Source organism: Paraburkholderia sp. AV2 (assembly GCF_054968425.1).
Map to the genome: position 1 here is coordinate 57,672 of NZ_JBANLK010000010.1, position 56,907 is coordinate 114,578.

The window sequence follows — 56,907 nt, forward strand, 5'->3', positions numbered from 1 at the left end:
AGAGCCCGGCGTTCGCACAGCAGACCGGGCCCGAGCGATCAGGGTGATCGAAAGGAGACATTCGATGTCACGTTTGCGGTTTCGTCTGCGCGGTGCAAACCGGGCGGGCAAGTCAGCCGGTATCATCGGCGATATCGCGGCGCATGCAGGCCGCCTCGGCATGGAAATCTGCGACGTGTCCGGCCACGTCGACGAAGTCGCAGCCCGCGTCCAGCATCAGGCGGCCGTCTGCCACGCGCTGCGCGAGTCGGCCGCGCATACGCTGGCCGGCAATCACCAGATCGCCGCCGCGGCCCGCGCGATGCGCGAGGTCAGCACCGGCACGGCGGCCACCGTGCAGTCTTCCCAGCAGACCATCGACGCGTCGCTTGCCGACATCCACGGTCTCGTGGAGGGCGTCACCATCATCGAGAGCCAGATCGGCGCGCTCAAGACTGCCCTCGCGCACGTCTCGAAGGTTTCGGAAGAAATCTCGCTGATCGCGCGCCAGACCCAACTGCTCGCCCTGAATGCCGCCATCGAGGCTGCGCGCGCGGGAGAATCGGGCAAGAGCTTCGCTGTCGTGGCTTCCGAAGTGAAAAATCTCTCCGCGAAAACGGCGCAAGCCACCGGACAGATCGAACAGACGCTAGCGCAGCTCACGCAGCAAACCGAGCGGCTCATCGTCGAAGGCGCAGCGAACACCGAGCGCGCGCATCGCGTACGTTCAGGTACGCACACGATCGGTGAAGCCGTGCGAAGCACTGGCGCAGCGATCACGCAGCTCGACGACCACGCCGGTCAGATCGCCCAGTTGACCGGCGAGATCGAGGCGAAATGCGACGGACTCGAGGCGCAGGTGCAACAGATGGCGGACGGCGTGGAAGATTCGAGCCGCAATTTCGCCCAGGCGAAGGATCAGTTGGGGCGCCTGCTCGACGTCTCGGAAACGCTGATCGAGCTGAGCGCCGAAACCGGCGTCGAGACCGAAGACACGCGCTTCATCACGGCCGTGCAGCGTGCGGCCTCGCAGGTCGGCAAGCTGTTCGAGTCGGCCCTCGCGCGCGGCGACATCGGCGAAGCCGACCTCTTCGACAGCACCTATGTGCCCGTGCCGAATACCAGCCCGCAGCAGCACGTCACGCGCTTTGCGGCCTTCACCGACCGCGTACTGCCGGCGCTCATCGAGCCGTTGCTCGCCTTCGACGAGCGCGTGGCGTTTTGCGTGGCGATCGATCCACGCGGCTACATCCCGACGCACAACCGCAAGTTCTCCCAGCCGCAGGGCAACGACCCCGTCTGGAACGCCGCCCATTGCCGCAACCGGCGTATTTTCAGCGACCGCGCCGGGGTGGGCGCCGGCTCGCATACCAAGCCGTTTCTCTTGCAAACCTACCGCCGCGACATGGGCGGCGGCCAGTTTGCGCTGATGAAGGACGCCTCCGCCCCGATCTTCGTCAACGGCCGGCATTGGGGCGGCTTCCGCATGGGCTATCGGCTCTGAGGCGGATGCGGGGCGTTTTTCGCGGCAACGAAAGAAAACGGCGCGCGGCAGAACCTGCCCGCGCGCCGTTTCGCGGCACCGGAGAAGCGCCGATGCTCAGACGGCCATCGCCATGCGCTTGCGCTCGGCGCGCTGCATGAAGTAGTTGCCGAAAATCACACCGATCGTCACGACCGCGATGAACAGCGTGGCGAGGGCGTTCATCTCCGGATTCAGGCCAAGCCGCACGCGCGAGAACACCACGAGCGGCAGCGTCGTCGAGCCGGGGCCCGAGAGGAAGGCCGAGAGCACGAGGTCGTCGATCGAGAGCGTGAACGAGAGCAGCCAGCCGGCGGCGAGCGCCTGCGAGATCAGCGGCAGCGTGATGGCGAAGAACACCTTGAGCGGCGTCGCGCCGAGATCGAGCGCAGCCTCTTCGAGCGAGGGATTGAGATCCTTCACGCGCGACTGCACGATGATCGCGACGTACGAGATACACAACATCACGTGGCCGATCCAGATCGTGAACACGCCGCGTCCGGCCGGCCAGCCGAGAAGCTTGCCCATTTCCACGAAGAGCAGCAGGAGCGAGATGCCCTGGATCACCTCGGGAATCACGAGCGGCGCGTTGATCATGCCCGTGTACAGCGTGAAACCGCGAAAGCGCCCCATGCGCGCGAGCACATAGCCCGCCCACGTGCCGATCGCGACCGAGGCGAACGCCGTCATCAAACCGATCTTGAGCGAGAGCCACGCGGCCGTGATGAGCTCGTCGTCGGACAGCAGCGCCTGATACCACTTCGTCGAGAAGCGCGTCCAGACCGTCACGAGCTGCGACTCGTTGAACGAGTAGACGACCAGGCTGATGATCGGGATGTAGAGGAACGCAAAGCCGATCCCCAGCGCGATGCACTGCAGAATGCGATTGGGTTTCATCGGCCGCGGCCCTCCAGTTCCTTGGCCTGGTAGTGCTGGAACAGCGCCATCGGCACGAGCAGCAGCAGCACCATCGCACAGGTCACGGCAGAGGCCATCGGCCAGTCGGCGTTGTCGAAGAACTCGTTCCACATGACGCGGCCGATCATCAGCGTGTTCGCGCCGCCCAGCAATTCCGGAATCACGTACTCGCCCACCGCCGGGATGAACACGAGCAGACAGCCCGCGATCACGCCGTTCTTCGAAAGCGGCAGCGTGATCTCGAGGAACGCGCGCCACGGTTTCGCGCCGAGGTCGTAGGCGGCTTCGAGCAGCGTCAGGTCCATCTTCACGAGGTGCGCATAGAGCGGCATCACGAGGAACGGCAGATACGAATAGACCATGCCGATATAAACGGCCGTGTTCGTGTGATAGAGCTCGATGGGCGTATGGATGAGCCCGACCGACATCAGGAAATTATTGAGCAGTCCGTTGTTCTTGAGAATGCCGATCCAGGCGTACACGCGAATCAGGAACGAGGTCCAGAACGGCAGCATCACGCCCATCATGAGGATGTTGCGCGTGGCCGGATTCGAGCGCGCGATGTAATACGCCATCGGATAGCCGATCAGCAGGCACAGCAGCGTCGAAATCGCCGCCACGACCACCGAGTTCACATAGGTCGCGAAGTACAGGCTGTCCTGGAACAGGAACGCGTAGTGCGACAGGTCGAGCGCGACGTGCAGCACGCCGTCGGCAAACGACGTGAGTTCCGTATAGGGCGGAATGCCGAGCTGCTGGTCCGCGAAGCTGATCTTCACGACCAAGATGAACGGCACGAGGAAGAACAGCACGAGCCAGAAGAACGGCCCCGCCACGACGGCTGTGCTGCCGGTCAGATTGAAGCGCCTGACCGGCCAGCTCGCAATTTTCCTGAGCGCCGCGTTCATGACGTCAGCACCACGCCGGCCGACGCGCTCCAGCGCACATACACTTCGTCGCCCCACCCCGGCGACTCGATTTCGGAGATCGCGAGGCTCGATACGTTCGCGACCACGGTCTTGCCCGAGTCGAGCTTGACGTGATAGAGCGAGTAGCCGCCCATGTACGCGACGTTCATGATCACGCCGTGGCCCCAGTTGAACGCGCCCTCGGGCGGCTTGCGCGTGAGCGCGATGCGCTCGGGCCGCACCGAAATCGTGACGGGCATGCCGAGCGGCCCGCTGATGCCATGGCTCACGTAGAGACGCGTGGAGAGGTCCGACGACTCGACATAGACGTGATCCGGTTCGTCCTCGACGACGTTGCCGTCGAACAGATTGGTCGAGCCGATGAACTCCGCCGAGAAGCGCGTGTTCGGATACTCGTACACCTCGTTCGGCGTGCCGAGCTGGATGATCTCGCCCTCGCTCATCACGGCGAGTCGCCCCGCCATCGTCATCGCCTCTTCCTGGTCGTGCGTGACCATGATGCAGGTGACGCCGACCTTGTCGAGAATGTTGACGAGTTCGATCTGCGTGCGCTGGCGAATCTGCTTGTCGAGCGCCGACATCGGTTCGTCGAGCAGGAGCAGCTTCGGGCGCTTGACGAGCGAGCGCGCGAGCGCGACCCGCTGCTGCTGGCCGCCCGAGAGCTGATGCGGCTTGCGCTTCGCATAGCGCGACATCTGCACGAGTTCGAGCGCCGTGGCCACGCGCTCCTGCAGTTCGGCCTTCTTCACGCCTTCCTGGCGCAGCCCGAAGCCGACGTTCGACTCGACCGTCATGTGCGGGAACAGCGCGTAGGACTGGAACATCATGTTGACCGGCCGGCGATACGGCGGCAACGCGGCGAGGTCCTCGCCATCGATCAGGATCTTGCCCGACGTGACGGTTTCGAGGCCGGCCAGCATGCGCAGCAGCGTGGACTTGCCGCAGCCCGAGCTGCCGAGCAGCGCGAACAGCTCGCCCTTCTTGACCGACAGGTTGACGCCCTTGACGGCCGCCGTTTCGCCGAACTTCTTGACGACGTCGATCACCTGCACGAAGTTGTCTGCGGCGGCGGTCGACGCGGAAAAGCCCGAAGGCGGCACGCCGGTGGTTGCCGGTGCGCTCGACTGGTCACTCATGATTCTCTCTGCCCTGCCTGGTCGATGGACGGGGTTGACGAACAAAGCCCCCGGCAACCTGCCGAGGGCTCGGGGTAACGCATCAGTCCTGCGCCGCCTGCTTTAGCGGCCCGACTTGAACTCGGTCCACAGGCGCGTCTGCAGGCGCTGAATCTCAGGCGGCAGCGGCTTGAGCAGGAACAGCGTCTTCAGGACCTCGGGCGGCGGATAGACCGCCGGGTCGTTCGCGATGTCCTTGCTCACGTATTTGCGCGCTTCCGCATTGGCACTCGGGTAATAGACGGCATTCGTGATCGCCGCGTGTACCTGCGGCGTTTCGATGTAGTTGATCCACTCGAGGGCCGCTTCCTTGTCCGGCGCGTCCTTCGGGATCGCCATCACGTCGAACCAGATCGGCGCGCCGCCCTTCGGAATGTAGTACTCGATCTGGTACGGCTTCTTCGCGTCCATCGCGCGGTGCTTGGCGATCACGACGTCGCCCGACCAGCCGTAGGCGAAGCAGATGTCGCCGCCCGCGAGGTCGTTGATATAGCCCGACGAGTTGAACTGCGTGATGTACGGACGGATCTTCTTCATCATCGCGAGCGCGGCGCGATAGTCGTCCGGGTTCGTCGACATCGGATCCTTGCCGATATAGTGCAGCGCGGCCGCGAACATCTGGTCCGGCGCGTCGAGCACCGAGACGCCGCAGGTTTTCAGCTTCGAGAGGTACTCGGGCTTGAAGAGGATGTCCCAGTTGTCGAGCGGCACGTTCTTGCCGAGCAGTTGCTGCGCCTTCGTCACGTTGTACGCGAGGCCGGTCGTGCCGTACGCCCAGGGCACCACGAACTTGTTGCCCGGATCCGCGCCGGCGATCAGCGACATCAGTTGCGGATCGAGATATTTGAGGTTGGGGAGCTTCGACTTGTCGAGCGGCGCGAAGATGCCGGCGGCAATCTGCTTGCCCGCATAGTTGCTGGTCGGCACGACGATGTCGTAGCCCGAGTTGCCCGCGAGGAGCTTGGCCTGCAGCGTGTCGTCGCTGTCGTAGTTGTCGTACTTGACCTTGATGCCGGTCTGCTTCGTGAAGTTCGGAATCGTGTCGGAGGCGATGTAATCGGACCAGTTGTAGACGTTCAGTTGCGTGTCTTTCGCCACCGACGCCACCCACGGCGCCGCGCAAAGCACCAGCGCGGCCAGTCGTGCCACCACCTTTTTCTTCATTCCGTTCTCCGTCCTCGCCGGTCCCTGCCGGCCGCCTGCTTCGTGTCATGCCGCACGTGGGGCGGCTCCCCTAAGCTTCCCGAAACCTACCACCAATCATGTCGGACGACAAAAAAAACGCCAGCCTGTCGCACAAACGGGACAGGCCGGGCCGATGTTGTCCGATGACAAATCGCGCGCAATTTTAGCCGGTTCTGCGCGCGTGTCTACCAAAAAAACCGTGCGTGCTGTTTCCGTGCGACGCCTGCCGCCACAAGCCGCCGCCGGGCGGCCGGGGCGAGTGTCCGGGCGCCGGATCGATGCGCGCCGGATCGTTTTCCCTGACAAAACCTTACAACGTCTGCGGAGGTCTGTCGGAACGACGGGATGGGCTGTCGGATGGGATAACATAGCGAGGTTTTTTATCCGCGGACGGCGCGATTGGCTGCCGCTCGCGCCCCAAGGCTCCATCGATGGCATCCAATCTCCACGACCTCCCCGACAGCCCGTGCATCGGTGTGTGCTCGACCCTCTTCGACGAAGTCTGCAAAGGCTGCGGACGCACGGCCATGGAAGTCTCCAACTGGGTCTTCCTGACCGACGAGGAAAAGCGCGCGGTCTGGACGCGCATCGAGCGCGAAGGCACCGCCATGCGCTTCCACAAGGACCCGGACCGGGCCTGATTTCCTTGCGCCATAAAGAAGAACGCCGGCTCGCGACGAACCGGCGTCTTCCGGATTGACCCTACAACTCAAACCACTGTTTATCAGACCGGCGAATTGCCGATCCGGCGTTCCATCGCGACGTTGCTGCCCGTCAACTCAGGGCAAAAGCCGCCCGGTGCGCAACCGCCGGCCGCGCCACGCCGGTCAGAAGCAGTTCCAGAAGATCCCTTACGCTGCGGATCGCGTTCCCAAACGGTAACGCTTCACGGCCGCGAAAGAAGAGCCCATTCGCAATATCGCCGCGCAAAGCCGCGGCAAGACGCGTATCGATACAGAAGTGCCCGAATTTTTCGATGCCGTCGCGCAAGCCGCACACGGACAAGCATTCGAGCCCCGTGGGGCATGCCAGCTTGAGCGAGCCGATCTTCGCGCGCACGCGCGACTCGTTGCGCAGGTAGCGCTGGAGCCACGGTGTCGTCACCGCGCGCGCGGGCAAGCCCGTTACGCTCACGAATTCGACGATGTCCTCGGGTTTCGCATCCGCGAGCACGCGCTTGAAGTCGGGATGCGCGTCGCCCTCTTCCGTCACGGCGAACGGCGTGCCCACCTGGACACCGTTCGCGCCGGCCTCGAGCCACCTGCGCACGGCCTCGTGGCTATTCACGCCGCCCGCCACGATCAGCGGCACGTCTGCCCGGCCGATGCCGAGCGACGCGTACACGCCTTCGAGTTCGGCGAAGATAGCCTCGAACGAAAAGCGCTCGCTGCCCATGTCGCCGATGTCGGTCACCCCCAGGTGGCCGCCCGCATGCGCCGGATGCTCGATGACGATGGCATCGGGCAGGCGGCCTTTCTTCATCCACTTCTTGAGCACGAGCGCGACGCCGCGCGCGTCGGACAGGATCGGGACCAGCGCGATATCGACGCCCTGCGTGAGGTCCGGCAGATCGAGAGGCAGGCCGGCGCCCATCACGATCGCATCGGCGCCCTGCTCGCAGGCGACGCGGACGTAGTCCGCGTGGGCGCTGACCGCTTTCATGACATTGACCGCAATCATGCCGTTACCGCCGCTCAGCTTGCGCGCCGCGGCGATCTCGCGGGCCAGCGCGGTGAGGTTCGCGCGCGCGAGCGTATCGTGGTCGGGATGGGCCCGGCAGGCTTCGATCAGATCGGCGTGATGGTGGCGCAGATCGATGCTGGCGATGGTGCCGAGCGCGCCTTCGCGGGCGACGCTGCCCGCAAGGCGATGCGCCGAGATGCCGACCCCCATGCCGCCCTGTACGACAGGCAAAAGCCGGCGGCCTCGAATCGTGAGTGGCGCGAACGAATGAGCTGGAAACATGGTGACCTGCGTTGTTGGTTACAAACCATCAATAGTCGCGCGCCGCCGACAGACGAGCTTGCGCCATATCAATAAAAAATGCGGTCATCCGCCAAGGTGACCGCATTCATGACATCAATCAACGCACCGCGCGAAACTATTTGCGGCGCCGCCAAAATCTGCTGGACTCAGGCTTTCAGTGCCTTGAACTGCATCGACTTGTATTCGAGATATTCTTCGAGCCCGTACACGCCATTTTCGCGGCCGTGTCCCGACTGCTTGAAGCCGCCAAACGGCGCCGCCATGTTCCACGTGCCGCCGTTGATGTCGATCTGACCGGTGCGAATGCGCCGCGCCACGCGCATGGCGCGCTCGTCGCTGCCCGCCCAGACCGCGCCGCCGAGTCCGTAGAGCGAATCGTTGGCGATGGCCACGGCGTCGTCTTCGTTCTTTGCCGTGAGGATCGTAAGCACCGGTCCGAAAATTTCCTCCTGCGCGATGGCCGCGTCGCGCGGCACGCGACCGAACACGGTGGGCTTCACGAAGAAGCCCTTCGTCACTCCATCGGGCAAGCCCGTGCCGCCCGTTACGAGGTCGGCGCCGTCGTCGATGCCGCGCTCGATGTAGTGCTGCACGCGCTCCTGCTGGACCTTCGAGGCGAGCGGGCCGAGCTTCGCCTTCTCGTCGCGCGGATCGCCCACGGTGTAGGCCTCGACGGCTTCTTTCGCAAGCGCGCGCGCTTCCTCGTAGCGCGACTCGGGCACGATCATGCGCGTGTGCGCCGAGCAGGTTTGCCCCGAATTCAGGAAGCACGCGCCCACGGTACCCTTCACCGCCGCCGCGAGGTCGGCGTCGTCGAGCACGACCGAGGCCGACTTGCCGCCCAATTCGAGCGCCACGCGCTTGACCGTCGCAGAAGCCACCTCGGAGACGCGCTTGCCCGCGCGCGTCGAGCCCGTGAACGAAACCATGTCGACCTGCGGGTGGCGCGCCATCAGCTCGCCGACCACCGGGCCGTAGCCGGTCACGAGGTTGAACACCCCGGCGGGCAGGCCCGCTTCGTCGATCGCTTCGGCAAGCACGAAAGCATTGAGCGGCGCGATCTCGGACGGCTTGAGCACGACGGTGCAGCCAGCGGCGAGCGCGGCCGCGACCTTGAGCGTGATCTGGTTGAGCGGATAGTTCCACGGCGTGATGGCCGCGACCACGCCCACCGGCTCGCGCACGACGAGCGAGTTGCCCACGCGCTCCTCGTACTGGAACTCGCTTGCGAGCTTCGCGTAAGCACCCCAGTTATAGACGGGGCCGCCCACCTGGATCGCACGCGCGAGCTTGAGCGGCATGCCCACTTCGCCTGCGATGAGTTGCGCGAGCTGGTCGGTGCGGGCTTTGAGGTTGTCGGCGATCTTTTGCAGAATCGCGCCGCGCTCCACGGCGGGCGTTGCGGCCCAGCCGTCGAAGGCGGCGCGCGCGGCCGCGATGGCGGCTTCGGCATCGGCTTCGTCGCCTTCGGGAATGCGGCCCATGACGGCCTCGGTGCCCGAATCGTAAACGTCGATCGTGCCCTTGCCGTGCGGCGCGACCCATTGGCCGTTGATATAGAGCTGGTCGAACTGGTTCATGCGTGTGTCTCCTGTCTGTCGACGGCGGCTTGCGCTTTGGCGCTTACTGCCGTCTCATGCAACGCTCCGTGTCGGGGCGTCCTGGCGTCAATCTTCGCGACTTGCGACCCGGACGCGGCGGTCCCACATTCTAGCGTGGTTGACGCATACGGAAGGTATTGCGCAGATTCGAATGCCCGTTCTGGTCGCACCCTTATACTGACGCCCTCAGTCACCCACTTTCGAGCTTCATGAAACGCACCCTGTTCTGCCTCGTTGCTGGCCTTGCGCCGCTGTTCGCCCACGCCGGCTGCGAGAACAACCTCCAGAAGTGGACCGCGCAACTGCATCCGGGCCGCACGCTCGATGCGGATCACGCAGCGTGCAAGGTCTGGCCCGCCAATGAGGCGCTGACGATCGCAGCATTGCCGTTGCCGCAGAAAGACAACAGCGACGACGAAGGCACCGACGACCTCGAAGTCCTGGTCGCCGACACGGCAACAGGCGCGATCGTCGCGCATCAGTTCCAGCAGTCGGCAATTTCCTATGACGCCGTTCGATTTTCCGGTCTGGCGCTCGACACGGCGCGCTATCAACTTACGCCGCAGAACCGCGCATTCGGTGTGCGCGTGACGCACGAAGGCCCATCGCGCATCGCTCCGTTCGAGCAAACGGCACTGAGTCTGTACGTGGTCGACGGTCAAAGCCTGCGTACGGTCCTCGATCGTCTGATCGTGGAAAACTCGGGCGGCGATTGGGACGGCAACTGCGCCGGCACGTTCAACAATACGACGCGCACACTCGACCTCGGTCCCGCAGGCAAAGAAGGCTACGCGGCGCTGAAGGGCACGGAGAAGTCCTCCGATACCGTCAACACGGTCCGCAACGGCGATTGCAAGGACGACACGAAGGCGGCAAAACGCACGAGCTTCACGCTGGAGTACCGCAATGGCAAATACGACCTGCCCAAGGACATGCAGTACACCGACTGAACGTCCCGCGCCGCGCTCCAAAAAAAACGGGCGACGCTTGATGCGTCGCCCCGTTTTCATTTCACGCTTCGATCAGAGATCGGAACTCAATGCAGCCCCTGGCTCGCAAGGAAGTCCTCGTAGTTGCCGCTGTAATCGTTGATCTTGCCGTCGGTCTTGACCTCGATGATGCGATTGGCCAGGCCGTTCACGAACTCGCGGTCGTGCGACACGAAAACCAGCGTGCCTTCGAATTTTTCGAGCGCGATCTGCAGCGACTCGATCGATTCCATGTCCATGTGGTTGGTCGGCTCGTCCATCAGCAGCACGTTGTGGCGGCCCAGCATCAGCTTGCCCCAGATCATGCGGCCCTTCTCGCCCCCCGAAAGCACCTTCACCGATTTCTTGATGTCGTCGGCATTGAAGAGCAGACGGCCCAGCGTGCCGCGCACGGACTGTTCGTCGTCGCCTTCCTGACGGTACTGGTCGATCCAGTCCATCAGCGTGACGTCGGCCGGAAACTCTTCGTACGTATCCTGCGGCATGTAGCCGATGTTCGCGTTTTCTGCCCACTTCACCGTGCCGTTATCGACCGCGAGGTTGCCGAGCAGCGAGCGCAGCAGCGTCGTCTTGCCCGCGCCGTTCTCGCCGATGATCGCGATGCGCTCGCCCGGCTGCACGCTGAGGCTGAACTTGTTGAAGATGCGGCGCTCGTACGTTTTCGTGATCTCTTCCGCCACCACGACGATGTTGTGCAGCTTCTTCTCGAACTCGAAACGGATGAACGGGTTCTGGCGCGACGAGGGCTTGAATTCCTCGATCTTGATCTTGTCGATCATCTTCAGACGGCTGGTGGCCTGGCGCGCCTTCGACTTGTTCGCCGAGAAGCGGCGCACGAAGTCCTGCAGGTCGGCCACGCGCTCCTTCGCCTTCGCGTTCGCCGCGGCCTGGCGCTCGCGCGCCTGCGCCGAAGCGAGCATGTAGTCGTCGTAGTTGCCCGGGTAGACCTTCAGCGTGCCGTAGTCCATGTCCGCCATGTGCGTGCAGACCTGGTTCAGGAAGTGTCGATCGTGGGAAATGATGATCATGGTCGAGTTGTACTCGTTCAGAACATCTTCCAGCCAGCGGATCGAGTTGATGTCGAGGTTGTTGGTCGGCTCGTCGAGCAGCAGCACGTCCGGCTTCGAGAATAGCGCCTGCGCGAGCAGCACGCGCAGCTTCCAGCCCGGCGCCACGGCGCTCATCGAGCCTTGATGGAATTCCGTGCCGATGCCGATGCCGAGCAGCAGCTCGCCCGCCCGCGCCTCGGCCGTATAGCCGTCGTACTCGGCGAACTTCGTCTCCAGCTCGGCGGCATGCATGTAGTCGTCGTCGGTCGCCTCGGGGTTCGCGTAGATCGCGTCGCGTTCGGTCATCGCGGCCCACATTTCGGTGTGGCCCATCATGACGACGTCGAGCACGCGCACGTCTTCATACGCGAACTGGTCCTGGCGCAGCTTGCCCAGACGCACGTTCGGCTCCAGGATGACGTTGCCCGAGCTCTGCTCGAGGTCGCTGCCCAGGATCTTCATGAACGTGGACTTGCCGCAACCGTTCGCGCCGATCAGGCCATAGCGGTTGCCTTCGCCGAATTTGACCGAGATGTTCTCGAACAAGGGCTTCGGCCCGAATTGCATGGTGATGTTGGCGGTAGAGAGCACAGCGCGTCCCGGAAAGTAGAGCGAGAAAAACCTGTAATTTTATCAGGTTATGTCAGTTCGCGGGCGAGTGCCAGCCGGCGCGGGAGCACGGCCGGCGGCGGCTCGGAGCGTGGCCCGGGGTCGGATCGCGTCCGGCCGCTCGTGCCCCTCGCCCGTCACTGCGGCATGCTGCCCCCTTCGGGGGTGGGGCCAGCCTAAGCGCTAAAGCGCTAAGGCTGGCCGACACGTGGCGTCTGCAACACGTCGATGAAACCCGAGAAGTCGGCCTCCCCGAGCCCCATTGCCGCGCTGAGCCGCAGGAGTTGCTGGACCGTGCCGGAAACCGGCATCGGTGTGCCGGTTTGCTGGGCAGCGGCGGCCACCGTATCCACGTCCTTCTGGAACGTCTTCAGCGCGCCGATCGGTGCGAGCCCGTCCTGCGTCATGCGCGGCACGAAGGTACGCAGCAGGACCGAGTCGGCCCAGCCGCCCGCGAGCGCCTCGGGCAGCTTCGCGGCGTCGATGCCGCTGCGCCGCGCGAGGCTCACGGCCTCGGCAATGGCGGCCACCGTCGCCGTGACGATCGCCTGATTGCAAAGCTTGGTCGTCTGGCCCGTGCCCACGGCGCCCATGTGGGTCACGCGCGCCGCGTAGGCGGCGAGGATCGGCGCCACGGCCGCGACGTCGGCCTCCGCGCCGCCCGCCATGATCGCGAGGGTGCCGGCCTGGGCACCGCCCACGCCGCCGGAAACCGGCGCGTCGACCCAGCCCACGCCGAGCGCCGCCGCCCGCGCCGCAAGCGCGCGCGTGGCCTCCGGCGGAATGCTCGAATGATCGACGATGCGGCGCACACGCGGGCGCCCGGCCGGGCCAGCGCGCTCGTCGAGCAGCCCGCCCGGGCCGAACACCACGGATTCGACCGCCGCGGCGTCGGCCACGCACAGCAGCACGACGTCGGCGACCTGCGCCATCTCGCGCGGCGTGGCCGCGACCCGCGCGCCGTCGGCAGCCAGCGCCTCGGCCTTCGCGGGCGTCCGGTTCCAGACCCGCACCGCGTGGCCCGCGCGCAGCAGATGGCGGATCATCGGCGCGCCCATCAGCCCCGGTCCGCAAAATCCCAGTTCCTGCCTGTCCATCGTTTCGCTGTCTCCTCTGCTTCGCTGGCCGCTTGCCTGCGCGCCGGAGCGCCATGATACCGGCCCGCGATTGCCTATACTCGACTGATACCCACCTTAACCCGCCGCGAGGAGACACCGCGATGAACGACCACGTCTACAAGCAGATCGAACTCACCGGATCGTCCACGGAATCGAGCGACGACGCCGTTCGTTGCGCGATCGCGCGCGCCTCGAAGACGCTGCGCCACCTGCACTGGTTCGAGGTGACGGAGACGCGCGGCCTCATCGAGGACGACAAGATCACGCGCTGGCAGGTCACGATCAAGGTGGGGCTGCGCATCGACGATTGATGCACGTCGCGCCCGGCTGCCCTCGCACGACAGACATCCGCCCGATACAGACAAAGCGGCCGCGCAAGCCCGAAGGCTTTGCGCGGCCGCGCGGTGCCTGCCGACGTCCGCAGAACTTACTTCGGCAGCGAACCGTCCACGCCTTCCACGTACCAGTTCAGGCGTTGCAATTCCGGGTCGGTCAGCGCCTTGCCGGCCGGCACCTTGACGGCGCCCGTCTGGTCCTTGATCGGGCCCGTGAAGACATCCCACTTGCCGCTTGCGATCGCCTCGCGCTTCGCGGCGACGGCCTTCACGGCGTCGGCGGAGAGTTCGGTCGTGTTCACATCGCCCAGATCGACAGCCTTCTGCGGAATGCCCCACCACACCGGGTCGTTCTTCCACTTGCCGTCCAGCACCTGCTGGATCGCGGCCACGTAGTACACGCCCCAGTTGCCCTCCACCGAGCCCAGATGCGCATGCGGACCGAATTTCGCCATGTTCGAGTCCCAGCCGAACGCGTGGACGTGCTTCTCTTCAGCCGTCGCGAGCGTCGCGCTCGAATCGGTGTTCTGCAGCAGCACGTCGGCGCCCTGGCCGATCAGCGTCTCGGCCGCCTGCTTCTCCTTGCCCGGATCGAACCAACTGTTGATCCAGATGACCTTCGTGTGGACCTTCGGATTCACCGAGCGCGCGCCGAGCGTATACGCGTTGATGTTGCGCACCACCTCGGGAATCGGCACCGAAGCCACGAAGCCGAGCGTGTTCGTCTTCGTCGCATAGCCGGCCGCGACGCCCGCGAGATAGGCGCCCTGGTACATACGCACGTCATAGGTGCCGAAGTTCGGCGCCTTCTTGTAGCCCGTCGCGTGCAGGAACACGGTGTCGGGGAAGTCCTTCGCCACCTTCAGCTCGAAGTCCTGATAGCCGAAGCTCGAACCGAAGATGATCTTGTTGCCCTTGCTCGCCAGATCGCGGAACACGCGCTCGGAGTCGGCCGACTCGGGCACGTTCTCGATACGCGTGATCTTGATCTTGTCGCCGAACTTCGCCTCGGCCATCTTGGAGCCCTGATCGTGCGCGTAGGTCCAGCCGGCATCGCCCGGATTGCCGAGATAGACGAACGCGACGCCCGGCACGTCGGCGGCCTGCGCCGGCGCGACGAGCGTCGCCGTGGCGCACGCGGCGGCGACGGCAAAGGCGGTCAGGATGGTTTTTTGCATCGTGGATCTCCTGTCGTGGATGGGAAAACTAGGGTTATGCGGCCCCGCCTAGGCGGCCCCGAAGAACGGCTTGCCGAGCGAAGCCGGCGCATTGAGCCGGATCGTGTTCGGATTGCGAGAAATAAGCACGAGCACGACGATGGTCGCCACGTACGGCAGCATCGCGAGAAACTGCGTCGGCACCGGCACGCCCACGGCCTGCGCATAGAACTGCAGGCCCGTGACCGCGCCGAACAGCAGCGCGCCGATCAGCAGGCGTCCCGGCCGCCACGTCGCGAACACGACGAGCGCGAGTGCGATCCAGCCGCGGCCGGCCGTGATCTGCTCTTGCCAGAGGTGCAGTTGCACGATCGAGTAGTAGCCGCCGGCGAGCCCCGACATGGCGCCGCCGAAGAGCGTCGCGCCGTAGCGCACGCCGATCACCGGAAAACCCACCGAGTGGGCGACCTGCGGCGACTCGCCGACCGAGCGCAGCACGAGCCCCGCGCGCGTGCGATAGAGGAACCAGCCGACGACGGCAAACATGAGGAATGCGAGGTAATCGACGGGCGTGTTGCTGAAGAGCGCGGGACCGAGCACGGGCAGATGCGAGAGCCCGGGAATCGGCCATGCGGCGATGGTCGCCGCATTGGCGGCCGAACTATAAGGTTTGCCGACATACGCCGAGAGCCCGACGCCGAAGATCGTGAGCGAGAGCCCGGTGGCGACCTGGTTCGCGAGCATCGTCAGCGTGAGAAAGCCGAAGAGCAGCGCCATCGCCATGCCCGCCGCGATCCCGGCGATAAGACCGAGCCACGGATTGCCCGTGATCGTCGTAACGGCGTAGCCGGAAACGGCGCCCATCAGCATCATCCCCTCTACGCCGAGGTTGAGCACACCCGACTTTTCGGTGACGAGTTCGCCCACGCCCGCGAACATGAGCGGGATGGCGGCGGTGACGGCGCTCGATGCGAGCGAACTGGCTTGCTGGATATCCATGTTGTTTTGCTTGAATCCGGAAATCGGGAGTCAGTGGCCCGCCGCGACCGCATGACGGCGGCGCACGCGGTAGTTCACGAAGAGATCGGCGCCGAGCAGGCAGAACAGCAGCAGCCCCTGGAACACGCCCGAAAGCGCCTGCGGCAACTGCAACGAAGTCTGCACCGCCTCGCCGCCGAGATAGAGCAGCGCCATCAGGAGGCTGGCCAGCGCGATACCCAGCGGATGCAGGCGCCCGACGAACGCCACGATGATGGCCGTGAAGCCGTAGCCCGGCGACCACGTTGCCTGGAGCTGGCCGATCGGGCCCGCGATCTCGCCCATGCCAGCCAGTCCCGCGAGACCGCCGGAGAGCAGGAGCGAGATCCAGATCGTCTTCTTCTCCGAGAAGCCGGCATAGCGTGCGGCGAGCGGCGCGAGCCCGCCCACGTTCATGCGGTAGCCCGCGAAGCTGCGGCGCATGAAGAGCCAGACGAGCGGAATGGCCACGAGCGTGAGGAAGATCGACGCGTTCAGGCGCGTGCCGCGCAGCCAGTGGATGCGCCAGTCGCCGCCGAAGGTCGGATAGAGCGCGTCGCCGCTGAACATCTCCGAAAGCGGAAAGTTCATGCCGTTCGGATCGCGCCACGGGCCGCTCACGAGCCAGATCAGGAGCTGCGTGGCGACGTAGGTGAGCATCAGGCTCGTGAGGATTTCATTCGTGTTGAAGCGGCTCTTGAGCCAGGCGGGAATCGCGGCCCAGGCCATGCCGCCCAGCACGCCGGCGAGCATCATGAGGAACAGGATCCACCAGCCCGTGGACTGGTCGAAGTAGATCGCCACGCCGCTCGCCGCAATGCCGCCCAGCACCATCTGCCCTTCCGCGCCGATGTTCCAGATGTTCGCGCGGTAGCCGGCCGCGAGGCCGAGCGCAATGAGGCACAGCGGCGAGGCCTTGAGCAGCAGTTCGGACCAGCCGTTGACGCTCGACAGCGGCTCGATGAAGAAGGCGACCATGGCCTGCACGGGATCGCGCCCGACGAGGCCGAAGATCAGGAAGCCGATCGCGAGCGTGAGCAGCGCGGCGATCAGCGGCACGGCAATGCGCACCGTGCGGGACGGCGCCGTTCGGGCTTCGAGTCGGTACGGAAAAATCATGATGGTGGGGTCGATCCGGGTAGCGTGGTTCGGGGTTGCCGATATGCGACGAGCCGCGCGCGTCAGGCGTGGGCCGCGGGTCCTGGCGCGGCCTCGGGCGGCGGCCCGCCGCCGCCTGCTTGAGCCGCGCGTTCGCCGAAGAGCCCCGCCATCCAGCGCCCGATCTCCTCGGCATTGGTCTCGCCGGTGAGCCGCGCGGGCGAGAGCCGCCCGCCCGCGAGCACCGCGATGCGGTCGCAGATGTCGAAGAGTTCTTCCAGTTCCTCGGAGATCACGAGGATCGCCACGCCGCGCGCCGAAAGATCGAGGAGCTGCTGCCGGATGAAGGCAGCCGCGCCGACGTCCACGCCCCATGTGGGCTGAGCGACCACGAGCAGCTTCGGCGCCTGCAGGATCTCGCGGCCGACGATGAACTTCTGCAGATTCCCGCCCGAGAGGCTTTGGGCAAGCGCGTCGGGACCGCCGCAGCGCACGTCGAACGCGCCGATGCAGCGCTCGGCGAACGCTCGCATCGCGCCCGTCTTGAGCCACCCGGAACGCACCATGCCCTCGCGATACGCAGTGAGCAAGGCGTTCTCCGAGAGCGACATGGCCGGCACCGCGCCGCGCCCCAGACGCTCCTCGGGCACGAACGCGAAGCCGAGCGCACGCCGCGCGGCTGCGGAGAGCCGGCCCGCGGGCTTGCCGCAAATCGTCACGGCGTCGGCGGCCACGCCGTGGCGCGCGGTCTGCGCCTCGCCCGAGAGCGCGGCGAGCAGCTCCGCCTGGCCGTTGCCCGACACGCCCGCAATGCCGAAGATCTCGCCCGCATGCACGCCGAACGACACATCGGTCAGCGAGGTGCCGAACGGATCGTCGCTCGGCATCGAGAGATGCTTCACGTCCAGCAGCACTTCGCCCGGCTGATGCGTGCGGCGCGTGTAGTCGGGCAACTCGTGTCCCACCATCAGTCGCGCAAGCGACGCATGGGTCTCTTCGCGCGGCGTCACATTGCCCGTCACCTTGCCACCGCGCAACACCGTGGCCGTGTCGCAGAGCTCCTGGATTTCGTCGAGCTTGTGGCTGATGTACAGAATGCTGCAACCCTCCGCCGCGAGCCGGCGCAGCGTGCCGAACAGCTTGCGCACGGCCTGCGGCGTGAGCACCGAGGTCGGCTCGTCCATGATCAGGAGGCGCGGGTTCTGCAGCAGGCAGCGCACGATCTCCACGCGCTGGCGTTCGCCCACCGTGAGGCTGTGGACGTGACGCTGCGGGTCGACGTCGAGTCCGTATTGCGCCGAGACCTCGCGGATGCGCTTGCCGAGCGTCTTCAGGTCGAACGGCTCGTCGAGCGAGAGCGCGATGTTTTCGCCGACCGTCAGCGTCTCGAAGAGCGAGAAGTGCTGGAACACCATGCCGATGCCGAGCTTGCGCGCGGCCGCCGGGCTCGCGATCTCGACGAGTTGCCCTTCCCAGCGGATCTCGCCGGCGTCCGGGCGCACCGCGCCGTAGACGATCTTCATGAGCGTGCTCTTGCCCGCGCCATTCTCGCCAAGCAGCGCGTGAATCTCGCCGGGCGCGACCGTGAGCGTGACGTCGTCGTTGGCGCGCACGGCCGGGTACTGCTTCGTGATGCCCGAGAGCGCGAGACGCGGCACCGGCGTGCCCGCGCCCGCCGTTTGCCCCGTGCTGTGCCGCGCAGTTTGCCCAGTAGAAGATTCGCCCATCGAGGTTCCGTCGTAGTACGTTATGGGTGTTACGTGTTCCGCATTCGTGCCAGGCACTGCGGACCTGCCTTGTTGCACCGCATCAGCGGCACTGCGCGGGGTGACGATAACCCGTAAGCCGCGCGTGAGTCGAGCCGCCAAAAATCCGTCTGAGCCGCGCCACACGGCGCTTCTCGGGAAAGCCTCCCTTGACGGCCCCCTCAGTTCATATTAAAAACCATATACCCACAAAGCCCGACGATCAGCCAGAACATATAATCCGGAGAGTTCATGAGTCAGCAACGCGAGGCGATCGACACGTATCTATTGCGCGTCTTGCACACCCTCTTGATGGAGCGCAGCGTCACGCGCGCAGCCGTCAAGCTCAATCAGTCGCAGCCCGCGATCAGCGCGGCGCTGCGCCGCCTGCGCGACATCACCGGCGACCCGCTGCTGGTGCGCGGCAAGTCCGGCATGGTGCCCACCGAATACGGGCTGCGCCTGCTCGAACCGGTGCAGAACGCGCTGCGCGAAATCGAGCGCATCCGCTTCCAGCAGCACAATTTCGATCCCGCGACGTCGATCCGCTGCTACCGCATCGGCTGCCCCGACTACCTGAACGTCCTGTTCGTGCCGACCGTGGTGGAGCGCTTCCGCCAGGCCGCGCCCAACGCGACGCTCGAATTCCACTCGCTCGGCCCCGCCTTCGACTATGAACTCGCGCTCGAAGAAGGCAAGCTCGACATCGTCATCGGCAACTGGCCCGAGCCGCCCGAGCAGTTGCACCTCTCGAACCTGTTCGTCGACCAGATCGTCTGCCTGATGAACAGCACGCACCCGTTCGCCAAGCGCGGCGGGCTCACGCTCGACCAGTACCTGAACGCGCCGCACCTGGCGCCCACGCCCTACTCGGTCGGCCAGCGCGGCGCCATCGACGTCCATCTCGCGCGCGAGCGCCTCAAGCGCCACGTGGTCGTCACGCTGCCGTACTTCAATCTGGCGCCCTACGTGCTCGTCAAGTCGGACCTCGTGTTCACGACCACGCGCCTCTTCGCCGATCACTACGCGCGCTTCCTGCCGCTCACGGTCGTCCCCGCGCCGCTCGATTTCCCGCCGATGCAGTACTACCAGTTGTGGCACGAACGCTGTCATTACTCCGACGAAGTACGCTGGTTGCGCAGCCTCGTCGCCGAAGCGACGAAGACGCTGATCGACAAACCCTGACCTTCGCGCGGCCGGGCAGCCACGCCGCCCGCCGCCTGCTTTTTTGCGGCCCGGCTGTGCGGCCCGGCTTTAGGCCTACCGTGCCGACTGAACGAGCTGCGCCGCGAGCCAGTTGTGCCGCTCGATGACGGGTCCGAGTTCGACCGTCTGCAGCATGCCCTCCTTCACGACGACCCGCCCGCCGATCACCGAAAGCGCGACCTGCGACGGCGCGCAGAACACGAGCGCCGCCACGGGATCGTGCAGCGCGCCGGCGAACTGCGGCTGGCGCAGGTCGAACGCGACAAAGTCCGCCGCCATGCCCGGTGCCAGCGCGCCGATATCGTCGCGGCCGAGCACCTGGGCGCCGCCTAGCGTCGCGATTTCGAGCGCTTCGCGCGCCGTCATCGCATCGGGCCCGAAGCCCACGCGCGCGAGCAGCATCGCCTGGCGGGCCTCCGCCATCATCTGCGCGCCGTCGTTCGACGCCGAGCCGTCCACGCCGAGCCCCACCGGCACGCCGGCGAGCCGCATCTTCCTGACGGGCGCGATGCCCGAAGCGAGCCGCATGTTCGAGCACGGGCAATGCGCGACGCCCGTGCCGGTGCGCCCGAAGAGGCCGATGCCGTGCTCGTCGAGCTGCACGCAGTGCGCGTGCCAGACGTCGCGGCCCACCCAGCCCAAATCCTCGGCATACTCGGCCGGTGTCATGCCGAACTTCTCGCGGCTGTAGGCAATGTCGTTGACGTTCTCCGCGAGATGCGTGTGCAGGGAAACGCCGTAGTGGCGCGCCAGCGTCGCCGATTCGCGCATCAGGTCGCGGCTCACCGAGAACGGCGAGCACGGCGCCACCACGACGCGCAGCATCGCGTAGCGGCCCTCGTCGTGATACGTCTCGATGAGGCGCTGGGTGTCGGCCAGAATCGCGTCCTCGGTCTCGACGACCGAATCGGGCGGCAGGCCGCCGTCCTTCTGGCCGACGCTCATGCTGCCGCGGCTCGCGTGAAAACGCATGCCGATCTGCTGCGCGGCGCGGATGCTGTCGTCGAGACGGCTGCCGTTCGGATAGATGTAGAGGTGATCGCTCGAAGTCGTGCAGCCCGAAAGCAGTAGTTCGGCCATGGCCGTGAGCGTCGAGACCTCGATCATCTCGGGCGTGAGGTTCGCCCAGACCTTGTAGAGATTCGTGAGCCAGCCGAAAAGCTCGGCGTCCTGCGCGGCGGGCACGGCGCGCGTGAGGCTCTGGTACATGTGGTGGTGCGTGTTGACGAGTCCCGGCATCACGAGATGCCCGCTCAGGTCGAGCACTTCGTCGGCGGTGGCGGGCAGTTCGTCCGCCGCGCCGACCGCGACGATCCGGTTGTCCTCCACGTAGAGGCCGCCGCCGCGGATCTCGCGCCGCGCGCCATCCATCGTCACCAGCACATCGGCGTTCCTGACCAGCAGCGTCCTGCCGCGGCTTTTCTCGAGTGTGCGTTCCATCGTGTCTGTTCGCTCCGTCATTCGTACGTATCCGTGCCGCGGTGCAAGTTCTGCCCGCGGCATGTGAATCAGACGTCCGTGCCGCACACGCCAGCGATTCCGGGTGCCCGGGTGCCGACGCGTCCCGAACATGGACGCCGCTGGCCCGGTTACCCGGCATCATCGCCGTCTTCGGGACGCGCAGCACGCGCTGCGCATGTCCGCTACCTTCCCTGGCCAAAATTTCGCTGACAATTCACGCAGGCGCGATACCCGGATTCAGCGCAGCCATATAAAGGTCGAATTTTGGCGCCGGTACGATGACCGGGAGCGGTTTTTTGCGCCGCAAAACCAGGGCGAACCCTCCCCCGGTGCCGGCCGGAAACGCTGCTGCGGCGCGGCTCTCATGCTGCGGGCATTATCTTTCTTATCGGTCATGCGCTGAAGCCTCGATCGTTCTTAAAATGCGGTCACGGCGCTCGCTTCGATCCGCCGACGGGTATGTAGCCACTGCTGATGTGGAGCCTCGATCCGCCGCCATGCTGCATGGGATGGGATCGGATCGGGCTACCGCTGAAATTTCGCGCATTTATCACAAGCAAGACACAAGGAAACTGCGAATGGGCAAGCTCACTACCCATGTGCTCGACACGGCCAACGGCCGTCCCGGCTCGGGCATCAAGGTCGAACTCTTTGCGCTCTCGGGCGATACGCGCCGCGCGCTGAAAACCGTCACGACGAACCATGACGGCCGTTGCGACGAGCCGCTGCTCGAAGGTGCCTCGCTCGCCACGGGCGAATACGAACTCGTGTTCCACGCGGGCGACTACTTCGCCTCGCTCGGCACGAAGGTGCCGGAGCCGCGCTTCGTCGACCGCGTGGTGCTGCGCTTCGGCATTGCCGACACGGCCGCCCACTACCACGTGCCGCTGCTCGTCTCGCCGTGGTCGTACAGCACGTACCGCGGCAGCTGAAGCCCGGCGACGCCCGCAAACCCAACAATAATTCCCGGACATCAAGGACCGGCGGCGCCTGGGTAAAGGCGCCGGACCCCGCAGTCCGCGCGTAGCGCCCTGGGGCTTACGCGCGCAACGATTCAGGAGTGGAGGAGTTTCATGGAAGGCTTTATCACCGACTGGCTGAACCTCGCATTGCGCTGGTTCCACGTCATCGCCGCGATCGCATGGATCGGCGAATCGTTCTACTTCGTCGCGCTCGACAACAGCCTCAAACCGCCTACGGACCCGAACCAGCGCCGTCGCGGCGTGTTTGGCGAGCTGTGGCACGTGCACGGCGGCGGCTTCTACAACATGCAGAAGTACACTGTCGCGCCGCCCGAAATGCCCGACGACCTGCACTGGTCGAAGTGGCCGTCGTACACGACGTGGCTCTCCGGCGCGTCGCTCTTCACGGTGCTCTACCTGTTCGCGCCGAACACCTATCTGATCGACAAGACCGTGCTCGACATGGGCCCGGTCGTCGCGGTCTTCTCGGCGCTTGGCTTCCTCGCCGCGGGCTGGATCGTCTACGACTCGCTGTGCCGCCTGCTCGGCACGAAAGACAAGCTGCTCGGCGTGTGCGTGGGCATCTACGTGGTGATCGCCGCGTACCTCGCCTGCCACATCTTCTCGGGCCGCGCCGCGTATCTGATCATGGGTGCGATGCTCGCCACGATCATGTCGGCGAACGTGTTCTTCGTCATCATCCCCGGCCAGCGCAAGATGGTCGACGCGATGCTCAAGGGCCAGGAACCGAACCCGATCTACGGCAAGCGCGGCAAGCAGCGTTCGGTGCACAACACCTACTTCACGCTGCCGGTGGTATTCGCGATGCTGTCGAACCACTACGCGATGACCTATGCGCACGAGTACAACTGGGCCATTCTCGTCGTGATCATGCTGGCCGGCGCGCTGATCCGCCAGTTCTTCGTGATGCGCCACCGCGGCCACGTGCTCTGGTATCTGCCGCTCGGCGGCGTCGCGCTGATGTTCGTCGCGCTCGTCTGGACGCTGCCGCGCCCGGTCGTGCCGCAGGCCGAAGCCGCGAACGCCCCGACGCTGAAGGTCGGCGACATCCAGCCGATCCTGCAGGCCCGCTGCGCGGCGTGCCACTCGGCACACCCGACGTTGATGGGCGCGGCGCCCGCAGGCGTGATGTTCGATACGCCGGACGAGATTTCGCAGAACGCCCAGCGCATTTACCAGCAAGCCGTGCAGATGAAGGCGATGCCGCTGGGCAATGTCACGCATATGACCGATGACGAGCGGCAGAAGCTTGCTGCGTGGTTTGACGGTGGTGCGCAGAAGTAAAGACCGTACGCGGCACGTGAGATGTCCCTCGCGCGCCGTGCGGAAATCGAAGGCCCGAAGCGCATCGCGCTTCGGGCTTTTTTGTTGTGTCGGCCTCGACCGCTTTGCCCGATCCACGTACCGGTGTTGCGTCGGCCGCCGTATTCTGGTCGGCACCCGTGCTGTTGACGCTATCTCATTACGCGGCACATAGCACGGCATATTGATGAGCCCGGTTTCGCACAGGTCAGGCTCACTACATCGGCTTGCAATCTGAGCGGGGCAAGCACGGTTTCGTAACGCGCCTGAGTCAGAGCGCGACGGTTCGAATAAAGAGTATCCGCCGCGCACTGCTACGAATCGCGGTTAAGAAGCGGGAAGTACACGCCTCAAATGCAAAAAAGCCACGGCCTGGTGAGCCGTGGCTTGATTTTTCATTGCGCTCTTCGCGCAACACGCGGACTTCAGCCCTGTGCGGCGCGCATCGCCTCTTCAGTCAGCCAGAGCGACTCCGGCAGATCCTGCTCGTTGAGATTGAGCCCATCGCCGCCGCGATCGACGACGATAAAGTCGCTCACCTCGTCGAGTGCGATCAGCGGATGGTGCCAGACGCCCTTCGCGTAATTCACGCCCTGCCAGCCGTGCGAAACGAACGCGCGAATCTTCGAGACATCGAGGTCGCCCGCCGGCGCCACGACCACGAGATACGGCCGGTCGTTGAGCGGCACGAACGCCTGGCTGCCAAGCGGATGGCGTTCCAGCATCTTCACTTCGAACGGCAGCACGCGCGGCTGCCCCCGGAACAGATTGACGAGCGTGCGCCCACCCTCGTCCGTCACGTCCACCTCCGCCAGATCGTGATAGCGGATCGTCGTACCGAGGTTGATCGGAATCTGTTTCGCGCCTTCGAGTTCGATCACATCGCCAAACGGTGCGAACGTTTCGCGCGTGAGCGGCTCGATGGCCAGCGTCGTTCTGGTGTCGCTCATGATGGCCTCGCTGCCGGCGTTCAAGCCAGCGTGCCCCACAAACGCAGGCGCGACACGCCGCCGTCGGGGATGATGTTCAGGCGCACGTGCGTGACCGGGCCAATCGCAGCCAGTTCGCTTTCGAAGTAATGCTGGTTATCCATCTGCAGCTTCTGCTCGCCGAGCAGCACCGGCCAGAACATGGCCTGGGTGACGAGCGAGCTGTCCGTGCCGCCCGTCACGCGCGCGGCCTGGATCGAGCAGCGGTCCGGATAGTTGCCCTTGAAGTGGCACGTATCGACTTCGATCTTCTTGATGATGCCCGGCTGCGCGAGCGCGATGATCGCCCAGTCGTTGCCCGGCTCGCGGCGGCGGCGCGTTTCCCAGCCGTCGCCCATGTTCACGCCGCGGCCCGGCATCAGGATGTTTGAAGCGACGCCGAAGTGCTGGTTGTTCGCCGCGACCACGTACGCGCCGTTCTCCATCGCTGCGAGGTCGAAGAGCTCGGTGCGGCTCGCGCCGTTCCAGTCCATTTGGGGCTGGCCGTAGACGCGCAGGCGCGCGATGCCGCCGTCGGGATAGATGTTCACGCGCAGGTGCGTGTACGGCTTGTCGCTCGCGACTTCGACGTAGTGGTGGCTGTTGCCGTTGAGCGACGTGGACGGCACGATCTCGGTCCACTGCGTGGCAGCGCCCGGCGCACCTTCCGGCACGTAGGCGCCTTCCACCGAAGCCGCAGGCGGATAATTGCCCGTGAAGTGGCTGGTGTCGAGGTCGAGGCCCTTGATCACGCCCGGGCGCGCGAGCTTGACGACGCACCAGTCGTAACCCGTCGTGCGCTTGCGGCGCGTTTCCCAGCCGTCCATCCACTTGCCGTGGTCGTCGTACTTGCCGGGGATGAAGACGGCCGGCTCCGGATTGAGCATGCGCTCCTTCGGTGCGAAGAAGTCATCGCTCGCCTCGAGCGCCTGCGCGCCCAGACGCGGGTCCGCGAGGTTCACATAGCGGCGCGTGAATTCCGGCGCGTTCGGGTCGAGAGTCGGGAGTGCCATCTTTGTCTTCCTTCGTGTCTATTCTGTGATACGGAAAAGGCGCTGCACCCGTCGAACGGGTCGACGGGCGCGCGCGGTGTTCATGCGTCGATCAGCTCGTCGAGCCTGAAACGCGCAATGCGGTAGATCTGGTCGAGGCTCGCGCGCAGTTCGTCCGCGCGGCTGTTGCTCACGCGCGATTCGAAGTTCGCGATGATGCCGTGGCGGTCGTAGCCGCGCACCGCCAGGATGAACGGGAATCCGAACTTCTCGCGATACGCGCGGTTAAGCGACTGCAGCTTGTCGAACTCTTCCTGCGTGCACTGATTCAGTCCGGCGCCGCTTTGCTCGCGCGTCGATTCGGCGGTGAGCTCGCCGCGCACCGCCGCCTTGCCCGCGAGCTCCGGGTGAGCGGTGATAAGCGCAAGCTGCTTCGCTTCGCCCGCGGTCTCCACCGCACCCGACATCGTACGATGCAACACCTCGATGCTCGCATACGGGCGCTGGCCCGCGGCTACCTCGGCCACCCAGGGCGAATGTTCGAAGATGCCGGAAAGCGCAGCCACGAAGGCTTCGGTCGAGGCGTTGTTCAACTGGTCGAGGGTGTAGTGCATTGCCTTCATGCGGCGGCCCCGCGGTGATCGTTGTGCTGCGGTTGATAGGGATGGTGTTCGCGCCAGTGGCGCGCGATGTCGACACGGCGGCTGACCCACACGCGATCGTGCTTTTCGATGTGATCGAGGAAGCGCTGCAGCGCACGGAATCGCCCCGGGCGGCCGAGCAGCCGGCAATGCATGCCGATCGACAACATCTTCGGCGCTTCGGCGCCTTCTTCGTAGAGCACGTCGAACGCGTCGCGCAAGTACGTGAAGAAGTGATCCGCCGTGTTGAAGCCTTGCGGCGAGGCGAAGCGCATGTCGTTCGTGTCGAGCGTGTACGGCACGATCAGTTGCGGCGCGGTCTTGCCGCCCGTGACTTCCACGTCCATCCAGAACGGCAGGTCGTCGCCGTAGTAGTCCGAATCGTAGAGGAAACCGCCGTACTCCGCGACGAGGCGGTGCGTGTTCGGGCTGTCGCGGCCCGTGTACCAGCCGAGCGGACGCTCGCCCGTTACGCGCTCGATCGCTTCCATGCCGAGCTTCATGTGCTCGGCTTCCAGTTCGGGCGAAACGTCCTGGTAGTGGATCCAGCGATAGCCATGGCACGCGATCTCATGGCCGAGTTCGACGAACGCGCGGGCGGCCTCCGGGTGGCGTTCGATCGCCATGCCGACGCCGAACACCGTAAGCGGCAAGCCGCGCTTCTCGAACTCGCGCAGGATGCGCCAGACGCCGGCGCGCGAGCCGTACTCGTAGATCGACTCCATGCTCATATGGCGCGCCGGATACGCGGCGGCGCCGACGATCTCGGAGAGGAACTGCTCGGACGCACGGTCACCGTGCAGAACGCAGTTTTCGCCGCCCTCTTCATAGTTGAGCACGAACTGCACCGCGACGCGGGCTTTGCCCGGCCAGTTGGCCTGAACCGGGTGCCGGCCATAGCCGATCAGATCGCGAGGATATTGGGGATCGAGTGCCATGCTGGACGAATCAATCGAAAGGTGGTGGATGAGCTTGTCCGACGAAACCTGAAGCGGCAAAAAGCGTCGACGGAAAGCGGGGGCATCGAACGTGCCGCGAACGCGGTGCACGGGTGCGGCGGGACGCCGTTGCGGCCCGCTTTCAGGATCGGCCCAGTGTATCCAAATCATCCCGGCGCGCCCATACGCACGTTCAGATAGTACGGGTCAAGCGAGGTGTATGACTGGCGCCGCCCCCCGCTTGCCCTGCCTCTGGGCTCGTTGCGCGTTTACCCGTAGCGCAGCGGCCGCGCGGGCGGCGGGGAGCCCGCATCGCCCGACGCCCCGGCGCCCGGACTAAACCGCGCAAAGTCGCCGTCGTAGCGCTTCGCAAGCGGTCGCGCGAAGTCGCCGCGCTTGGCCGTCGCAAGGCGCAGCGCGACGAGCGCCTCGACCCATTTCACGGCCGCCGTCACGCCGTCCACCACCGGCACGGCCAGCGCGTCCTCCACTTGCGCGCAGAGGCTCGTCATGCCCGCGCAGCCGAGCACGATCGCATCGGCGCCGTCTTCGTCGAGCGCGCGGCGGCACTCGTCGACAATCGCGCGCCGCGCCGCCGAGCCCGGCTCGTCGAGTTCGAGCACGGCCACGTCGATCGCCCGCACGTTGCGGCAGAAACGCGTCATGCCGTAGCGTTCGGCGAGATGCCAGGCCATCGCGCGGGTGCGCGAGAGCGTGGTCACGACCGAAAAGCCCGGCGCCAGCACGCTCGCCGCGTGCATGGCAGCCTCGGCGATGCCTACTACGGGCCCGCGTGCGAGCTCGCGCGCCGCGTACAGGCCGGGATCGCCGAAGCATGCGATCACGTAACCGTCGAAGCCCTCGCGCTCGCCCGCCTCCACTTCGGCGAGCAGACCCGGCGTCGCGAGCGCCTCGTCGTAATAGCCTTCGATCGACGGCGGGCCCATCGTCGGGCTCACCGCCACCACCTCCGTCCCTGCCGCGACCACGGCGCGGGCGCACTCGCCCATTGCAGCGGTCATCCGCTCGGTCGTGTTCGGGTTGATCAGTTTGATACGCATGTCGCCTCCTGCTCTTGCCATGTTCTGGGGTCAACCACGTGCACGCGCACCGAGCGTGAGCGCACGATAAAACAACGCGCCGAGGGCTGCGCCGATGAACCACGAGAAGTTCGCCGCGCCGCCGAGGGTCGGCACCATGACGCAAAGGATCGCGATCAGCGCCGCGGGCAGCAGCGCCATCACGGCACGGCGGTTCACGCCGTTGCGATACCAGTAGGCGCCCGACGGCGAAACGGTATAGAGCTCGTCGACGGCCAGACGGCCGCGCTTCACCAGATAGAAATCAACCATCAGGACACCATACAAAGGTCCGATGAAGGCGCCGAGTACATCGAGCGTGTAGTGAATCACGGCCGGGTTGTTGAACAGATTCCACGGCGTGATGAAAATCGACGCTACGGCCGCCAGCATGCCGCCCGCGCGCCAGCTGATCAGGCGCGGCGCAACGTTGGAGAAGTCGAACGCGGGCGAAACGAAGTTCGCGACGATGTTGATGCCGATGGTGGCGATCGTGAACGTGAGCGCGCCGAGAATCACGGCAGTCGGATGATCGATGCGGCCGACCGTTTCGACCGGATCGGTAATCAGTTGTCCGAATACGGGCAGCGTGGCGGAGGTCGTGATGACCGTCACGAGCGAGAACGCAAGGAAGTTGACGGGCAGCCCCCAGAAGTTGCCGCGGTGCACGCTCCTGAGCGATTTGCCATAGCGCGAGAAATCGCCGAAATTCAGCATCGGCCCGGAGAAGTACGAGACCACGAGCGAGATCGCCGTGATCATCACGGGCACGACTTCGGCGCCGTGATACTTCACGCCACCGAGATTCAGGCCGATATTGTGCCAGCCCGCGCGATACACCATGTAGCCCGCCAGCGCGAACATCACGACATAGACGGCCGGCCCCGCGAAGTCGATGAACTTCTTGATGGTCTCCATGCCGTTCCAGAACACGAGGGCCTGCAGCACCCAGAGCGTCATGAAGCCGGCCCAGCCCATGGACGAAAGACCGAACATGCCGTGCTTGTGCACGTCGGCATAGGGTAAAAGCTGGGGAAAGAACTTGAGTACGACGATCACGAGCGCGCTCGACGCCAGATAAGTCTGGATTCCGTACCATGCCACCGCGATCAGGCCGCGGATGACGGCGGGAATATTCGCGCCCAGCACACCGAAGGTTGCGCGGCACGCGACCGGATAAGGCACGCCGTGGCGCTGGCTGGGACGCGAGATCAGGTTGCAGAGCACATTGACGATCGAGATGCCGATGATGAGCACGACCAGCACCTGCCAGCTCGTCAGACCGAGCGCGAAGAGACTGCCCGCGAACACGTAGCCGCCGACGCTGTGCACGTCGGACATCCAGAACGCGAAGATGTTGTAGGCGCCCCAGGTCTGCTCGCGCAGCGGCGCGAGGTCTTCGTTGTAGAGCCTCTCGCTGTAGCCGTCCGGCAGACGGGCCGTGTCCGTCTCGCTGCTCTCGCTCTGGTCGTAGGTGGGCATTGCGGAACTACCGGGTGATGCACTGAACTGAGCCATGACTCGCTCCTGGGGATGAATACGCCGACGGAAAATCTGCTCGAACACGCACGGCAGGAGCGTCGCGCCCGCTGCCGGATGGCCTGCCGGGTCCGCCGGGTCCACGCACGGTGGCGGTCGCCGCGATTGCGCGCCCTCTTTCACCTGTGCCACCCTGCCATCCCGGCGCCCGCGCATAGGCGCGCGCCGCCACCTTCATCCCTGATCCCGTGCGGCGAGGCGTCTTGCGCGCTCGCCGCACGTCACTGCAATCCCGTCCCGCCTCAACGTCCCAAAGCCGGCGCCTCGCGCGCGCCGAATACGTCCTGCAGGTCCACCGCCACGCCGGCTGGCCGGTCGAGCATGCGCAACTCGACACCCTGCAGGTGGCGCGTCATCAACTCGGCGGCCTCTTTGGCCTGTCCGCTTTCCAGCGCCGCGACGATCTCCTCGTGGTCGTCGAACGAACACGGGCTGCGCCCGGGCGACTCGTAGAGCGCCGAAATGAGCGTCGAACGCGCCACCAGTCCGTTCAGGCAGTCGCACAGCACCGTGTTGCCGGTGAGCGTGGCGAGCTCCGTATGGAATTCGCCGGAAAGACGAATCCAGGTCGGGAAGTCGCGCGCTTCGAACGCCTTGCGCTCGCGCCGGATCGACTCGCCGATGCTCTTCAGCCGACGGTTGCCGTGCTGCGCGGTGCAGATGCGCTCGACGACGGCCAACTCGATGATCCGCCGCATTTCGAACACCTCGTGGACCTCCTGAAGCGACGGACTCGCGACGAACGCACCGCGATTGGGTTCCAGGTCCACGAGATGGTCGGTGGCGAGGAGCGCCAGCGCCTGGCGTATCGGCCCTCGCTTCACGCCGAATACTTCGCATAACTGAGCTTCTGTCAACTTGGCGCCGGGCGGGAGGCGGTGTTCCAGAATCGCGGCGCGGATGCGCGCGGCGATCGCCTCGGGTTTGGTGCCAGTCGTCTCGGCGTCCATATCGCTCTTTCGCATGTCTCTCGCCTTTATGGTTGCTATCCTAGTTTGGACATAAAGATTGTCAACAATTTTATCGACGAACCTCGGGAAATTACCCAGGCGCCACCTACTCCGGCTTGCCCATTTCCGGTGATTCCCGCATCAATATTGGGAATTATGCACATACATAGTGATCTCATCCCCTTCATCGGCTCAATTTATTGTCAACAATTTAGAGTCTTCAGAGTCTCATGAACATCCGTGAGCACGGATTTAGAACGACCGTTAGTTGCATGTTTGTCCGTAAAAAAAGCGCCCGGAGGCGCCTGTCGTGCTTTCGTTTCAGCCAAGATGCGGATACCCGCTCACGGCCAGCTCGAAACCGTGCGCAGTCACGTGCAGATCCGCTTGCGCACCGACTGGCAGCGTCACCATATCCGGAACGTGCCCGAACGGCAGACCGGAGATCACCGGAATGCCGACCACGGAGCGCACCTGCTCGACCATCTCCTTCAGGTCGTAGCCGTTGTCGTAGTCGAACGGCTTGCCGGCCGAAAATTCGCCTAGCACCAGCGCCTGCTGCCGCGCGAGGATGCCCGAAAGGTGCAGTTGGTAAATCATTCGCTCGATGCGGAAAGGCTGTTCATTGACATCCTCGATGAACAGGATGCCCCCGTCCACCGGCGGCAGATACGGCGTGCCGATCAGCGAAGTCAGCACCGCCAGATTGCCGCCCCAGAGCGTGCCCGAGACGTCCGCGGTGTGCGCCTGCGGAGCGTTCACCTTGAGCGTGAATTCGGGCTGCGAGAGTGCGTCCCAGAAGTGGCGCATCGTAAAGGCGCTCAGCTCGTCGGCACCGAAATCGCTCACCAGCATCGGGCCGCCGAAAGTGGTCAACCCCGCGCGCGCAAGCAGCGCGAGCTGGATCGCCGTGAAGTCGCTATGTCCGCAAAATGCGATCGGCTGCCCGGCGAGGCGCCGCTGCAGGCCGTCGTAGTCGAGCCCGTGCAGAATCCGCACGGCGCCGTAGCCGCCGCGCACCGCAAGCGCGATGTCCGGCAACGCGCGCGACGGATCGGCGAAGCGATTGAGCTCGGCGGCACGCTGGCCGTCGGTGCCCGCGAAGCGCTGGTAGCGCCGCTCGGTCGCCTGGATACCCTCCACGCGGTGTCCTTCGGCGTGCAGGCGCGCCAGCGCCCGGTGAACCGCCGCGGGATCCTGCGGATAGCCCGACGGTGCAATCAGTTCGATGGTGCGATGCGTGGTCATAGGGATCGTGATGAGGTGTCGTCTTCGCAGCCGGCCGGGTCTTGCGTCGGCTGAGCCTCGCCTGCCGCCGCCGCGCGCCTTGCCCGGCTCGCCCGGCGGCGCTCCGCGAAGAAAGAACGCAGCGCGTCGGCGCATTCGGTTTCGAGCACGCCACCCACCACGCTCGTATGGTGGTTGAGCTGCGGGTTCGCAAATGCGTCGACGACACTGCCGCACGCGCCCGTCTTCGGGTCATGGGCGCCGTACACCACGCGCGCGATCCGCGCGTGCATGATCGCGCCGGCGCACATCAGGCACGGTTCCAGGGTCACATAGAGCTCGCAGCCCGGCAATCGGTAATTTCCCAACGCGCCGGCCCCGGCGCGCAGCACGGCCATTTCGGCGTGCGCCGAGGGATCGTGCGCACCGATCGGGTGGTTGAATCCTGTCGCGATCACCTCGTCGCCGCGCACCAGTACGGCGCCGACCGGGACTTCGCCGGCCGCGCGGGCCGCTTCGGCGGCGGACTGCGCGAGCCGCATGAAACGGCGGTCGCGGTCGGTGACGGGATCTAGATGGGCCGCGGCGGCCGCCGCTGCGGTGTCGCCGGATTCGGGCGTGCCGGCGGCCGCGCCGGTCGCGTCGCCAGACAGGCCGGGAAACGCGCTCACGGTGTGCTCACTGCGCGCTGGCGGCGGCCTCGTCGACCGCCGCGCGTTCGGAGAGCCGTTCGGCAATGCGGCGGCGGTATTCGTGCGGCACGACCATCGGGCCGCCGCGCAGCGATTCGAGCGCCATGTCGAGCGCGAGCAGGCGCGCCCGCAGGCGGCATTGCGCCGCCTTGTCGCTCACCCTGGCGAGTTCCGCCTCGAGATCGCGCAGCGCGCGCAGTTGTTCCACCGCCGGCGGCACGAACCCGGCGTTCTTCAGGATGCGGTTCGCAACCCGAACTTCCTCGGGCACGAGCAGGTCGTCGTCGAGTTCCAGGGGCGACCCCGAGCCCGGCAGATCGGCGAAGTCGCCGCGCTTTGCGGCGGCGGCAATCCGTTGTTCGACGAGGGCATCAAGCAATTTCATCGGCAATCCACTACGTTGCGGCTCACGCATTCTATCAGGGTAAGACCTGGAAGACCGTCCGCTTCTGTCGTGGCCGTCATCGGTGCCCAACGGCTTGACAAGCGCCCGAATCAATGCTGGATGAATCGCCGAAACCCGGAATCGTCCCACTCAGTGCGCGAGGACCTTTGCGATCGCGTCCACCACGATCCCCACGTTTTTCTCGTTCAGACCTGCCACGCACATGCGACCGGAACGCAGGATGTAGACACCGAGTTCCTCACGCAGCCGATCGACCTGCTCCGCGGAAAGCCCCGTGTACGTGAACATGCCGCGCTGGCGGACGTAGCGTTCGAGCGCCTCGCCGCTCACATGCGCGCGCAGGCCGTCGTGGATCGCGACGCGCATGCGGGCGATGCGCTCGCACATCGCCGCCAGCTCGGTCTCCCACGATGCCTTCAGCGCGGGCGTGGTCAGCACGCGCGTGACGATCTTCGCGCCGTGGGTCGGCGGATTGCTGTAGTTCGAACGCACCGCGCCCGTCAGTTGACCGAGCACGCGATCGGCCGCCGCCGCGTCTTCGCAGATCACGTGCAGACCACCGCAGCGCTCGCCGTAGAGCGAGAAGTTCTTCGAGAACGAGTTCGCCACCAGCGCAGGCACGCCGCGGCGCGCAATCTCGCGCACGGCGAACGCGTCCGCGTCCAGGCCCGCGCCGAAGCCCTGATACGCCATGTCGAGGAACGGCAGCAGATCGCGCTTTTGCAGCACGTCGATCAGTTGCGTCCACTGGGCCTCGTCGAGGTCGACGCCCGTCGGGTTATGGCAGCACGCGTGCAGCAGCACCACGCTCTTCGGCGGCAGCGCGTCGATGGCCGACAGCATGGCCTCGAACTTCAGGCCGCCCGTCGCCTCGTCGTAGTACGGGTAGGTGTTCACCGTGAAACCCGCGCGCTCGAAGATGAAGCGATGGTTTTCCCACGTGGGATCGCTCACCCAGACGTGGCTGGTCGGGAAATAGCGCTTGATGAAGTCCGCGCCCACCTTGAGCGCGCCCGAACCGCCCAGCGTCTGCACCGTCGCGATCCGGCCGGCCGCGCGCGACGGGCACTGCGCGCCGAACACCAGCGCCTGCACCGCGTCGCGGTACTGCGCGAAGCCCGCCATCGGCAGATACGGCTTCGGACCCGGCTCTTCGAGAAGCGCGGCCTCGGCCGCGTGGACGGCCTGCATCACCGGCAGGCGCCCCTCGTCGTCGAAGTAGATGCCGATGCTCAGATTGACCTTGTTCTGGCGCGGATCCTTCTGGAAGTTCTCGTTGAGCGAGAGGATCGGGTCGCCGGGATAGGCGTCGATGTGTTCGAACATGATGTTTGCGAGAGGCTGTAAAGGGCGGTTCTGGACGAAAAATTGGGCCGGATGTCCTCAGCGCGCCGTGATGCCGCCTTGCAGCGCCGGCGCCGCATTGCGCTTCCACAGGCGATAGGCCACGCCGAGCACGACCAGCCACACCGGAATCAGGTACACCGAAAGACGCAGATCCGGGATCAGATACATTACAACGAGAACGCCTGCGAGGAACGCGAGACACACATAATTCGTAAGCGGATAGCCGAGGCTTTTGAACGACGTGGTCTGATGCGCGCGCGCCTTCTCGCGGCGAAACTTCAGGTGAATGAGGCTGATCATGGCCCAGTTGATGATGAGCGCCGACACCACGAGCCCCATCAACAGCTCGAACGCCTTGCCCGGCATGAAATAGTTGACCGCCACACAAACGAGCGTCGACACCGCCGAAACGCCGAGCGCCACGAGCGGAATGCCGCGCCGGTTCACCTTGAGCAGCGACTTCGGCGCATTGCCCTGCTGCGCGAGGCCGTAGAGCATGCGGCTGTTGCAGTACACGCCGCTGTTGTAGACCGACAGTGCGGCCGTGAGCACGACGAGGTTGAGCACGTTGGCGACGATATCGCTGTTCATCGCGTGGAAGATCAGCACGAACGGGCTGCCGCCGGTCACCACCTTCTGCCACGGGTAGAGCGAGAGCAGCACCCCGAGCGCGCCCACGTAGAAAATCAGGATCCGGTAGATCACCTGATTGGTCGCGCGCGGAATGGTGTGCGAGGGATCGTCGGCTTCGGCGGCGGTGATGCCGACCAGTTCGAGACCGCCGAACGAGAACATCACGACGGCCATCGACATCACGAGGCCGCTCACGCCGTGCGGGAAGAAGCCGCCGTGCTGCCAGAGGTTGGCGATGCCGGCCTCGGGACCCGCGTGGCCAGACACGAGCAGCCAGCCGCCGAACACGATCATGCCGACGATCGCGAGCACCTTGACGATGGCGAACCAGAATTCGAGCTCGCCGTACGACTTGACGCTAGAGAGATTGATGCCGTTGATGATGACGAAGAACGCGAGCGCCGAAACCCAGGTAGGCAAATTCGGCCACCAGTAATGCATGTAGATGCCGACGGCGGAGAGCTCCGCCATGCTCACGAGGATGTAGAGCACCCAGTAGTTCCAGCCCGAGAGAAAGCCGGCGAAGGGGCCAAAGTACTTGTCGGCGAAGTAGCTGAACGAACCGGCGACGGGTTCGTCCACGACCATCTCGCCGAGCTGGCGCATGATGAAGAACGCGATGATGCCGGCGATGCCATAGCCGAGCAGCACTGAGGGGCCGGCCGTCTGGATCGTCTGCGCGATGCCGAGGAACAGGCCCGTGCCGATCGCCCCGCCCAGCGCGATTAGCTGGATGTGGCGATTCTTGAGGCCGCGCCTTAGCTGGCCGCTCTTGTCGTTTGAAACCATGTCTCTTCCTGTCTACTTTTTGCCGCGAGGCGATCTCATGAAACCGGCCCTTCCCGCGAAATAAAATTGCGCGTGCAACGAACGGCGCCAAACAACCGGCCGCTATACACGCCGGGCCTGACGGACTCATCAGGTGCGCCCAGTGTATAGCCGGTCTCGAAAAATAGGATTGCATCTGGCACGCTGGCAAACCCTGATTGGTACAATTTCCTCTCCCGACGACCACCGATCAGGCAAGAAAAGTGCACAGCCCCGCTCTGGACCCCATCGATCTGCGTCTGCTCGCCGCGCTGCAGGAAAACGGCCGCGCCTCGAACCTCGACCTTGCGCAGGCCATCAAGCTCTCTCCCGCCCAGACTTTGCGGCGGCACCGGCGGCTCGAAGAACTCGGCGTAATTCGCCGCTACGAGACGCGCCTCGACGCCGAGAGCCTGGGCTTCGGCGTGGTGGCGTTCATTCAGGTGACGATGGAACGCGGCCATATGCGCGAGCTGGTCAAGTTCAAGGAGCTCGTGGCGAAGCTGCCGCAGGTGCAGGAGTGCTACTCCGTGACCGGTGACATCGACTACGTGCTGAAGGTGGTGGCGCGCAATCTCAAGGCGCTGTCCGAATTCCTGCTCGATACGCTGATGCGCGCGCCGGGCGTGAACAGCGTGCAGTCGATCGTGTGCCTGGACGAACTCAAGGGGACAAGTGCGATGCCGCTGGAGGAGTAATACCGAACTGCTACTTCGAACGCACGACTACCTCCCGAAAGACCAAGGTTTAATCGTACAGTTTGAGCCCAAAGACCGCAATATCGACGCATCGCGGTCCTGCCTACCCGACAGATGCGGGTAACGCATCAGGCCTTCAGCGGCCAGCGCCCTATTATGTCGTAACGCGTCTTGCCAAGCCAGCTATGGATCAGGACAAATTCGCGCACGGTCCACGTGATCGGTTCGACCGTGCGCAGACCGTACCTGTCTTTGTCGTACAGCAACGTGAGGTGGGGCGTGAAACGCGCGCGCGAAACACGCAAAGCCGCCCTTCTGAGAGCGTCTCCAAGTTTTTGCTGAAAATCGATCAATTCGTCCAGCCCGGCGCTCCCCGTCAGCACCAAAGGCTGATGGCCCGGCCGCCCGTTGAAACTGGAAATCCGGTCAAACGTCACGTCGAATGGCGGCACTTCGAGACTTGTCGCCGCGATGCATGCCCGCGCAACGATAACCTCCGGCATATGCGCAAAGTCGCCCAGATGGTGCAGCGAGACGTGCAGGCGTCCGGTGTGCAGCAGCCCCGCCTCGACATGCATCTCGGACCGCCACCGTCCGGCCCGCTCGGCAATGCATGCAGCGGTGTCCGGATCGGGCATTACGGCAAAGAACAGGCGATGCGCCGGCGTCGGCGGGAGTGCTTCGAGTCCAGGTAGAGAAAGCTGGGTCACGGCAGCACAGGGGCACGGCCGGTAGGGTCACGGCCGTTGCGCCCCGGCCTCACCGTTGAAGCTCAGTCCCGCTCAATGCGACGCGAGGACACTGGCGATCACGCCGGTCGCCACGGCGGCCAGCACGTAGTCGCCATTCACGCCGACCCAGTGGTAGCCGCGCGGCGGAGCGGAGAGACCATGCTCGCGCCAGTCGTCCACCTCGTAGTTGCGATCGCGGTATTCAGCCGGAACGCGCTCGCCCTTGTGCCAGTCCTGATGAGGAATCGGGCCGCCCGGGCGGTCGACAGAGGCATCGCGCATGGGCTGGCGCGGCCCATGCGAGGCACCGCCGTCATGGTGCTGCGGTTCGGCAAACACCGCACCGGACGCGGCCAGCATGGAAACCATCAACAGCGAAGCGACGAACTTTGAACGCATTGTTTCCCCCTTGAAAGAAATGAGTTGCAGCACACCTGTTTGACATACTAACGACCGACTATAACAGGTATGCGACACGATGAACGACCTCCTTGACGCGCCGAAAAGCGCGCGGCCGGAACGACGCGACGCACGCTGCGCTCACTGTCACCGGAAGACGCTCACCGCTTCGACGAGCCGCACCGCCTGCTGCTTGAGGCTGTCCGATGCGGCCGTGCTTTGTTCCACCAGAGCGGCATTTTGCTGCGTGATGGTGTCGAGATCGCTCACCGCGTGATCGATCTGGGTCGCCCCGCTGCTTTGCTCTTCCGTTGCCGAACGGATCTCCGCGATCATCGCGGATACGCGCTTCACCTGAGCCACGATATCGTCCATGGTCTTGCCGGCTTCGTCCACGAGACTCGAACCGGTTTCGACCTTTTCGACGCTGGTGGAAATCAGATGCTTGATCTCCTTGGCCGCATTCGCGCTGCGCTGGGCCAATGCGCGAACTTCCCCGGCCACAACGGCGAACCCCCTGCCCTGCTCCCCTGCGCGGGCCGCCTCGACGGCGGCATTCAAGGCCAGGATGTTGGTCTGAAACGCGATGCCGTCGATCACGCCGATGATGTCCGCAATCTTGTGCGAACTCGCGGTGATTTCGTTCATCGTGCTAACGATTTCCGATACGGCCTGCCCGCCCCTCGCCGCCGCGTCGCTCGCCGAGCCGGCCAGCGTATTCGCCTGAAGCGCGGTTTCCGCATTGCTTTTCACCGTCGCCGTCATCTGTGCCATGGACGACGCCGTCTGCTGGACGTTCGAAGCGGCCTGCTCCGTACGCCTGCTGAGGTCGTTGTTGCCTTGCGCGATCTCGTTGATGGCGCGCTGAACCGTGATGACCTGTTCGCTCACGTCGTCGATAAGCCAGCGAAACATCAAGCCGAGCTGGCTGATCGTGCGCAGGGTCATGCCGATCTCGTCGACGCGGTCGATATGCACGGCTTTCTGGCTTTCGCCCGATGCTACCCGCAAGGCCTGAGCAAGCACCTGCTCCAGCGGCCGGGAAATCTGTCTCTCGAGCCACAACGAGACCAGAAAGCAGCCGAACGAGACGCTCCCCGCGAAAGCTGCGAGCGACATGCCCCTCAGCCCGGCAAACGCTGCCGCGGCCACGACGATCGGTAGCGCCACCAGCAGTGCAGACCGGATGCGCCAGCGCACCGGCAGCGTCTTGAGCATCGAAGTCCATCCCAGCAGGCCGGTACGAACAATCAGGCCTTTGTGGAAGCCCCGTTTGCCCGCCTTGTGCTCGCGGAACTGGCCGTAAAGCTTCTCCGCTGCGTCGATTTCGTCGCGTGACGGCTTGGTCCGCACGGACATGTAGCCGGACGTCTGACCGTTGCGAACGACAGGAATGGCATTGGCCCGCACCCAGTAATGATCGCCGTTCTTGCGGCGGTTCTTGACGAGGGCCGTCCACGGCTCTCCGCCCTTGAGCGTGGCCCACATGTCGGCGAACGCCTCCTGTGGCATGTCCGGGTGCCGGACGATGTTATGGGGCTGGCCCTGAATTTCGTCCTGAGAGAAGCCGCTCGCGTGAATGAATGCGGCGTTCGCGTAGTTGACGTAGCTCTGCGTGTCCGTCGTCGACATCAACGTCGCATTGTCCGGAATCTCGAACTCGCGATGTGTGACGGGTTGATTGTTGCGCATGACCTTCCCCCCGAAAAGTTAGATGCGTAACGCATTGGCGATCTGCGCTGAAAGCCTCAGAGAACAGAAATGATGTCCCCGCAACGATCCCGTTCCTGTATATCGTCCTTGATTGAATGTTCTTTAGCCCGACCCGGGTTTATCCCTTCATGCATCGGGCATCGGGCATAATTAAATAGATAGGACAACATAGGATTTTGATCGGTGCAACTTTCCAGGAAAAAAGTTGCCTGAGTCAGGTATCTCAGCGAGGCGGCAGCGCCAATGCCATTTGCGCTGCCGCGGACGCGCCGAATGGTCAGGGGACGAACGACGTCGTCCTGCACGCGCGCGATTCCGGGCGCCCTGGTGCGGTTACACCGGGGAACGGTAGCTTGATGTTGGAGCGAGGAATTGGACTATCGGAGCAGGCGGGCGCCCGCCCGGAGCTTCGGGGGCGAGGCCGCCCAAGGTGGCCGGCCCGTTACGCGATTTACCGGCGCAGGCGCGTGCCGACGGAACTCTTCGTCTTGTAGGTCACGCCGTGCTGCGCGAGATATTCGCGGATCAACTGACGAACGACCTGTGAAGGTGTCAGATCCTGAGCCGCACACAGTTCTTCGAATGCGGCCTTTTTGGCGGGATCGATCAGAATCGTCAGTCGTGCGCTTTTGGTTTCCATCACGCGAGTGCTTGCCGTCCAGATATGTTAATCAAATTATAATCGAAACCGAAGGCGGGTAGTTTGCGAGTCGCTGGGCTGCATACGGCCCAGCGCAGAGGTCGCAGTCCTGGGCCCGGCGCGCGCTATCGGAACCGGGAATTCGGCGCCGGCGGGAGCATATCATACCGTCCCCAGTCGAATGGTCTGCCGCGCTCGAGCGCGGCAATCACCGCGAGCATGTCCACCTGATGAAGCGGCGCCAGCGTACCCGCGCGCTGCAGCAGATCCCTTCCGGACGGCCATTCCCGTACGCCCTTCCACGCGAAGACGACCACGTTGTAATCGCTGCCCTGCGCCGGAGCCAAGGCCAGCGAACGGCCGAACACGCGCCTGAGCGCGCGCAGGTAGTCATGAAAGCCGGGCTCGTCCGTCACCAGATTCATCACCATGACGCCGTCGTCGCTCAGGCGTCGCCGGCAGTCCTCGTAAAATTCGTCCGTGCCGAGGCTCGCGGGCATGCCTTCGGCCGTGAAGCCGTCGACCAGCAGCACGTCTGGCCGGTGCCCCGGCTCGCCGACATAATCGGCGCCGTCCGCGCACACCACGCTGAAACGCCCGTCGTCCGGCGGCAGCCGGAATACGTCGCGCAACGCGATCACCTCCGGATTGATTTCGACGGCGGCAATGACGGTCGCGGGCAGATAGCGATAGCAGTACCTGACAAGCGACCCGCCGCCGAGGCCGATCATCGAAATACGGCGCGGCGACGGCTGGAACAGCAGAAAGCCCATCATCGTGCGCGTATAACCCAGCGCGAGCGCGCAGGGATCGCGGCGCAGCATCGTGCTCTGGACAGCGGCGGCATCGAAAAACAGGGAGACGACCTGGTCGTTCTCGACGATCAGCGGCCTGTCGAACGTTCCCCGGTTGTGCGCTCCGGCCGCAGCGTTCCTCGCGCTCGTGCCCCGTCGACTCCGGAAATCTTCAGCGCATCTCCGTCCGCGCCCGTTATGCCGCATCCTCGCCTGCCCTGACGAGGAAGTCGCACAGTTGCGAATCCCAGTTGGCATCCCGCACGGAAATCATCGCAGTTTCGATACAGGCAAATTGCCGATCGAAACGCATGGCGCGTAGCCGCTGAACCGGCAAAGCGCGGCCAAAGAACAGGCCGGCCTCGTCGAGCAGCAGGCAGGGTTTGCCCCGGTAGCGCGCGGCCATGACCGAAAGCGCGTCCTGAACGTGACGAGCCGACTCGGCCGGATAGACGAACACGACGTTGACGCCGGCGGCCCCCAGCCAGTCGCCGGGCGCGGCAAAACGGTGGAGCATCTGGAATCCGCGCCCGCCTGCCCGGCCAACGCCTACGGCCACGAGACCTCGCTCGCCAGCCGCGTCGCGCAGCCGCAACGGCCTGCTCTCGTGCGTCAGCAACGGAACATCGAAGTCGATCATCAGAAACCCTTCCCCGCTACCTCGTCCACCCAAGGCCACGTTCCCGCGGCCGCCCCGAAAATCTTATTTAATGTTAATCGTATGTGCGTTGCATGTAAACGCCGGAAAGGTCGTGCGAGGCGCTCCGAGGTGCCTGTGTTTGCGCATCGGTCGCATCTGGAAACGCCGGAACAGTTCTGATAGCATGTTAATGTCGTTAACATGTAGTGTTAACCATATGCGTTCCGGCCAGGAGCGTGACACCAAGCGTTTGCAGTAATTCGTGCATAGTGGGGAGATTCCTGAGTTGCCATCCGAACAGAGCCACTTGAGCCTGCTCTTTGCGGAATTGCTCGGCCGCCATCCGGGGACGCCCGTCGTGCACGAGGGGCCGCGCACGCGCTCGCTGTGCTTCGGCCTGTTCGGGGTGCAGACTGCCATGCGTAAAAGCGATCCGTTCGCGCTGCATCTGCCCTATACGCGGGCCATGATGGCGTTTCAGTTGTTCCAGCCGGATCCGGCGCATATTGTCATCGTGGGCCTGGGCGGCGGGTCGCTCTCCAAGTACTGCCATCGCAGGTTTCCCGAGGCCCTCGTCACGACCATCGAGATCGACGAGCGCGTCATCGCGCTGCGCGACCAGTTCCAGATTCCCGACGATTCAGAGCGGTTCCGCGTCGTCCACGCCGACGCCACCGTGCATCTCGCCGGCCTGCGCAACGCCGCCGATGCCATCCTGCTGGACGGCTTCGACGCTTTCGGCCTGCCGGCCAGCCTGTCGAGCGAGCGCTTCTACGACGACTGCCACGCCGCCTTGCGCGACCAGGGCGTGCTGGTCGCCAACCTCCTCGAACGCGGTGCATATGCGACGGCCTGTCTCGAGCGGATCGGCCGCACTTTCGCGGCACGGCCGCTCTGGACACACGCGCGGCGCGACGGAAACCCGATCGCCATCGCGACAAAGCACGCGCCGCCCCCGGACTGGCCGACGCTGCACGCCCGGGCACGCGACCTCGTCCTGTCGGGCGAACTCGACCTCGGCACGCACGCGAAAAACATGGAGCGGAACCATCGCGGCGCTGCGACCCCCGACTCACCCGCGACCGTGGACCCGGTGTCCGCGGCGCACGACTGAGACCGCGGGAGATCCGGCCCGATGGAACCTCGCCTCGTGATCCAGCTCGTGCTGTACGTCGTTGCCGGCTGGCTGGCGATTGGCGTCGTAGGACTCGTGTATCTGCGCCGCACACGGGTGGTGGCACATGGCCTCTTCCCCGCGGGCGCTCTGCTCGGCGGGCTGCTGTTCGGACTCGGCCTCTTCGGCATGTGCGCGCCGACGCAAGCGCTTATCCTGCCGGTCGGCTTGCCGGGTTTGCCGGTCCATCTGCGGATCGACGCGCTCTCGGCTTACTTTCTCGCCGTACTCGGGATGGTGAGCGCCGGCTTGAGCGCGTTTTCGGCCGGCTATTTCCGCAAGGGCGAGGGCACGCCGCCCGGCCTGCTTTGCTTCGAATATCACGTCTGCCTCGCAAGCCTCGCCCTCGTTCTCCTCGCCGACGACGCCTACGGCTTCCTCGTCGCCTGGGAAACGCTGACGATCTCCGCCACGTTCCTCGTCATGAGCAACCACCGCATCGCGGAAATTCGCGGCGCGGCGTTTCTCTACTTCCTGATCTCGCATGTCGGCGCATTGGCGCTGCTGCTGTCGTTCGGACTGCTACAGGGTCATACCGGCGACTATACGTTTGCCGCCATGCGCGCGCAGCATCTCGCCCCCCTCCAGGCGTCGGTCGCCTTTCTGCTCGCGCTGGCCGGTTTCGGCGCGAAGGCCGGCATTTTTCCCTTGCACGTCTGGCTGCCCGAAGCCCATCCCGCCGCGCCCTCGCCCGTATCGGCGCTCATGAGCGGCTTCGTCCTGAAGGCCGGCCTCTACGGCATGCTGCGCACGGTCTTCGACCTGCTGCATCTGCAGATTGCCTGGTGGGGCGTGCTGCTGCTCGCGCTCGGTCTTTTCACGGCGCTCTTCGGCGTGGTGTTCAGCGCGATCCAGTCGGATATGAAGCGGTTGCTCGCGTATTCGTCGATCGACAATATCGGCCTGATGTTCGTGAGCCTCGGGCTCGCCGTTCTGTTCCGCGCCTTCGGCATGAACGGCCTCGCCGCGCTGGCGATGACCGCCCTGCTCTATCAGATCGCGAGCCACGCGGCATTCAAGAGCCTCCTGTTCGTCGGCACGGGCGCGGTGCTGCACGCCACGGGCGAGCGCAATCTCGGCCGCCTCGGCGGCCTGATTCACCGGATGCCGTGGACCGCCTGGACGATGCTCGCCGGTGCGCTGGCCAGCGCCGGATTGCCGCCGCTCTCGGGCTTCGTCTCCGAATGGCTGCTGCTGCAGAGCTTCCTCTTCACTCCCGGCCTGCCGAACACGTTCCTCAACATGGCCATCCCGCTCATCGCCGCGTTGATCGCGCTCGTCGCGGCGCTGGCGGGCTACACCATGGTCAAGTTCTTCGGCATCGTCTTTCTCGGCCAGCCGCGCGAAGCCACGCTGGCCCGCGCCCGCGACGCCGGCGTCTGGGAACGCGCGGCGTTCGTCTGGTTCGTGGCGGTCACCGTGCTGCTCGGCCTGCTGCCGGTCCCGATCGTCCGCGCGCTGACCCCGGTCGTGCGGCAACTGGCCGGCGCCGACCTCGGCGCGGCCATCGCGAGCGGCTGGCTGCTGCTCGCCCCCACCGGCATCGATCGCGCGAGCTATATGCCCGTCGTCTTCCTTGCCTTCTTCGTGGGTTGCTGCGGGCTCGCGTTCGTACTCGTGCGCCGCTTCTATCACGGGCGGCTGCGCCGCGCGGCACCCTGGGCCTGCGGCAATCCGTTCGTGAACGCGCGCATGCAGGACACGGCCGAAGGTTTCGGGCAGCCGATCCGCGAGATCTTCTCGCCGTTCTTCAGGATCGAGCGGCACGTGCCGTCTCCGTTCGACAGCCAGCCGACTTACCGCGTAGCCATCGCCGACCGCACGCGGGCCTGGATCTACGAGCCGCTCACGCGCGCCGTCAAGGCGCTCGGCGCGCTCGTAGGGCGGCTGCAGGCCGGCCCCATTGCCGTCTACCTGACGTACAGCTTTCTCACGCTGATCGTCCTGCTCGTCCTGGTGCGCCGATGATCACGCTGTCCGGAGCGCTCTCGCAGGGGCTCGAAATTCTGGTGGCGCTCGCCGCCGCGCCGCTGTTGTCCGGCTGGGTCGGGATCTGCCGTGCGCGGCTCCAGGGCAGGCGCGGGCCCAGCCTCTGGCAGCCGTACCGCACGCTGCACAAGCTCTTCAACAAGGAGTCGGTCGTCGCCGTGCACGCGAGCCCGCTCACGCGTCTCGCGCCTTATGTCGTCTGGGGCTGCATGACGCTGGCCTGCGCGATCGTGCCCACGCTCTCGACCGACCTGCCGCTCTCGCCGGCAGCCGATGCCATCGCGCTCGTGGGTCTGTTCGCGCTGGCGCGCGTCACGATTTCGCTAGCCGCCATGGATACCGGCACCGCATTCGGCTCGCTCGGCGCGCGGCGCGAGATGCTGGTGGGCTTCCTCGCCGAGCCCGCGTTGCTCATGGTGCTGTTCTCCGCCTCGCTGATCACGCAGTCCACCGGACTCACGCACATCGTCGACACGCTCAGCCACGGCGAGCTCGCCCTCTACCCGAGCCTCGCTTTCGCGGGCATTGCGTTCGCGATGGTGTCGCTGGCGGAAAACGCGCGCCTGCCCGTCGACAACCCCGCCACGCACCTCGAGCTGACGATGATCCACGAAACGCTGATCCTCGAATACTCCGGCCGCCATCTCGCGCTGATCGAATGGGCGTCGAGCCTGAAGCTGTTCGCCTACTCGTGCATCGGCCTCGCGCTGTTCGTGCCGTGGGGTATTGCCGAAGCGGGCAATCCGTCCGCGCTGCTGCTCGCCGTGCCCGCACTGTTCGCAAAGCTGTTCGCGGGCGGCGCGCTGCTCGCGCTCGTCGAGACGCTCAACGCGAAAATGCGGCTCTTCCGCGTGCCGGAGTTCCTCGCGACGGCGTACCTGCTCGCCGTGATCGGCATGCTCGTCCATTTCCTGCTGGGGGCATGAATGCACGGGCTCGCCACGCAGATCGTCAACTTCCTCGCCGCAATCCTGCTGCTCATCTCGTTCGCGATGCTGAGCCAGCGCCGGATTCTCGCGCTGATCCATCTCTATACGCTGCAGGGCTTCACGCTCGTCCTCGCCAACCTCGTGCTCGGCTTCGTCACCGCCGACACGCACCTCTACGTTTCCGCGGCGCTCACGCTCGTGCTCAAGGTGGGGCTGATTCCCTGGATCCTCTATCGCCTCGTGCAGCGCCTGAAAATCACGGGCGACGTCGAATCGCTGCTCAACATTCCCGCCACCCTGCTCACGGGCATCGTGCTCGTGGTCGTCGCATTCAACGTGGCGTTGCCGGTGACGCAGTTCGCTTCGTCGGTCGCGCGCGGCACGCTCGGCATCGCCCTCGCCTGCGTGCTGCTGTCGTTCATGATGATGATCACGCGCGCGACGGCGATTCCCCAGGTGATCGCCTTCCTTTCGATGGAAAACGCGCTTTTCTTCGCGGCGGCCGCCGCCACCAACGGTATGCCGATGATCGTCGAGCTCGGCGTCGGGCTCGACGTGCTCGTGGGCATGCTGATCCTGGGCGTGTTCATGTTCCAGATCCGGGAGCGATTCGACAGCCTGGACATCCATCACCTCGTAGAGCGTCATGATGAGTAGTGCCTGGATTCTCGCGGCGGTGCTCGGCCTGCCGCTCGCCGCGAGCGCGAGCCTCGCGTTTGCGGGCGCGCGCCGCGCCGCGCCGGACCTGAACACCGCCTTCAGCCTCCTGACGCTGGCCGCCGCGCTCCTGCTCGTCCAGCGCACGATGGCGCACGGCGCCGCCTTCGTGTTCGGCCAGGCGTTTTTCGTCGACCCGTTCAACGTTTTTCTGGTTACGCTGACCGCATTCATCGGCTGGACGACAGCGCTCTTCTCGAAGCCGTATATGCGCGTCGAGCGCGACCGCGGCCGCATGAGCGCGAACCGCATGAGGCTCTACCACGCCATGTACCAGTTGTTCGTGTTCGCGATGCTGCTCGCGCTGCTGACGAACAACATGGGCGTCCTCTGGGTGGCGATGGAGGCCGCAACGCTCGCGACCGTGCTGCTGGTGTCGGTCTATCGCACGGCGGCCAGCTACGATGCGGCGTGGAAGTACTTCATTCTCTGCGGTGTCGGCATCGCGCAGGCGCTGTTCGGCACGATCCTCCTGTATCTGGCCGCCAGCCGCGTGCTGGGCGGCGGCAACGCGTTGCTGCTGACCAGCCTGAACGCCGCGAAGGCGAGCCTCGATCCCACCATCGTCTCGCTCGCGTTCGTGTTTCTGCTGATCGGCTACGGCACGAAGGCCGGCCTCGTGCCGATGCACAGTTGGCTGCCCGACGCCCACGCCGAAGGCCCGACGCCGATTTCCGCCGTCCTGTCCGGCCTGCTGCTCAACGTGGCGCTCTACGCGGTGCTGCGCTGCAAGGTGCTCGCCGACGGCGCGCTGCAGAACGGCCTGCCGGGACATCTGCTCGTGGGCTTCGGGCTCGTCTCGGTGCTCGTCGCGACGTTCTCGCTGTTCCGGCAGACGGATGCGAAGCGCCTTTTCTCGTTCTCCTCGATCGAGCACATGGGCATGATGACCTTCGCTTTCGGGCTGGGCGGCCCCATCGCCACGTTCGCGGGCCTCCTGCACATGACGGTTCACGCGCTCGTCAAATCGGCGATTTTCTTCACCGTGGGGCATGCCGCGCAGAAAGCCGGCACCCAGGCCATCGACGGCATTCGCGGGCTCGTGCGCGTGAGTCCCCTGGTGGGCTGGGGCCTGATGCTCGGCACGCTCGCGATTCTCGGCATGCCGCCATTCGGCGTCTTCGCGAGCGAATTCCTGATTCTCACCACGGCAATGCATGCGCTGCCGTGGGCCGCGCCGCTTCTGATGCTGGCGCTGGCCGTCGCGTTCGCCGTCATTTTCAGGCACGCGCAAGGCATGGTGTTCGGCGACGCCACGGCGCGCCGGCTCGAACACCGGCCGGCACTGCTGCCGGTATTCGTTCATCTGGCCATCGGGCTCATGCTCGGTCTCTACCTTCCCCCCTGGCTCGCCGCATGGTATCGCGCAGCCGGGGCCGTGCTTGCAGGATGATTCATGGGGATCGACGCATTCCACTCCTTACCCGGCCTCACCCGCCTTGCCACGTTCGGGGAGGCGCCGGCCACGCTCGTTGCGCACGTGGATGTCGCGGCCTGGGTCCGCGTTGCCGCCGCGGTCGACGAAGGCGGGGGGCGCCTGATCACGCTGTGGGGCGCCGAAGACCCCGGCGGCACCTTCATCGTATGCGCCGCCTATGCCGTGGACGACGGCCTGCTGTGGGTCCGGCTACCGCTCGGCAAGACGCCGTCCTGGGCCTGCGAGTACCCGGACCTCTCCGCCCTCTTTCCGTACGCGGCCCGCATGCAGCGCGCCGTCTACGATCTGACCGGCCTGCGCGCGTGCGGCGCCGGCGACGTGCGCCCCTGGCTGAACCACGGCAACTGGCCCGCCGATTACTTCCCGTTGCGCAAGTCCGCAACCGGCACGGAGCGCTTCGCGTCGCAGGAAGCCGACTACGCGTTCACGCGGGTCGCCGGCGACGGCGTGCATGAAATCGCGGTAGGACCGATTCACGCCGGCATCATCGAGCCCGGACACTTCCGCTTCTCCGTGGTCGGCGAAAAAGTGCTGCGGCTCGAAGAGCGGCTCGGCTATACGCATCGCGGCATCGAGCGCCTGTTCGAGTGTACGCCGGCGCTCGCTGGCCATCGCCTGGCAAGCCGGATCGCCGGCGACAGCAGCGTCGCATTTGCGTGGGCGTATTGCATGGCGCTCGAACGCGCGCTCGACACGACGATTCCGCCGCGCGCGCAATGGCTGCGCGCGCTGCTGCTGGAGCGCGAGCGCGTCGCCAACCATCTCGGCGATCTTGGCGCGCTCGGCAACGATGCGGGCTTCGCATTCGGGCTCGCGCAGTTTTCGCGGATGAAGGAAGACTGGCTGCGCCTGAACGAGCGTACCTTCGGCCACCGCTACCTCTTCGACGCGATCGAGCCCGGCGGCCTCGCGCGCGATCTCGACCACGAACAGGCGGGCGCGATCCTCGCGCAGTGCGACCGCATCGAGCGCGAGGTCCGCTCGATGCGGCGCATTTACGACGATCACGCCGGCATGCAGGACCGCTTCGCGAAGACCGGCATTCTCACGCCGGCGATGGCCGCTCAACTCGGCGTACGCGGTTTCGCCGCGCGCGCGAGCGGCGGCGCGATGGACCTGCGGGTCGATCACGCGCAAGTTCCCTACCGCGAAATCGGTGCGCGCCACCTCGGCGACGAGCGCGGCGACGTGGCGGCCCGCGTGGCGCTGCGCTTTCGCGAGATCGACGAATCGTTACGCCAGATCCGCGCGATCCTCACCAGCGTGCCGCGCGGCGGCATCGCCGTGCAACCCGATATCCGCCGCCCGCCGTCGTATGGAACGGGATGGATCGAAGGCTGGCGCGGCGACGTGCTCGTTGCGCTCGAAACCGGCGAGGACGGCATGCTCGCGCGCTGTCATTGCCACGATCCGTCCTGGCAGAACTGGCCGGCTCTCGAAGTCGCGATCATCGGCAATATCGTCGCGGATTTCCCGCTGATCAATAAGTCGTTCAATCTCTGTTACGCGGGGCACGACCTGTGACGTGGCAACTTCTCAAGCGGATCGCCGGTACGCGCGCGCCTGCCGAACTCATTCCTCCGGGCGGTGACGACTGGCGCACGGAGTCTCAACGGCTGCATCAGCAGATTCTCGACGTGCTCGGCCGCGCACTGTGCATCCGGCAGATCGATGCGGGATCATGCAACGGCTGCGAGCTCGAAATTCACGCGCTCAACAACCCGTACTACAACATCGAGGGGTTGGGGATCCGCTTCGTCGCGAGTCCCCGGCATGCCGACATGCTCCTCGTGACGGGTCCTCTTGTTGTGAACATGCGCGAGGCGGTACGGCTGGCGTACGAGGCAACGCCCGAGCCAAAGCTGGTGGTTGCCGCCGGAGAGTGCGCATGCACGGGCGGTATCTTCAAGGACAGCTATGCGGTCTGCGGGCCGCTTTCGGAGCTGCTTCCCGTCGATGTCCACATTCCCGGCTGCCCGCCGCCGCCCGTCGATCTCTTGAGAGGCATTCTGGCGGCACTGCGAAGCCGGCGCGATGACCCGGTTTCCCCTGATTGAGCATCGTCTCCGTCAATAGTCGCCGCCGTTGGCCGCCACTCGAACGCTGTCGCGCGAGCGGCATCGCTGACGCTCAGAACGACGTCATGATGCCTGTGAACACGCCCGTTTGACCGTGACCGTAATCGGGGTTTCCACTCGCGCGACAATGCTCGAATAATCGGCGGGCGTATCCATGTCGATGCAAAAGCGGTCGTGCGCCGCCTCGTGAAGAAAGACCTCGTCGCCGTGCTCGGCGATCAGCTTGCGGCAACCCGGATTCACGTGGCCGCTCACGACCTCGGGGGCATAACTCGCTGCAAACAGAACCGGATTGCCGCGCGCGCCCTTGAACATCGGCACCAGAATCGATCCGCGCGGCATCGACGCGTAAGCGCCGACCAGTTCGCGATAATCGGCGGCCTCCAGCAACACCTGGTCGGCGAGACAAATCATCACGGCGTCGCACGGCGCCTGCAAAGCAGCGACGCCGGACGCGACCGAGGTCATCTGCCCTTCCTGGTAGCGCGGGTTGCTCTGAAAGCGCACGTCGAGGCCGTCAAGCGCTTCGAATACGGCGCGCCCATGGAATCCCGTCACCACGACCACCTCCTGCGGCTGCGCGGCAACGACGGCGCGCACCACGCGCCGCACAGCGGGCTCGCCTCCCACCGGCAAGAGCAGCTTGTGGCGCCCCTCCATACGCGTGGACAGGCCCGCCGCGAGCACGACGGCCGAAAACTTCACTGTATTCATCATCCCTCCGCGGGCCGATCGCCGGGGTTTGCCTCGTGCTCTGGCGCAGCGGCCAGATAGCGCGCCGGCGCGCGCTCGAATTCGGCCTTGCAGCAGTCGCAGCAGAAATACACCTTGCGGCCACCATAAACGACGACGTGTTTCGCCGTCGCGATCTCGACGCTCATGCCGCACACCGGATTCACATAGCGTCCCGCCTCGGCCGCCGGCGCCTCAGGAATCTCGCACGGCGGCAGCGGCGGCACGGCCTCCGTGGCGACGGTGGCCTGCGGAACGGCCGCTTGCGCGGCCGCCACCGCGTCTTCCCGTTCGTGCCGCAAAGCAACGAGTCCCGCCACGGCCCCCAGTGCGATTTCCTGCGGCGTATGCGCGTGGATCGCCGGTCCAGCCGGCGCGTGCAACGCCGCGAGCCGGCCTTCGTCGACGCCGCGCGCGCACATCGCTTCGCGCAGCCGCTCGGCCTTGCGGCGGCTCGCGATCAGGAGCACGGCCCCGGCGCCGCTGCGCAGCGCGGCTTCGAGCGCGTCCTCGTCGCCGTCGCCTTGCGTCGCGATCAGCGCGAACGACGCGCCGGCGCGGTCGAGGGCCGCGGCGTCGAAACGCGGACCGCCCGCGCGCGCGGCATCGGTCGCCAGCGACGCGCGCAAGCCCATGCGCCGCGCCAGCACGCAGGCTTCGTGCGCCGTCGGCGTTGTGCCGAACACGATCACGAGCGGCGCCGGCACGGTCGGCTGGATGAAGAGTTCCATCGCGCCGTTGCTCGCGCACGGCATGGCGTGGGCCTCGACTTCGGGATCGGGTGGCGTGGGCTCGTTGCTGATGCGGACCCGCCGCGGCTGACCGAAGCGGATCGCCTGCCGCGCGGCCTCGATCACGATCGCCTGCGAGCACCCGCCGCCGATCCAGCCATGCAGCGTGCCGTCGCTTTCCACGAGCGCCTGCGCGCCCACCTGGGTCGAGGCCGGCGGCGCCACGCGGATCACGGTTGCGACGGCAAACGGCACCCCCGCATCGGTCAATTGTTGTTCGAGCTGCAGCAGGCTGACTGCGGCCGGGACGGTATCGACGGTTTCGGCATTCATTGCAACGCACCGAGAATTTGCGGAAACAGGCGTTCGAGGCTCGCGAGATCGCGCGCCCCCGCGAACAGATCGAGGTGCGGCAGCGCGGCCTGCATGCCCGCGCTGACCGGCTCGAATCCCGGCCGCCCGGCGAGCGGATTGAGCCACACGAGCGAATGACAGCGGCGCCGGATCGCGGCCAGCGCGTCGCCCAGTTGCGCCGGATCGCCCGCGTCGTAGCCGTCGCTGACGATCACCACCGCCGTGCGCGAATGCAGGAGGCTCGAAGCGTAGTAGCGGTTGAATCCGGCAAGGCTCTCGCCGATGCGCGTGCCGCCGGCCCAGCCCTCGGAGATCAGATGCAGGCGCTCCTGCGCGCGCCGCGGATCGGGATCGCGCAGCGCCTCGTCGATGCAGACGAGCCGCGTGTGGAAAATGAAGCTGCGCACGTCGCGCAGACGACCGCTCAGCACGCGCGCGAGACGCAGCAGGAAGAAACTGTAGAGGTTCATCGAGCGGCTCACGTCGAGCATCAGCACGATGCGCGGGCGCTGCCGCCGCAAGCGCCGCCAGCCGAGCTCCGCCGGCAGGCCGCCGCGCGACACGCTGCGGCGCAAGGTCCAGCGCAGGTCGATGGCCCGCCCCTGGTTCGCGCGCTGCTCGCGGCGCGTTTCGATTCCGCGCAGGCGCTGCGCGAAGCGGCGAATCGCGGCATCGATGGCAAAGAGTTCAGCGTGATCGTTGAGGTGGCGGAAATCCGCGCCGGCAAGCGATTCGGCTTCGGTGGCTCCCTCATCGGCCGTGGCGCCCTCGCCCGGCGCGCCGGCGCCGCGACCCGCGAGCGACAGGGGCGTGCCCTCGCTCGCGTCCGGCAGTCCCTCGCCCGCCTCGTCGCGCGCGAGCGGCCCCGCGCCCCCTGCCCGTGTTTCGACCAGCTTGCGCCGGTTCGGTGTCCTGAACCAGGCGTCGAACAGATCGTCGAAGCGCCGCCAGTCTTCCGCACGCGAGCACAGCAGCGCGCGCAGGCTCCAGCGCAGCAGATCGCTGTCGAACTGGCCCATGCGATTCGCGATCTCCATCGACGCCGCCACGTCCGCGCTCGTCACGCAGAACGCGTTCGCGCGCAGCCAGCCCGCGAAACCGGCATAGCGCGCGACGAGCCTGTCGGCAAGATCGGGAGCGTCGGTCGGCGCGGCGGCGCGTTCGGTTCCGGTCAACATGACGCCACCAGTTTTTCGACGACCGGTCTCGTGAGCGCGGCCTGATCCTCGCGCGTCTTTACGAGCGCCGCGAGCGAATCCATGACGCGCTCGATGCCGCCCTCGTCGAGCGCGCTCACGCCGAGGCGCAGCAGCGCGGCCGCCCAGTCCAGCGTCTCCGCGAGGCCGGGCTTGCGGCGCAGCGCCAGTTGCCGCACCGCGTGCGCGAACTCGACCACCTGGCGCGCGAGCGCTTCGGGCACCTCGGGCACCCGGGTCCGCACGATCAGCAGTTCGCGCTGGAACGACGGATAGTCGACGTACTGATAGAGGCAGCGGCGGCGCAACGCATCCGAGATCTCGCGCGTGCCGTTCGAAGTCAGGATGACGTAAGGACGTTCGATCGCGCGAATCACCCCCAGCTCGGGAATCGAGATCTGGAAGTCCGAAAGAACTTCGAGCAGATACGCTTCGAAGGCTTCGTCGGTGCGGTCGATCTCGTCGATGAGCAGCACGGGCGCGGGCGTGGTCGTGATGGCTTCGAGCAGCGGGCGCTTGAGCAGGTAGCGTTCGGAAAAGACATCCTGTTCCTTGTCGCGCAGCGGTCGCGCGTCCTGCTCGAACAGCTTGATCGCCAGCAGTTGATGCGCGTAGTTCCACTCGTACAGCGCCGTGTGCGCATCGAGCCCTTCGTAGCATTGCAGCCGGATCAGCGACACCGCGAGCAGGCGCGCCAGCGCCTTCGCCACTTCGGTCTTGCCAACGCCCGCCTCGCCTTCCAGCAGCAGCGGCAGGCGCATTTCCAGCGTCAGCAACAGCGCCGCCGCGAAGCTGCGCTCGGCAATGTAGCCATGGCTCGCGAGCTTCGCCTGCAGCGCGACGACGTCGGGCATGCGATCGGTGGGCGTCATGACGTGCCTCAGCGGCCGTGGGCCTCGTGCGAGAAGAGGCCGCGCAGCCAGTCGCGGAACATGGCCCAGACGAACGCGATGCCGTTGAGCTCGGCAGGAGGCGCGGCAGTCGTGGGGTTCGTGGCACTCGTGGCACCCGTAGCGCTCACGGCCGCGAGCATGTTCGCCTCGCCTTCCGCCAACGCAGGCGGCACCGCCTGCGCCGCCTGCGCATTCATCGCATCGAGCCGCGCCGCGAAGTTCGCCACGAACTGCTTGAGCAGTTGTTCCGAGACCGGTCCCATCAGCCGGCCGCCAATCGCGGCGGCCTTGCCGCTCATCGTCACCTCGCTCCGGCCGGTCAGCTCGCTCGCCTCGCCGCTTGCCCGCACGGCCGCCACGAGATCCATCGCCGCCGCCGAGCCGCCCGTCGAGTCCGTACCCTTGCCGCTCAAATGCAGGCTGCGCGCCGCCGCATCGAGCGCGAGCACTTCGATATCGCCCTTGAACGCCATCGTCGCGGGCCCCAGCTTGACCGTGATCGTTCCTTTGTAGTGCGTAGCATCCACGCGCTCCGTGATCTTCGCGCCCGGCATGCAGCCCGCCACGGCTTCGATGTCCTGCATGAGCTGCCACGCGCTGTCCGCGTTCGCAGCGAGTGGAAACACCTTGTCGAGTACGACTTTCATCGCGCGCTCCTTCCGCAACGCTCAGGCCCGGGTCAGGCCAAGCTCGCGGCTTTGCTGCCACACGCGGTACGCGTTGTGCGGCATGTTCATATGCGTGACGCCGAGATGCGCGAACGCATCGACGACGGCCGACGTGAAGCATGGAATCGAGCCCACGTGCGGCGATTCGGCTACGCCCTTCGCCCCGATGGGATGATGCGGCGAAGGCGTCACCGTGAAGTCGGTGTCCCAATGGGGCGTTTCCACGGCCGTCGGCACGAAATAGTCGAGCAGCGTCGCGCCGAGCAGGTTGCCCGACTCGTCATAGGGCAGTTCCTGGCCGAGCGCGACCGCGAAGCCTTCGGTCAGGCCGCCGTGAATCTGCCCCTCGATGATCATCGGGTTGATTCGCGTGCCGCAATCGTCCAGCGCGTAGAAACGCCGCACGCGGATTTCGCCGGTGTAGCGGTTCACGTCGAGGACGCAGACGTACGCGCCGAACGGAAACGTGAAGTTCGGCGGGTCGTAGTAGTCGACGGCTTCGAGGCCCATTTCCAGCCCTTCCGGCACGTTGTTATACGCCGCCCAGGCCACTTCCTTCACCGTCTTGAACTGTTCCGGCGACCCCTTCAGCACGAAGCGGTCGAGATCGAATTCCACGTCGTCGGGGCTCGCTTCGAGCAGGTGCGCCGCGATCCGGCGCGCCTTCTCGCGGATCTTGCGCGAGGCGCGCGCCACCGCCGCGCCGGCCACCGGCGTGGAGCGCGAGCCGTAGGTGCCGAGCCCGTACGGCGCGGTAGACGTGTCGCCCTCCTCCACGGCGATCTGCGACGCGGGAATACCGGCCTCGGACGCGATGATCTGCGCGTAGGTGGTCTGGTGCCCCTGGCCCTGCGTGATGGTGCCCATCCGCGCGATCGCCGAACCGTCCGGATGCACGCGAATCTCGCACGAGTCGAACATGCCCACGCCGAGAATGTCGCACATCTTCGACGGCCCGGCCCCGACGATTTCCGTGAAATTCACGACGCCGATGCCCATGAGCCATTCGGCGTCGGGATCGGCCCGGCGCTGCGCCTGCTCCGCGCGCAGCGCGTCGTAATCGACGGCGGCGAGCACCTTTCTGAGCGCCGTATCGTAGTCGCCCGAATCGTATTCGAGGCCGAGCGGCGTGGTGTACGGAAACTGGTCCTTGCGGATGAAGTTGCGCAGACGGATCTCGGCCTTGTCGATGCCAAGCTTCTGCGCGAGCACGTCTACCATCCGCTCGATCAGGTACACCGCCTCGGTCACGCGAAACGAGCAGCGATACGCCACGCCGCCCGGGAACTTGTTTGTATACACGCCGTCGACCGAAACGAACGCATTCGGAATCGCGTACGAACCCGTGCAGACGTGGAACATGCCGGCGGGCCACTTCGTCGGGTCGGCGCACGCGTCGAACGCGCCGTGATCGGCCACCACGTTCACGCGCAGCGCCTTGATGCGGCCGTCCTTGTCGGCCGCGAGCTCGCCCGTCATGTGATAGTCGCGCGCGAACGCCGTGCTGGAGAGGTTCTCGTTGCGCGATTCGATCCACTTCACGGGGCGCCCAAGCACGATCGATGCGACGATCGACGTCACGTAGCCCGGATACACGCCCACCTTGTTGCCGAACCCGCCGCCGATATCGGGAGAAATGATGCGGATCTTCGATTCCGGGATCGAGGAAAGCAGCCCGACCACGGTGCGCACAACGTGCGGCGCCTGCGACGTGATGTAGACGGTGAGATCGCCGCGCACCTTGTCGAACGAGGCGACGCACCCGCAGGTTTCGAGCGGACACGGATGCACGCGCGGATACAGGAGATCCTGCTTCACCGTGACCTCGGCATTCTCGAACATGCGGTCGGTCCTGTCCCGGTCGCCCATCGTCCACGTGAAGATGTGGTTAGGATGCCTGCGCGCTCCATGCGCGCCGGTATCCTTGTCGCGAATGTCCTCGCGAATCACGGGCGCATCGGGTTCGAGCGCCTTCAGCGGATCGACGAGCGCGGGCAACTCCTCGTACTCCACGTCCACGAGCTCGGCCGCGTCGGCGGCGACGTAGCGGTCGTCGGCCACGACGAACGCGACCTCCTGGTTCTGGAAGCAGACCTTTTCGTCGGCGAGCACGGCCTGCACGTCGCCCGCGAGTGTCGGCATCCAGTGCAGCTTGAGCGGCTTGAGATCGTCGGCGGTGAGCACGGCGTGCACGCCGGGATGCGCGAGCGCGCGCGACTTGTCGATGTGCTTCACGCGCGCGTGCGCATAGGGACTTCGCACCATGACGCCGAACAGCATGCCCGGCATCTTGATGTCGTCGACATAGGTGCCCTTGCCCTGGATGAAGCGCGGATCCTCGCGGCGCTTGCGCGAACAGCCCATGCCTTCGAGCGCGGCGAGACGTTCGAGATTGGCGTCGAAATTGCCCATGACGTTTCTCCCTGTGCTCAGTGCGCGTGCGCCGCGTCCGCCTCGATGAGCGGATGCGACGTTTCGGCCGCTTCGCCGCGCAGCTTGCGCGCGGCGTATTGCACGGCCTTCACGATGTTCTGGTATCCCGTGCAGCGGCACAGATTCCCCGCCATCCAGTAGCGGATCTCCGCTTCCGTGGGATCGGGGTTCTCCTGGAGCAGGCGATACGCGCGCATCAGCATGCCCGGCGTGCAGAATCCGCACTGCAGGCCATGCTCCTGCATGAAACCTTCCTGCAGCGCGTGCAACGTGCCGCCCTCGGCGAGCCCTTCGACCGTGCGGACCGCCGCGCCCTGCGCCTGCACCGTCAGCAGCGTGCACGACTTCACGGACATGCCGTTGAAGTCGACCGTGCA

The 56,907-nt window shown here is 65.6% G+C and carries 53 protein-coding genes (1 of these 53 cut by a window edge); 15 read left to right on the top strand and 38 right to left on the bottom strand.

The annotated features are described in order from the left end of the window. The first annotated feature begins 64 nt into the window (after positions 1-64). Positions 65-1,483, top strand: a complete 1,419-nt coding sequence (locus V8683_RS10065) for a methyl-accepting chemotaxis protein (RefSeq protein ID WP_411189606.1) — start codon at positions 65-67, stop codon at positions 1,481-1,483. Positions 1,484-1,579: 96 nt separating this feature from the next. Here the strand turns inward: V8683_RS10065 and V8683_RS10070 are convergent, their stop codons facing one another. The 4 genes from V8683_RS10070 to V8683_RS10085 form a co-directional block, all read right to left on the bottom strand. Continuing rightward, complete coding sequence (locus V8683_RS10070; protein ID WP_411189607.1) at positions 1,580-2,398, bottom strand: ABC transporter permease subunit; 819 nt, start codon at positions 2,396-2,398, stop codon at positions 1,580-1,582. Beyond that, entirely contained in the window at positions 2,395-3,327 is a 933-nt protein-coding gene (locus tag V8683_RS10075) for an ABC transporter permease subunit (protein ID WP_411189608.1), read from the bottom strand. Before V8683_RS10075 ends, V8683_RS10070 begins: the two co-directional genes overlap by 4 nt. Beyond that, the gene (locus V8683_RS10080) at positions 3,324-4,484 is read right to left on the bottom strand and encodes an ABC transporter ATP-binding protein (RefSeq protein WP_411189609.1); all 1,161 of its coding nucleotides are present in this window, start codon (positions 4,482-4,484) and stop codon (positions 3,324-3,326) included. Before V8683_RS10080 ends, V8683_RS10075 begins: the two co-directional genes overlap by 4 nt. Positions 4,485-4,586: 102 nt before the next feature. After that, complete coding sequence (locus V8683_RS10085) at positions 4,587-5,687, bottom strand: polyamine ABC transporter substrate-binding protein (protein ID WP_411189610.1); 1,101 nt, start codon at positions 5,685-5,687, stop codon at positions 4,587-4,589. A gap of 452 nt (positions 5,688-6,139) precedes the next feature. Here V8683_RS10085 and V8683_RS10090 point away from each other — a divergent pair, with 452 nt between their 5' ends. Then, the gene (locus V8683_RS10090) at positions 6,140-6,349 is read left to right on the top strand and encodes a DUF1289 domain-containing protein (RefSeq protein WP_411189611.1); all 210 of its coding nucleotides are present in this window, start codon (positions 6,140-6,142) and stop codon (positions 6,347-6,349) included. A 133-nt stretch (positions 6,350-6,482) separates the two neighbouring features. On the opposite strand, the gene V8683_RS10095 is transcribed toward V8683_RS10090, so the two are convergent. Further along, on the bottom strand, positions 6,483-7,673 hold the full coding sequence (locus V8683_RS10095) for an NAD(P)H-dependent flavin oxidoreductase (protein ID WP_411189612.1): 1,191 nt from the start codon (positions 7,671-7,673) through the stop codon (positions 6,483-6,485). Between the two features lie 167 nt (positions 7,674-7,840). Continuing rightward, positions 7,841-9,274 carry an aldehyde dehydrogenase family protein gene (locus tag V8683_RS10100; RefSeq protein ID WP_411189613.1) on the bottom strand — a complete coding sequence of 478 codons (1,434 nt, stop codon included), beginning with the start codon at positions 9,272-9,274 and terminating at the stop codon, positions 7,841-7,843. 230 nt (positions 9,275-9,504) lie between these two features. Between V8683_RS10100 and V8683_RS10105 the strand changes: the two genes are divergently transcribed. Beyond that, complete coding sequence (locus tag V8683_RS10105; RefSeq protein ID WP_411189614.1) at positions 9,505-10,245, top strand: PA3715 family protein; 741 nt, start codon at positions 9,505-9,507, stop codon at positions 10,243-10,245. A gap of 86 nt (positions 10,246-10,331) precedes the next feature. Here V8683_RS10105 and V8683_RS10110 read toward each other — a convergent pair whose 3' ends face one another. Together V8683_RS10110 and V8683_RS10115 are read right to left on the bottom strand one after the other, a co-directional pair. Then, a complete protein-coding gene (locus V8683_RS10110; protein ID WP_411189615.1) occupies positions 10,332-11,924 on the bottom strand; it encodes an ABC-F family ATPase in 1,593 nt (530 codons plus the stop codon). Between the two features lie 209 nt (positions 11,925-12,133). After that, positions 12,134-13,039 carry an NAD(P)-dependent oxidoreductase gene (locus tag V8683_RS10115; RefSeq protein ID WP_411189616.1) on the bottom strand — a complete coding sequence of 302 codons (906 nt, stop codon included), beginning with the start codon at positions 13,037-13,039 and terminating at the stop codon, positions 12,134-12,136. Positions 13,040-13,161: 122 nt separating this feature from the next. Between V8683_RS10115 and V8683_RS10120 the strand changes: the two genes are divergently transcribed. Further along, positions 13,162-13,371, top strand: a complete 210-nt coding sequence (locus V8683_RS10120) for a dodecin (RefSeq protein WP_027793744.1) — start codon at positions 13,162-13,164, stop codon at positions 13,369-13,371. A 116-nt stretch (positions 13,372-13,487) separates the two neighbouring features. Here V8683_RS10120 and V8683_RS10125 read toward each other — a convergent pair whose 3' ends face one another. The 4 genes from V8683_RS10125 to V8683_RS10140 form a co-directional block, all read right to left on the bottom strand. Then, on the bottom strand, positions 13,488-14,573 hold the full coding sequence (locus tag V8683_RS10125; protein WP_411189617.1) for a BMP family ABC transporter substrate-binding protein: 1,086 nt from the start codon (positions 14,571-14,573) through the stop codon (positions 13,488-13,490). A gap of 48 nt (positions 14,574-14,621) precedes the next feature. Next, a complete protein-coding gene (locus V8683_RS10130; protein ID WP_411189618.1) occupies positions 14,622-15,551 on the bottom strand; it encodes an ABC transporter permease in 930 nt (309 codons plus the stop codon). A gap of 30 nt (positions 15,552-15,581) precedes the next feature. Further along, entirely contained in the window at positions 15,582-16,688 is a 1,107-nt protein-coding gene (locus tag V8683_RS10135) for an ABC transporter permease (RefSeq protein WP_411189619.1), read from the bottom strand. A gap of 62 nt (positions 16,689-16,750) precedes the next feature. After that, on the bottom strand, positions 16,751-18,394 hold the full coding sequence (locus tag V8683_RS10140) for an ABC transporter ATP-binding protein (protein ID WP_411189620.1): 1,644 nt from the start codon (positions 18,392-18,394) through the stop codon (positions 16,751-16,753). A gap of 270 nt (positions 18,395-18,664) precedes the next feature. Here V8683_RS10140 and V8683_RS10145 point away from each other — a divergent pair, with 270 nt between their 5' ends. After that, positions 18,665-19,597: a LysR substrate-binding domain-containing protein gene (locus V8683_RS10145; protein WP_411189621.1), complete on the top strand. Its 933-nt coding sequence runs from the start codon at positions 18,665-18,667 to the stop codon at positions 19,595-19,597. Positions 19,598-19,672: 75 nt separating this feature from the next. On the opposite strand, the gene V8683_RS10150 is transcribed toward V8683_RS10145, so the two are convergent. Then, positions 19,673-21,079, bottom strand: coding sequence for an 8-oxoguanine deaminase (locus tag V8683_RS10150; protein ID WP_411189622.1), 1,407 nt, complete (start codon positions 21,077-21,079; stop codon positions 19,673-19,675). Between the two features lie 578 nt (positions 21,080-21,657). On the opposite strand from V8683_RS10150, the gene uraH reads away from it, so the two are divergent. Beyond that, positions 21,658-22,011: a hydroxyisourate hydrolase gene (uraH, locus tag V8683_RS10155; RefSeq protein ID WP_411189623.1), complete on the top strand. Its 354-nt coding sequence runs from the start codon at positions 21,658-21,660 to the stop codon at positions 22,009-22,011. Positions 22,012-22,152: 141 nt separating this feature from the next. Further along, positions 22,153-23,346, top strand: coding sequence for a urate hydroxylase PuuD (locus tag V8683_RS10160; protein ID WP_411189624.1), 1,194 nt, complete (start codon positions 22,153-22,155; stop codon positions 23,344-23,346). Between the two features lie 443 nt (positions 23,347-23,789). Here V8683_RS10160 and V8683_RS10165 read toward each other — a convergent pair whose 3' ends face one another. The 12 genes from V8683_RS10165 to V8683_RS10220 form a co-directional block, all read right to left on the bottom strand. Continuing rightward, positions 23,790-24,314: an ureidoglycolate lyase gene (locus tag V8683_RS10165; RefSeq protein WP_411189625.1), complete on the bottom strand. Its 525-nt coding sequence runs from the start codon at positions 24,312-24,314 to the stop codon at positions 23,790-23,792. Between the two features lie 20 nt (positions 24,315-24,334). Beyond that, on the bottom strand, positions 24,335-25,345 hold the full coding sequence (alc, locus tag V8683_RS10170; RefSeq protein WP_411189626.1) for an allantoicase: 1,011 nt from the start codon (positions 25,343-25,345) through the stop codon (positions 24,335-24,337). Between the two features lie 80 nt (positions 25,346-25,425). Next, a complete protein-coding gene (uraD, locus tag V8683_RS10175) occupies positions 25,426-25,947 on the bottom strand; it encodes a 2-oxo-4-hydroxy-4-carboxy-5-ureidoimidazoline decarboxylase (protein ID WP_411189627.1) in 522 nt (173 codons plus the stop codon). After that, positions 25,944-26,903 carry an allantoinase PuuE gene (gene puuE, locus V8683_RS10180; protein ID WP_411189628.1) on the bottom strand — a complete coding sequence of 320 codons (960 nt, stop codon included), beginning with the start codon at positions 26,901-26,903 and terminating at the stop codon, positions 25,944-25,946. Before puuE ends, uraD begins: the two co-directional genes overlap by 4 nt. Before the next feature lie 269 nt (positions 26,904-27,172). Then, positions 27,173-27,964, bottom strand: a complete 792-nt coding sequence (locus tag V8683_RS10185; RefSeq protein WP_411189629.1) for an aspartate/glutamate racemase family protein — start codon at positions 27,962-27,964, stop codon at positions 27,173-27,175. Positions 27,965-27,994: 30 nt separating this feature from the next. Next, the gene (locus V8683_RS10190; protein ID WP_411189630.1) at positions 27,995-29,500 is read right to left on the bottom strand and encodes an NCS1 family nucleobase:cation symporter-1; all 1,506 of its coding nucleotides are present in this window, start codon (positions 29,498-29,500) and stop codon (positions 27,995-27,997) included. 263 nt (positions 29,501-29,763) lie between these two features. Continuing rightward, entirely contained in the window at positions 29,764-30,486 is a 723-nt protein-coding gene (locus V8683_RS10195) for a GntR family transcriptional regulator (protein ID WP_411189631.1), read from the bottom strand. A gap of 306 nt (positions 30,487-30,792) precedes the next feature. After that, positions 30,793-31,719: a muramoyltetrapeptide carboxypeptidase gene (gene ldcA / locus V8683_RS10200; RefSeq protein ID WP_411189632.1), complete on the bottom strand. Its 927-nt coding sequence runs from the start codon at positions 31,717-31,719 to the stop codon at positions 30,793-30,795. Beyond that, on the bottom strand, positions 31,716-32,351 hold the full coding sequence (gene tadA / locus V8683_RS10205) for a tRNA adenosine(34) deaminase TadA (RefSeq protein WP_411190547.1): 636 nt from the start codon (positions 32,349-32,351) through the stop codon (positions 31,716-31,718). Before tadA ends, ldcA begins: the two co-directional genes overlap by 4 nt. Before the next feature lie 25 nt (positions 32,352-32,376). Further along, positions 32,377-32,775: a DnaJ family domain-containing protein gene (locus tag V8683_RS10210; protein ID WP_411189633.1), complete on the bottom strand. Its 399-nt coding sequence runs from the start codon at positions 32,773-32,775 to the stop codon at positions 32,377-32,379. A gap of 150 nt (positions 32,776-32,925) precedes the next feature. After that, the gene (locus V8683_RS10215) at positions 32,926-34,122 is read right to left on the bottom strand and encodes an amino acid aminotransferase (protein ID WP_411189634.1); all 1,197 of its coding nucleotides are present in this window, start codon (positions 34,120-34,122) and stop codon (positions 32,926-32,928) included. Between the two features lie 57 nt (positions 34,123-34,179). Then, on the bottom strand, positions 34,180-35,565 hold the full coding sequence (locus V8683_RS10220; RefSeq protein ID WP_411189635.1) for an amino acid permease: 1,386 nt from the start codon (positions 35,563-35,565) through the stop codon (positions 34,180-34,182). A 242-nt stretch (positions 35,566-35,807) separates the two neighbouring features. Here V8683_RS10220 and V8683_RS10225 point away from each other — a divergent pair, with 242 nt between their 5' ends. Beyond that, positions 35,808-36,281 (top strand): Lrp/AsnC family transcriptional regulator, encoded by a 474-nt coding sequence (locus tag V8683_RS10225; RefSeq protein WP_411189636.1) that lies wholly within the window; start codon positions 35,808-35,810, stop codon positions 36,279-36,281. A 128-nt stretch (positions 36,282-36,409) separates the two neighbouring features. Here V8683_RS10225 and V8683_RS10230 read toward each other — a convergent pair whose 3' ends face one another. The 6 genes from V8683_RS10230 to V8683_RS10255 all read right to left on the bottom strand — a co-directional run bounded on the left by V8683_RS10230 (position 36,410) and on the right by V8683_RS10255 (position 41,153). Beyond that, positions 36,410-36,991, bottom strand: coding sequence for a 2'-5' RNA ligase family protein (locus tag V8683_RS10230; RefSeq protein WP_411189637.1), 582 nt, complete (start codon positions 36,989-36,991; stop codon positions 36,410-36,412). A gap of 72 nt (positions 36,992-37,063) precedes the next feature. Beyond that, positions 37,064-37,411, bottom strand: a complete 348-nt coding sequence (locus tag V8683_RS10235) for an RcnB family protein (RefSeq protein ID WP_411189638.1) — start codon at positions 37,409-37,411, stop codon at positions 37,064-37,066. 147 nt (positions 37,412-37,558) lie between these two features. Further along, a complete protein-coding gene (locus tag V8683_RS10240; protein ID WP_411189639.1) occupies positions 37,559-39,103 on the bottom strand; it encodes a methyl-accepting chemotaxis protein in 1,545 nt (514 codons plus the stop codon). A gap of 472 nt (positions 39,104-39,575) precedes the next feature. Further along, positions 39,576-39,764, bottom strand: a complete 189-nt coding sequence (locus tag V8683_RS10245) for a ribbon-helix-helix protein, CopG family (protein ID WP_411189640.1) — start codon at positions 39,762-39,764, stop codon at positions 39,576-39,578. 125 nt (positions 39,765-39,889) lie between these two features. After that, positions 39,890-40,588 carry a fused MFS/spermidine synthase gene (locus V8683_RS10250; protein ID WP_411189641.1) on the bottom strand — a complete coding sequence of 233 codons (699 nt, stop codon included), beginning with the start codon at positions 40,586-40,588 and terminating at the stop codon, positions 39,890-39,892. Between the two features lie 166 nt (positions 40,589-40,754). Next, a complete protein-coding gene (locus tag V8683_RS10255; protein ID WP_411189642.1) occupies positions 40,755-41,153 on the bottom strand; it encodes a hypothetical protein in 399 nt (132 codons plus the stop codon). 403 nt (positions 41,154-41,556) lie between these two features. Here V8683_RS10255 and V8683_RS10260 point away from each other — a divergent pair, with 403 nt between their 5' ends. From V8683_RS10260 to V8683_RS10290, 7 genes are read left to right on the top strand one after another with little or no spacing between them, the layout of a single operon-like run. After that, positions 41,557-42,312, top strand: coding sequence for a fused MFS/spermidine synthase (locus V8683_RS10260; RefSeq protein ID WP_462880626.1), 756 nt, complete (start codon positions 41,557-41,559; stop codon positions 42,310-42,312). A gap of 21 nt (positions 42,313-42,333) precedes the next feature. Continuing rightward, on the top strand, positions 42,334-44,340 hold the full coding sequence (hyfB, locus tag V8683_RS10265) for a hydrogenase 4 subunit B (protein WP_411189644.1): 2,007 nt from the start codon (positions 42,334-42,336) through the stop codon (positions 44,338-44,340). Next, on the top strand, positions 44,337-45,287 hold the full coding sequence (locus V8683_RS10270; protein WP_411189645.1) for a respiratory chain complex I subunit 1 family protein: 951 nt from the start codon (positions 44,337-44,339) through the stop codon (positions 45,285-45,287). Before hyfB ends, V8683_RS10270 begins: the two co-directional genes overlap by 4 nt. After that, the gene (locus tag V8683_RS10275; RefSeq protein WP_411189646.1) at positions 45,288-45,947 is read left to right on the top strand and encodes a formate hydrogenlyase; all 660 of its coding nucleotides are present in this window, start codon (positions 45,288-45,290) and stop codon (positions 45,945-45,947) included. Beyond that, positions 45,940-47,400 carry a hydrogenase 4 subunit F gene (locus tag V8683_RS10280; protein WP_411190548.1) on the top strand — a complete coding sequence of 487 codons (1,461 nt, stop codon included), beginning with the start codon at positions 45,940-45,942 and terminating at the stop codon, positions 47,398-47,400. The genes V8683_RS10275 and V8683_RS10280 overlap by 8 nt, the downstream gene beginning before the upstream one ends. Positions 47,401-47,403: 3 nt before the next feature. After that, complete coding sequence (locus tag V8683_RS10285; RefSeq protein WP_411189647.1) at positions 47,404-48,969, top strand: hydrogenase large subunit; 1,566 nt, start codon at positions 47,404-47,406, stop codon at positions 48,967-48,969. Further along, positions 48,966-49,502 carry an NADH-quinone oxidoreductase subunit B family protein gene (locus V8683_RS10290; protein WP_411189648.1) on the top strand — a complete coding sequence of 179 codons (537 nt, stop codon included), beginning with the start codon at positions 48,966-48,968 and terminating at the stop codon, positions 49,500-49,502. The genes V8683_RS10285 and V8683_RS10290 overlap by 4 nt, the downstream gene beginning before the upstream one ends. Positions 49,503-49,586: 84 nt before the next feature. Here V8683_RS10290 and V8683_RS10295 read toward each other — a convergent pair whose 3' ends face one another. The 7 genes in view from V8683_RS10295 to V8683_RS10325 are tightly spaced (at most 21 nt apart) and all read right to left on the bottom strand, a layout consistent with a single transcriptional unit that may run on beyond the window. Further along, positions 49,587-50,237: a nucleotidyltransferase family protein gene (locus tag V8683_RS10295; RefSeq protein WP_411189649.1), complete on the bottom strand. Its 651-nt coding sequence runs from the start codon at positions 50,235-50,237 to the stop codon at positions 49,587-49,589. Then, positions 50,237-51,319, bottom strand: coding sequence for an XdhC family protein (locus V8683_RS10300; RefSeq protein ID WP_411189650.1), 1,083 nt, complete (start codon positions 51,317-51,319; stop codon positions 50,237-50,239). Before V8683_RS10300 ends, V8683_RS10295 begins: the two co-directional genes overlap by 1 nt. Next, positions 51,316-52,518: a vWA domain-containing protein gene (locus tag V8683_RS10305; protein ID WP_411189651.1), complete on the bottom strand. Its 1,203-nt coding sequence runs from the start codon at positions 52,516-52,518 to the stop codon at positions 51,316-51,318. Before V8683_RS10305 ends, V8683_RS10300 begins: the two co-directional genes overlap by 4 nt. Next, positions 52,512-53,408: an AAA family ATPase gene (locus V8683_RS10310; RefSeq protein ID WP_411189652.1), complete on the bottom strand. Its 897-nt coding sequence runs from the start codon at positions 53,406-53,408 to the stop codon at positions 52,512-52,514. Before V8683_RS10310 ends, V8683_RS10305 begins: the two co-directional genes overlap by 7 nt. Positions 53,409-53,416: 8 nt before the next feature. After that, a complete protein-coding gene (locus V8683_RS10315; RefSeq protein ID WP_411189653.1) occupies positions 53,417-54,076 on the bottom strand; it encodes an SRPBCC family protein in 660 nt (219 codons plus the stop codon). A 21-nt stretch (positions 54,077-54,097) separates the two neighbouring features. Then, positions 54,098-56,509, bottom strand: a complete 2,412-nt coding sequence (locus V8683_RS10320) for an aerobic carbon-monoxide dehydrogenase large subunit (RefSeq protein ID WP_411189654.1) — start codon at positions 56,507-56,509, stop codon at positions 54,098-54,100. Positions 56,510-56,526: 17 nt separating this feature from the next. Continuing rightward, positions 56,527-56,907 carry the 3' portion of a (2Fe-2S)-binding protein gene (locus V8683_RS10325; RefSeq protein WP_411189655.1) on the bottom strand. 150 nt of this gene lie beyond the right edge of the window, so the window shows 381 of its 531 coding nt (coding positions 151-531); its start codon lies beyond the right edge, outside the window; it ends in the stop codon at positions 56,527-56,529.

Coding starts and splice junctions, on each gene's coding strand:
- V8683_RS10125 (WP_411189617.1), bottom strand. CDS start 14,573: ATGCAAAAAACCATCCTGACCGCCTTTGCCGTCGCCGCCGCGTGCGCC.
- V8683_RS10120 (WP_027793744.1), top strand. CDS start 13,162: ATGAACGACCACGTCTACAAGCAGATCGAACTCACCGGATCGTCCACG.
- V8683_RS10165 (WP_411189625.1), bottom strand. CDS start 24,314: ATGAGCGACACCAGAACGACGCTGGCCATCGAGCCGCTCACGCGCGAA.
- V8683_RS10085 (WP_411189610.1), bottom strand. CDS start 5,687: ATGAAGAAAAAGGTGGTGGCACGACTGGCCGCGCTGGTGCTTTGCGCG.
- V8683_RS10070 (WP_411189607.1), bottom strand. CDS start 2,398: ATGAAACCCAATCGCATTCTGCAGTGCATCGCGCTGGGGATCGGCTTT.
- V8683_RS10100 (WP_411189613.1), bottom strand. CDS start 9,274: ATGAACCAGTTCGACCAGCTCTATATCAACGGCCAATGGGTCGCGCCG.
- V8683_RS10115 (WP_411189616.1), bottom strand. CDS start 13,039: ATGGACAGGCAGGAACTGGGATTTTGCGGACCGGGGCTGATGGGCGCG.
- V8683_RS10235 (WP_411189638.1), bottom strand. CDS start 37,411: ATGCGTTCAAAGTTCGTCGCTTCGCTGTTGATGGTTTCCATGCTGGCC.
- V8683_RS10305 (WP_411189651.1), bottom strand. CDS start 52,518: ATGTTGACCGGAACCGAACGCGCCGCCGCGCCGACCGACGCTCCCGAT.
- V8683_RS10090 (WP_411189611.1), top strand. CDS start 6,140: ATGGCATCCAATCTCCACGACCTCCCCGACAGCCCGTGCATCGGTGTG.
- V8683_RS10080 (WP_411189609.1), bottom strand. CDS start 4,484: ATGAGTGACCAGTCGAGCGCACCGGCAACCACCGGCGTGCCGCCTTCG.
- V8683_RS10300 (WP_411189650.1), bottom strand. CDS start 51,319: ATGAATGCCGAAACCGTCGATACCGTCCCGGCCGCAGTCAGCCTGCTG.
- V8683_RS10275 (WP_411189646.1), top strand. CDS start 45,288: ATGCACGGGCTCGCCACGCAGATCGTCAACTTCCTCGCCGCAATCCTG.
- V8683_RS10145 (WP_411189621.1), top strand. CDS start 18,665: ATGAGTCAGCAACGCGAGGCGATCGACACGTATCTATTGCGCGTCTTG.
- V8683_RS10160 (WP_411189624.1), top strand. CDS start 22,153: ATGGAAGGCTTTATCACCGACTGGCTGAACCTCGCATTGCGCTGGTTC.
- V8683_RS10250 (WP_411189641.1), bottom strand. CDS start 40,588: ATGCTGCGCCGCGATCCCTGCGCGCTCGCGCTGGGTTATACGCGCACG.
- V8683_RS10245 (WP_411189640.1), bottom strand. CDS start 39,764: ATGGAAACCAAAAGCGCACGACTGACGATTCTGATCGATCCCGCCAAA.
- V8683_RS10135 (WP_411189619.1), bottom strand. CDS start 16,688: ATGATTTTTCCGTACCGACTCGAAGCCCGAACGGCGCCGTCCCGCACG.
- V8683_RS10315 (WP_411189653.1), bottom strand. CDS start 54,076: ATGAAAGTCGTACTCGACAAGGTGTTTCCACTCGCTGCGAACGCGGAC.
- uraH (WP_411189623.1), top strand. CDS start 21,658: ATGGGCAAGCTCACTACCCATGTGCTCGACACGGCCAACGGCCGTCCC.
- V8683_RS10210 (WP_411189633.1), bottom strand. CDS start 32,775: ATGAAATTGCTTGATGCCCTCGTCGAACAACGGATTGCCGCCGCCGCA.
- V8683_RS10185 (WP_411189629.1), bottom strand. CDS start 27,964: ATGCGTATCAAACTGATCAACCCGAACACGACCGAGCGGATGACCGCT.
- alc (WP_411189626.1), bottom strand. CDS start 25,345: ATGGCACTCCCGACTCTCGACCCGAACGCGCCGGAATTCACGCGCCGC.
- uraD (WP_411189627.1), bottom strand. CDS start 25,947: ATGAAGGCAATGCACTACACCCTCGACCAGTTGAACAACGCCTCGACC.
- V8683_RS10150 (WP_411189622.1), bottom strand. CDS start 21,079: ATGACGGAGCGAACAGACACGATGGAACGCACACTCGAGAAAAGCCGC.
- V8683_RS10280 (WP_411190548.1), top strand. CDS start 45,940: ATGAGTAGTGCCTGGATTCTCGCGGCGGTGCTCGGCCTGCCGCTCGCC.
- hyfB (WP_411189644.1), top strand. CDS start 42,334: ATGGAACCTCGCCTCGTGATCCAGCTCGTGCTGTACGTCGTTGCCGGC.
- V8683_RS10320 (WP_411189654.1), bottom strand. CDS start 56,509: ATGGGCAATTTCGACGCCAATCTCGAACGTCTCGCCGCGCTCGAAGGC.
- puuE (WP_411189628.1), bottom strand. CDS start 26,903: ATGGCACTCGATCCCCAATATCCTCGCGATCTGATCGGCTATGGCCGG.
- V8683_RS10075 (WP_411189608.1), bottom strand. CDS start 3,327: ATGAACGCGGCGCTCAGGAAAATTGCGAGCTGGCCGGTCAGGCGCTTC.
- V8683_RS10285 (WP_411189647.1), top strand. CDS start 47,404: ATGGGGATCGACGCATTCCACTCCTTACCCGGCCTCACCCGCCTTGCC.
- V8683_RS10215 (WP_411189634.1), bottom strand. CDS start 34,122: ATGTTCGAACACATCGACGCCTATCCCGGCGACCCGATCCTCTCGCTC.
- V8683_RS10310 (WP_411189652.1), bottom strand. CDS start 53,408: ATGACGCCCACCGATCGCATGCCCGACGTCGTCGCGCTGCAGGCGAAG.
- V8683_RS10105 (WP_411189614.1), top strand. CDS start 9,505: ATGAAACGCACCCTGTTCTGCCTCGTTGCTGGCCTTGCGCCGCTGTTC.
- ldcA (WP_411189632.1), bottom strand. CDS start 31,719: ATGACCACGCATCGCACCATCGAACTGATTGCACCGTCGGGCTATCCG.
- V8683_RS10130 (WP_411189618.1), bottom strand. CDS start 15,551: ATGGATATCCAGCAAGCCAGTTCGCTCGCATCGAGCGCCGTCACCGCC.
- V8683_RS10095 (WP_411189612.1), bottom strand. CDS start 7,673: ATGTTTCCAGCTCATTCGTTCGCGCCACTCACGATTCGAGGCCGCCGG.
- V8683_RS10295 (WP_411189649.1), bottom strand. CDS start 50,237: ATGAATACAGTGAAGTTTTCGGCCGTCGTGCTCGCGGCGGGCCTGTCC.
- V8683_RS10140 (WP_411189620.1), bottom strand. CDS start 18,394: ATGGGCGAATCTTCTACTGGGCAAACTGCGCGGCACAGCACGGGGCAA.
- V8683_RS10190 (WP_411189630.1), bottom strand. CDS start 29,500: ATGGCTCAGTTCAGTGCATCACCCGGTAGTTCCGCAATGCCCACCTAC.
- V8683_RS10220 (WP_411189635.1), bottom strand. CDS start 35,565: ATGGTTTCAAACGACAAGAGCGGCCAGCTAAGGCGCGGCCTCAAGAAT.
- V8683_RS10270 (WP_411189645.1), top strand. CDS start 44,337: ATGATCACGCTGTCCGGAGCGCTCTCGCAGGGGCTCGAAATTCTGGTG.
- V8683_RS10240 (WP_411189639.1), bottom strand. CDS start 39,103: ATGCGCAACAATCAACCCGTCACACATCGCGAGTTCGAGATTCCGGAC.
- V8683_RS10195 (WP_411189631.1), bottom strand. CDS start 30,486: ATGCGAAAGAGCGATATGGACGCCGAGACGACTGGCACCAAACCCGAG.
- V8683_RS10065 (WP_411189606.1), top strand. CDS start 65: ATGTCACGTTTGCGGTTTCGTCTGCGCGGTGCAAACCGGGCGGGCAAG.